The 57,671-nt window shown below is 44.4% G+C and carries 48 protein-coding genes, 1 tRNA gene, 2 rRNA genes and 3 pseudogenes (1 of these 54 running past the window's edge); 48 read left to right on the top strand and 6 right to left on the bottom strand.

The genetic code is table 11. The annotated features are described in order from the left end of the window. The 16 genes and pseudogenes from DYE66_RS00295 to DYE66_RS00220 form a co-directional block, all read left to right on the top strand. A protein-coding gene (locus tag DYE66_RS00295; protein WP_342352185.1) for a hypothetical protein crosses the window boundary here: on the top strand, positions 1-821 show its 3' portion. It extends 697 nt beyond the left edge of the window; the window shows 821 of its 1,518 coding nt (coding positions 698-1,518); the start codon falls outside the window, past its left edge; the stop codon is at positions 819-821. A 470-nt stretch (positions 822-1,291) separates the two neighbouring features. Continuing rightward, positions 1,292-1,768: a ribosome maturation factor RimP gene (gene rimP / locus DYE66_RS00290; RefSeq protein ID WP_115324764.1), complete on the top strand. Its 477-nt coding sequence runs from the start codon at positions 1,292-1,294 to the stop codon at positions 1,766-1,768. A gap of 155 nt (positions 1,769-1,923) precedes the next feature. Beyond that, positions 1,924-3,240, top strand: a complete 1,317-nt coding sequence (gene nusA / locus DYE66_RS00285) for a transcription termination factor NusA (protein ID WP_019782848.1) — start codon at positions 1,924-1,926, stop codon at positions 3,238-3,240. 19 nt (positions 3,241-3,259) lie between these two features. Further along, a complete protein-coding gene (gene rnpM, locus DYE66_RS00280; RefSeq protein WP_019787802.1) occupies positions 3,260-3,556 on the top strand; it encodes an RNase P modulator RnpM in 297 nt (98 codons plus the stop codon). Then, a complete protein-coding gene (locus DYE66_RS00275) occupies positions 3,549-3,851 on the top strand; it encodes a YlxQ-related RNA-binding protein (protein WP_002998732.1) in 303 nt (100 codons plus the stop codon). Before rnpM ends, DYE66_RS00275 begins: the two co-directional genes overlap by 8 nt. A gap of 19 nt (positions 3,852-3,870) precedes the next feature. Beyond that, the gene (gene infB, locus DYE66_RS00270; RefSeq protein WP_115324762.1) at positions 3,871-6,633 is read left to right on the top strand and encodes a translation initiation factor IF-2; all 2,763 of its coding nucleotides are present in this window, start codon (positions 3,871-3,873) and stop codon (positions 6,631-6,633) included. Positions 6,634-7,249: 616 nt separating this feature from the next. Continuing rightward, positions 7,250-7,603 (top strand): 30S ribosome-binding factor RbfA, encoded by a 354-nt coding sequence (gene rbfA, locus DYE66_RS00265; protein ID WP_002998776.1) that lies wholly within the window; start codon positions 7,250-7,252, stop codon positions 7,601-7,603. Between the two features lie 59 nt (positions 7,604-7,662). Then, positions 7,663-8,211 (top strand): nucleotidyltransferase family protein, encoded by a 549-nt coding sequence (locus DYE66_RS00260; RefSeq protein WP_002998981.1) that lies wholly within the window; start codon positions 7,663-7,665, stop codon positions 8,209-8,211. Between the two features lie 167 nt (positions 8,212-8,378). Next, entirely contained in the window at positions 8,379-9,062 is a 684-nt protein-coding gene (locus tag DYE66_RS00255) for an ATP-binding cassette domain-containing protein (RefSeq protein WP_002998873.1), read from the top strand. Continuing rightward, entirely contained in the window at positions 9,046-9,744 is a 699-nt protein-coding gene (locus tag DYE66_RS00250; RefSeq protein WP_002998705.1) for a hypothetical protein, read from the top strand. Before DYE66_RS00255 ends, DYE66_RS00250 begins: the two co-directional genes overlap by 17 nt. A gap of 147 nt (positions 9,745-9,891) precedes the next feature. Next, positions 9,892-10,338 (top strand): CopY/TcrY family copper transport repressor, encoded by a 447-nt coding sequence (locus tag DYE66_RS00245; protein ID WP_002998634.1) that lies wholly within the window; start codon positions 9,892-9,894, stop codon positions 10,336-10,338. Beyond that, positions 10,339-12,576 (top strand): heavy metal translocating P-type ATPase, encoded by a 2,238-nt coding sequence (locus DYE66_RS00240; RefSeq protein WP_002998865.1) that lies wholly within the window; start codon positions 10,339-10,341, stop codon positions 12,574-12,576. Between the two features lie 86 nt (positions 12,577-12,662). Further along, entirely contained in the window at positions 12,663-12,866 is a 204-nt protein-coding gene (copZ, locus tag DYE66_RS00235; protein ID WP_002998729.1) for a copper chaperone CopZ, read from the top strand. 172 nt (positions 12,867-13,038) lie between these two features. After that, on the top strand, positions 13,039-13,353 hold the full coding sequence (trxA, locus tag DYE66_RS00230; protein ID WP_002998870.1) for a thioredoxin: 315 nt from the start codon (positions 13,039-13,041) through the stop codon (positions 13,351-13,353). Positions 13,354-13,728: 375 nt separating this feature from the next. Further along, complete coding sequence (locus DYE66_RS00225; RefSeq protein ID WP_115325181.1) at positions 13,729-14,772, top strand: zinc-dependent alcohol dehydrogenase family protein; 1,044 nt, start codon at positions 13,729-13,731, stop codon at positions 14,770-14,772. Between the two features lie 354 nt (positions 14,773-15,126). Beyond that, positions 15,127-16,653, top strand: a pseudogene (locus tag DYE66_RS00220) (IS1182 family transposase). A gap of 321 nt (positions 16,654-16,974) precedes the next feature. On the opposite strand, the gene DYE66_RS00210 reads toward DYE66_RS00220, so the two are convergent. Then, positions 16,975-17,403 (bottom strand): YjdF family protein, encoded by a 429-nt coding sequence (locus DYE66_RS00210; protein WP_002998975.1) that lies wholly within the window; start codon positions 17,401-17,403, stop codon positions 16,975-16,977. Positions 17,404-17,614: 211 nt separating this feature from the next. Next, positions 17,615-18,784: an A/G-specific adenine glycosylase gene (mutY, locus tag DYE66_RS00205; protein WP_002998582.1), complete on the bottom strand. Its 1,170-nt coding sequence runs from the start codon at positions 18,782-18,784 to the stop codon at positions 17,615-17,617. Between the two features lie 1,715 nt (positions 18,785-20,499). Here mutY and DYE66_RS00200 point away from each other — a divergent pair. The 12 genes and pseudogenes from DYE66_RS00200 (at position 20,500) to rpsR (ending at position 28,912) form a co-directional block, all read left to right on the top strand. Then, positions 20,500-20,736 (top strand): hypothetical protein, encoded by a 237-nt coding sequence (locus DYE66_RS00200; RefSeq protein ID WP_002998912.1) that lies wholly within the window; start codon positions 20,500-20,502, stop codon positions 20,734-20,736. A gap of 509 nt (positions 20,737-21,245) precedes the next feature. Then, a complete protein-coding gene (locus DYE66_RS00195; RefSeq protein WP_002997566.1) occupies positions 21,246-21,518 on the top strand; it encodes a Blp family class II bacteriocin in 273 nt (90 codons plus the stop codon). A 351-nt stretch (positions 21,519-21,869) separates the two neighbouring features. Then, positions 21,870-24,179 carry a peptide cleavage/export ABC transporter gene (locus DYE66_RS00190; protein ID WP_019788128.1) on the top strand — a complete coding sequence of 770 codons (2,310 nt, stop codon included), beginning with the start codon at positions 21,870-21,872 and terminating at the stop codon, positions 24,177-24,179. A gap of 14 nt (positions 24,180-24,193) precedes the next feature. Then, positions 24,194-25,117: an HlyD family efflux transporter periplasmic adaptor subunit gene (locus tag DYE66_RS00185; RefSeq protein WP_002997560.1), complete on the top strand. Its 924-nt coding sequence runs from the start codon at positions 24,194-24,196 to the stop codon at positions 25,115-25,117. A gap of 227 nt (positions 25,118-25,344) precedes the next feature. Next, positions 25,345-25,569 carry a garvicin Q family class II bacteriocin gene (locus DYE66_RS00180; RefSeq protein ID WP_002997545.1) on the top strand — a complete coding sequence of 75 codons (225 nt, stop codon included), beginning with the start codon at positions 25,345-25,347 and terminating at the stop codon, positions 25,567-25,569. Between the two features lie 295 nt (positions 25,570-25,864). After that, positions 25,865-26,125 (top strand): hypothetical protein, encoded by a 261-nt coding sequence (locus tag DYE66_RS00175; protein ID WP_115324760.1) that lies wholly within the window; start codon positions 25,865-25,867, stop codon positions 26,123-26,125. Positions 26,126-26,158: 33 nt separating this feature from the next. Next, a complete protein-coding gene (locus DYE66_RS00170) occupies positions 26,159-26,419 on the top strand; it encodes a hypothetical protein (protein WP_002997572.1) in 261 nt (86 codons plus the stop codon). A 33-nt stretch (positions 26,420-26,452) separates the two neighbouring features. After that, complete coding sequence (locus DYE66_RS10785) at positions 26,453-26,629, top strand: hypothetical protein (protein WP_164785575.1); 177 nt, start codon at positions 26,453-26,455, stop codon at positions 26,627-26,629. A gap of 233 nt (positions 26,630-26,862) precedes the next feature. Next, positions 26,863-27,526: pseudogene (locus DYE66_RS11120) on the top strand (TMEM175 family protein). Positions 27,527-27,821: 295 nt separating this feature from the next. Beyond that, positions 27,822-28,112 carry a 30S ribosomal protein S6 gene (rpsF, locus tag DYE66_RS00160; RefSeq protein ID WP_002997558.1) on the top strand — a complete coding sequence of 97 codons (291 nt, stop codon included), beginning with the start codon at positions 27,822-27,824 and terminating at the stop codon, positions 28,110-28,112. Between the two features lie 11 nt (positions 28,113-28,123). Beyond that, positions 28,124-28,606, top strand: a complete 483-nt coding sequence (locus DYE66_RS00155; protein WP_002997556.1) for a single-stranded DNA-binding protein — start codon at positions 28,124-28,126, stop codon at positions 28,604-28,606. A 66-nt stretch (positions 28,607-28,672) separates the two neighbouring features. Then, the gene (gene rpsR, locus DYE66_RS00150) at positions 28,673-28,912 is read left to right on the top strand and encodes a 30S ribosomal protein S18 (protein ID WP_000068664.1); all 240 of its coding nucleotides are present in this window, start codon (positions 28,673-28,675) and stop codon (positions 28,910-28,912) included. A gap of 481 nt (positions 28,913-29,393) precedes the next feature. On the opposite strand, the gene DYE66_RS00145 is transcribed toward rpsR, so the two are convergent. Further along, positions 29,394-30,080 (bottom strand): DUF1129 domain-containing protein, encoded by a 687-nt coding sequence (locus DYE66_RS00145; RefSeq protein WP_002997534.1) that lies wholly within the window; start codon positions 30,078-30,080, stop codon positions 29,394-29,396. Between the two features lie 42 nt (positions 30,081-30,122). Then, complete coding sequence (locus DYE66_RS00140; protein WP_002997511.1) at positions 30,123-31,067, bottom strand: magnesium transporter CorA family protein; 945 nt, start codon at positions 31,065-31,067, stop codon at positions 30,123-30,125. 212 nt (positions 31,068-31,279) lie between these two features. Between DYE66_RS00140 and gmk the strand changes: the two genes are divergently transcribed. The 14 genes and pseudogenes from gmk (at position 31,280) to DYE66_RS00065 (ending at position 48,281) form a co-directional block, all read left to right on the top strand. Then, on the top strand, positions 31,280-31,894 hold the full coding sequence (gmk, locus tag DYE66_RS00135; RefSeq protein ID WP_002997509.1) for a guanylate kinase: 615 nt from the start codon (positions 31,280-31,282) through the stop codon (positions 31,892-31,894). A 22-nt stretch (positions 31,895-31,916) separates the two neighbouring features. Continuing rightward, positions 31,917-32,234, top strand: a complete 318-nt coding sequence (gene rpoZ / locus DYE66_RS00130) for a DNA-directed RNA polymerase subunit omega (RefSeq protein WP_002997540.1) — start codon at positions 31,917-31,919, stop codon at positions 32,232-32,234. A gap of 285 nt (positions 32,235-32,519) precedes the next feature. After that, on the top strand, positions 32,520-34,904 hold the full coding sequence (locus tag DYE66_RS00125; RefSeq protein WP_002997536.1) for a primosomal protein N': 2,385 nt from the start codon (positions 32,520-32,522) through the stop codon (positions 34,902-34,904). A gap of 248 nt (positions 34,905-35,152) precedes the next feature. After that, positions 35,153-36,088, top strand: coding sequence for a methionyl-tRNA formyltransferase (gene fmt, locus DYE66_RS00120; RefSeq protein ID WP_002997538.1), 936 nt, complete (start codon positions 35,153-35,155; stop codon positions 36,086-36,088). Next, positions 36,072-37,397 (top strand): 16S rRNA (cytosine(967)-C(5))-methyltransferase RsmB, encoded by a 1,326-nt coding sequence (gene rsmB, locus DYE66_RS00115; RefSeq protein ID WP_115324758.1) that lies wholly within the window; start codon positions 36,072-36,074, stop codon positions 37,395-37,397. The genes fmt and rsmB overlap by 17 nt, the downstream gene beginning before the upstream one ends. Before the next feature lie 24 nt (positions 37,398-37,421). Beyond that, positions 37,422-38,165, top strand: coding sequence for a Stp1/IreP family PP2C-type Ser/Thr phosphatase (locus DYE66_RS00110; protein ID WP_115324756.1), 744 nt, complete (start codon positions 37,422-37,424; stop codon positions 38,163-38,165). After that, a complete protein-coding gene (gene pknB, locus DYE66_RS00105; RefSeq protein WP_115324754.1) occupies positions 38,162-40,027 on the top strand; it encodes a Stk1 family PASTA domain-containing Ser/Thr kinase in 1,866 nt (621 codons plus the stop codon). The genes DYE66_RS00110 and pknB overlap by 4 nt, the downstream gene beginning before the upstream one ends. Before the next feature lie 185 nt (positions 40,028-40,212). Next, positions 40,213-40,911, top strand: a complete 699-nt coding sequence (gene liaF, locus DYE66_RS00095) for a cell wall-active antibiotics response protein LiaF (protein WP_002997520.1) — start codon at positions 40,213-40,215, stop codon at positions 40,909-40,911. Beyond that, positions 40,908-41,951: an envelope stress sensor histidine kinase LiaS gene (locus tag DYE66_RS00090; protein WP_002997542.1), complete on the top strand. Its 1,044-nt coding sequence runs from the start codon at positions 40,908-40,910 to the stop codon at positions 41,949-41,951. The genes liaF and DYE66_RS00090 overlap by 4 nt, the downstream gene beginning before the upstream one ends. Beyond that, complete coding sequence (locus DYE66_RS00085; RefSeq protein ID WP_002997570.1) at positions 41,938-42,579, top strand: response regulator; 642 nt, start codon at positions 41,938-41,940, stop codon at positions 42,577-42,579. Before DYE66_RS00090 ends, DYE66_RS00085 begins: the two co-directional genes overlap by 14 nt. Before the next feature lie 783 nt (positions 42,580-43,362). Continuing rightward, positions 43,363-45,501: pseudogene (locus DYE66_RS00080) on the top strand (glycyl radical protein); the annotation flags it as partial. Positions 45,502-45,510: 9 nt separating this feature from the next. Beyond that, entirely contained in the window at positions 45,511-46,179 is a 669-nt protein-coding gene (locus DYE66_RS00075; RefSeq protein ID WP_002997553.1) for a fructose-6-phosphate aldolase, read from the top strand. Between the two features lie 354 nt (positions 46,180-46,533). Beyond that, positions 46,534-47,931, top strand: coding sequence for a bifunctional Cof-type HAD-IIB family hydrolase/peptidylprolyl isomerase (locus DYE66_RS00070; protein WP_002997551.1), 1,398 nt, complete (start codon positions 46,534-46,536; stop codon positions 47,929-47,931). After that, a complete protein-coding gene (locus DYE66_RS00065) occupies positions 47,931-48,281 on the top strand; it encodes a S1 RNA-binding domain-containing protein (protein WP_002997525.1) in 351 nt (116 codons plus the stop codon). Before DYE66_RS00070 ends, DYE66_RS00065 begins: the two co-directional genes overlap by 1 nt. 569 nt (positions 48,282-48,850) lie before the next feature. Here the strand turns inward: DYE66_RS00065 and cysK are convergent. Together cysK and DYE66_RS00055 are read right to left on the bottom strand one after the other, a co-directional pair. After that, positions 48,851-49,780: a cysteine synthase A gene (gene cysK / locus DYE66_RS00060; RefSeq protein ID WP_002997514.1), complete on the bottom strand. Its 930-nt coding sequence runs from the start codon at positions 49,778-49,780 to the stop codon at positions 48,851-48,853. Between the two features lie 114 nt (positions 49,781-49,894). Continuing rightward, a complete protein-coding gene (locus DYE66_RS00055; RefSeq protein WP_002997530.1) occupies positions 49,895-50,524 on the bottom strand; it encodes a YigZ family protein in 630 nt (209 codons plus the stop codon). 46 nt (positions 50,525-50,570) lie between these two features. On the opposite strand from DYE66_RS00055, the gene DYE66_RS00050 reads away from it, so the two are divergent. The 6 genes from DYE66_RS00050 to DYE66_RS00025 all read left to right on the top strand — a co-directional run. Then, on the top strand, positions 50,571-51,872 hold the full coding sequence (locus DYE66_RS00050) for an ATP-dependent helicase ComFA (RefSeq protein WP_002997576.1): 1,302 nt from the start codon (positions 50,571-50,573) through the stop codon (positions 51,870-51,872). Beyond that, complete coding sequence (locus tag DYE66_RS10780; protein WP_167410111.1) at positions 51,869-52,537, top strand: ComF family protein; 669 nt, start codon at positions 51,869-51,871, stop codon at positions 52,535-52,537. The genes DYE66_RS00050 and DYE66_RS10780 overlap by 4 nt, the downstream gene beginning before the upstream one ends. A gap of 74 nt (positions 52,538-52,611) precedes the next feature. Next, entirely contained in the window at positions 52,612-53,160 is a 549-nt protein-coding gene (gene hpf / locus DYE66_RS00040) for a ribosome hibernation-promoting factor, HPF/YfiA family (RefSeq protein WP_002997547.1), read from the top strand. Between the two features lie 329 nt (positions 53,161-53,489). Beyond that, positions 53,490-55,047 (top strand): 16S ribosomal RNA (locus tag DYE66_RS00035). Positions 55,048-55,251: 204 nt separating this feature from the next. Next, positions 55,252-55,324 (top strand) — tRNA-Ala (locus DYE66_RS00030). 265 nt (positions 55,325-55,589) lie between these two features. Beyond that, positions 55,590-57,671, top strand: a 23S ribosomal RNA gene (locus tag DYE66_RS00025); the annotation flags it as partial.

Here is a 57,671-nt window from a genome sequence, read left to right as displayed (position 1 = left end):
AGGTCTACTTTGATGAGAATGGTGTCCAAGTCAAGGGTGCCTTTGCACCAGCCAAAGAAAGTATTTTTTCACCAGATAGACATTACTATGATAAAGATAGTGGTGCCTTGGTGACGAATCGTTACGTTGAGGTGGATGGCAATTGGTATTATGTTGATGAAAACGGCAGGATGTTGACGGGATATCACACGATTGACGGTGTTGAAGTTTACTTTTCTGAATATGATGGTCATCAGGCTAAAGGGGAGTTTTCAGGAAATGGTGATACTGGAGACTTCTATGATTGGGATTCTGGAGCTAGAATTACTGGTAAAGAAGGAACTCCAAAATTTATTAAAACTAGGTCAGGTCACTGGTATTATCTCAATGAAAAGGGGAACAAAGTGACCAGCATTCAGATCATTGATGGAAATATTTACTATTTTGGTCTTCCAACTAAAAAATATTACTATGGTATGCAATCAAGGGGCGAGTTAGTCTATGCTTATTATAGTGATTTTATTCCTAATAGTAGCCACATCTACTATACCGATCCTGAGACTGGTGCGGCTTGGAAAAATCGCTACGTCGATTGGGAAGGTAGCCGTTATTACATGGGACCAGAAGGCTATGCTCTAATCGGAGAGGCAGTTGTCAATGGTCAAACTGTTTATTTCCATAGAGACGGTAAGCAAGCTCGGGGTGAATTGATTACCGAAAATGGCGTAACTCGCTACTATGCCCCTGATTCTGGGGTGCGAGTTCGCAATACTAAACTGACTATTGATGGTGTAACCTATAGTTTTAATGCTGATGGGGACGGAACCATCATCTCCGATTAAAAGCAAGTTGTTAGGCGGGTAGCTAGTATCATTGACTGATGTTGGTTACAATTTGTGATTTTGATAGTTGACTTCGGCGATATCGTTAGACAACTATCATCAAAGGGTCTCAGTTTCTAGAGAAAAGAGAAGATGTGACTAGAGGTCCGTTGTTAAACCGCCAATTCTCCCATTTTTGATTGAAATGCTAAAAACTTACTAGCCTATTCCTTGCAACAGGTTAATCATACAGTCGAAGATATAGCCTGATAAAAGTTAGTAAGGGATATAGAAAACTTTTCAAGAATTCTTGGTCAACAGTCTAAGAATACGTAATAGGTTGACCTTGTCCCTTGCAATTAGGGGGCTGACGTGCTATACTATAGGAAATAATACAGAGAGGGGCGAAGTTGGATGACTTCGCCTCTTGTCTATGTATGGATTTGTTTTCCTTTTCATGAGGGGAAAACTAGAAAGCAGAGGTAAATCTTATCGCTAATCAGACGCTTATTGATACGGTTACTCAGGTTGTTGCTCCTGCTATTCCCCAGCCTTTTGAGCTGGTTGATGTGGAATATGAAAAGATGGGGGCTGATTATGTCCTGTCTATTCTGGTAGATAAGCCAGAGGGTATTACGGTGGATGATACGGCTGAGTTGACGGATATTATTAGTCCGCTCTTGGATACCATCAAGCCTGATCCCTTCCCCAGCCAGTACATGTTGGAAATTTCCAGTCCCGGTTTGGAGCGGCCCTTGAAGACAGCTGAAAGTCTCGAGGCAGCTATCGGCTCCTACATCAATGTCAGCCTCTACAAGGCCATTGACAAGGTTAAGGTTTTTGAAGGAGACTTGCTTGATTTTGATGGACAAACCTTGACCCTGGAATATCTGGATAAGACCCGTAAAAAGCAGGTGGAAATTCCTTATTCGACTGTTGCCAAGGCTCGAATGGCTGTCAAACTTTAGGCAAAAGGATGACCCCCTAGCCAGTTGCCTTAGGCTTTTGCTGGGAATCTAGGTCTAGTCAAAATTGTTAAAGACTTTGAATTTCATTGGGAATTCAAGATGATTGAAAATATAGAAAGGATGCCTAGTCCACTTAAAGGTGGACGAAAAAACTTATGAGCAAAGAAATGCTAGAAGCCTTCCGTGTTCTGGAAGAAGAAAAACACATCGACAAAAACGACATCATTGATGCGGTGACCGAATCGCTTAAATCTGCCTACAAGCGTCGCTACGGTCAATCCGACAGCTGTGAGGTTGAATTTAATGAAAAAACTGGTGATTTCCAAGTCTACAGTGTGCGTGAAGTTGTCGAAGAAGTTTTTGATAGCCGCTTGGAAATCAGTCTAGCTGATGCCCTCAAGATTAGCTCAGCCTATGAGCTGGGGGATAAGATTCGTTTTGAAGAATCTGTCAAAGAGTTCGGCCGTGTGGCTGCCCAATCCGCTAAGCAAACCATCATGGAAAAGATGCGTCGTCAGATGCGGGAAATTACCTACAATGAGTACAAGGAGCACGAAGGTGAAATCATGACCGGAACGGTTGAGCGTTTTGACCAACGTTTCATCTACGTTAACCTGGGCTCGATTGAAGCCCAGCTCTCCCACCAGGACCAAATCCCTGGGGAAACCTTCAAATCACACGACCGCATTGAGGTTTATGTTTATAAGGTGGAAAACAATCCTCGCGGGGTCAATGTTTTCGTGAGTCGGAGCCATCCACAATTCATCAAGCGCATCATGGAACAAGAAATTCCAGAAGTTTTCGATGGTACTGTGGAAATCATGAGTGTCTCCCGCGAAGCTGGCGACCGGACCAAGGTTGCGGTTCGTAGCCATAACCCTAATGTGGATGCCATCGGGACCATCGTTGGTCGTGGCGGTGCCAACATCAAAAAGGTTGTCAGCAAGTTCCACCCAGTTCGCCTAGATCCTAAGTCAGGTTTGGCTGTTCCTGTTGAAGAAAATATCGACGTTATCCAATGGGAAGAAGATCCAGCTGAATTTATCTACAATGCCATTGCCCCAGCGGAAGTTGACTATGTTATCTTCGATGATGAAAACAGCAAACATGCAACGGTTGTTGTGCCAGACAATAAATTGTCCTTGGCTATCGGTCGTCGTGGTCAGAATGTCCGCCTAGCGGCTCATTTGACTGGCTACCGCATTGATATCAAGTCAGCGACAGAATACGAAACCATGGAAGCCCAGGCTGAGGAAGCCTATGAGGCCGATGACCTGGCTGAAGAGTCAAGTTCAGAAATTCTGGAATCAGCAGAAGGCCTAGAAGAGGTTCAAGAGGCTGATCAAATTGACGCAGAAGCTCAAGAGCAAGCGGAAGTTGAAGAAGCTCAAGACCTTGACGAAGCTATAGAGAGCCAAGAGATTGAGGCTGAAGCTCCAGTAGAAGAAGCTGAGTCAGCGGACCAAGACTAAGAAACAAGGAAGGTCTTATATGGCTAAAACCAGAAAAATACCTTTGAGAAAATCAGTTGTTTCCGGTCAAGTGATTGACAAGCGAGACCTGCTTAGGATTGTTAAAAATAAGGAAGGTCAAATCTTTATTGATCCAACAGGCAAGAAAAATGGTCGAGGAGCCTATATCAAGCTAGATAATGAAGAAGCTCAGTTGGCCAAGAAGAGACGGGTTTTCAATCATAGCTTTTCCATGGAAGTTCCTGAAAGCTTCTACGATGAATTGATTGCCTATGTTGATCACAAGGTTAAAAGAAGAGAGTTGGGCCTTGACTAATTTAGAAAAATTATCCAATTTACTGGGTCTAGCCCAGCGAGCAGGCGCCCTAACCTCTGGTGAGGATTTGGTCATCAAGGCCATCCAACAGCACCAGACTAGGTTGGTCTTCCTGGCTCATGATGCGGCTCCAAATTTGACCAAAAAAGTAACTGATAAATGCCAATATTACGCTATAGAAGTCTCCACAGTGTTTTCAGCACTGGAATTAAGCGTTGCCATCGGTCGCTCCCGCAAGGTTCTGGCCGTGACTGACGCTGGATTTGCAAAGAAAATGAGGACTCTTATGAACTAAAGGAATAGGAGGACATGATTTGTCTAAGAAAAGATTGTACGAAATTGCCAAGGAACTTGGCAAACCAAGTAAAGATGTGGTGGAAAAGGCCAAGAGTTTGGGCTTGGATGTCAAGAGCCACGCTTCTAGTGTCGAAGATGCTGATGCCAAACGCATTGCCAGCAGTTTCTCAGCTAGTCAGGCTCCAGCTAGTAAACCAGTAGCTCAAAAACCTAAGGCGTCAGAAAGTTCTGCCCCTGCCAAACCTGCTCAAGCTCCAAAGGCGGAGCAGGAGGCTAAGGCCAGCTCGACTCAAGAAGTCAAGCCAGCCCAAGCCAGCCAGTCGGTACCAAGTCAAGCAACTCAGGCTAAACCTGCTACCAAGCCCAAACCAAAAATTCGCAACTTTAAGGCTGAGCGTGAAGCTAAGGCCAAGGCTGAAGCTGAACGCCGCCAAAACCAAGGGGGCAAGGGCAAGCAGAATAATCGAGGCGACCGTCGCAATAATGAGCGTCGTAGGGACAACCGTCCAGGAAACCGCAATGACCGCCGAGATAATCGTGGTCAAGCTAATAACCAAGGACCACGGATTGATTTCAAGGCCAGAGCAACTGCCCTAAAAGCTGAACAAAATGCGGAGTACTCTCGCCAAAGCGAAGATCGTTTCCGTCAGGAACAAGAAAGCAAGTCTGTGGCAGCCCGTCGTCAAGAAGAGGCTCGTCAAAACAAGCGGAAAGCTCAAGAAGAAACTCAGGCTCAACCAAGTAAGCCAACGCCAGCAGCGGCTCCAACAGTAGCTGCAAAACCAGCCCCAGCCAAGGCCAAGGATACCCGTCGCAAGAAAGCTAATCGTTCAGACAAATCACGTGACTTTTCACATCAGAATGAAGATGGGCCAAAACAAAGTAAAAATAAGAAGTGGAATAATCAAAACCAAGTGAGAAACCAAAGAAACAGTAACTGGAATCATAAGAAGAAAAAAGGAAAGAACAACCGTAAGGATCAAGCTCCAAAACCAGTCACCGAACGTAAGTTCCATGAATTGCCTAAGGAATTTGAATACACTGAAGGAATGACGGTTGCTGATATCGCAAAACGTATCAAGCGTGAACCTGCCGAAATCGTTAAGAAGCTCTTCATGATGGGTGTAATGGCTACCCAAAACCAATCCTTGGATGGTGACACCATTGAACTCCTCATGGTGGATTATGGTATCGATCCTAAGAAAAAGGTTGAGGTTGATGATGCCGATATCGAACGTTTCTTTGTTGATGATGACTACCTCAATGAAGACCAATTGGTTGAACGTGCACCAGTCGTAACCATCATGGGACACGTTGACCATGGTAAAACAACCCTTCTAGATACTCTGCGAAATTCTCGGGTAGCCACAGGTGAAGCCGGTGGTATTACTCAACACATCGGTGCCTATCAAATCAATGCCAACGGTAAAAAGATTACCTTCCTAGATACCCCAGGACATGCAGCCTTCACTTCGATGCGGGCTCGTGGTGCCTCGGTTACTGATGTCACCATCCTGATTGTTGCTGCAGACGACGGCGTTATGCCACAAACTGTTGAAGCGATTAACCACTCTAAGGCTGCCGGTGTGCCAATTATTGTTGCCATCAACAAGATTGATAAACCAGGTGCCAACCCTGAGCGGGTTATCGGTGAGCTGGCTGAACACGGTGTTATCTCGACCGCTTGGGGTGGTGAGTCAGAATTCGTTGAAATTTCAGCTAAATTCGGTCAAAATATTGATGAACTTCTGGAAACTGTCCTTCTGGTTGCTGAAATGGAAGAGCTCAAGGCTGATCCAACCGTTCGAGCTATCGGTACCGTTATTGAAGCTCGTTTAGATAAGGGGAAAGGAGCTGTTGCAACTCTCTTGGTCCAACAAGGGACTCTACATGTTCAAGACCCAATCGTTGCGGGTAATACCTTCGGTCGGGTTCGGGCCATGACCAATGATCTGGGGCGTCGGGTGAAAGAGGCAGCGCCATCAACACCAGTATCTATCACAGGTCTTAATGAAGCCCCAATGGCTGGTGACCACTTCGCAATTTATGAAGATGAAAAAGCAGCTCGGGCTGCCGGTGAAGAACGGGCTAAGCGGGCTCTGCTCAAGCAACGTCAAATTACCCATCGTGTCAGTCTTGAAAACCTCTTTGATACCCTCAAAGATGGCGAAGTTAAGTCTGTTAATGTCATCATCAAGGCAGATGTGCAAGGCTCTGTCGAAGCACTAGCGACCTCTCTGCAAAAGATTGAAGTCGAAGGGGCTAAGGTCACCATCGTTCACTCGGCTGTCGGTGCTATCAACGAGTCTGACATTACTCTGGCTGAAGCTTCTAATGCCGTTGTCATTGGTTTTAATGTCCGTCCTACCCCACAAGCGCGGGCTCAAGCAGAAACTGATGAAGTTGAGATCCGTCTCCACAGCATTATCTACAAGGTTATCGAAGAAATTGAAGATGCCATGAAGGGAATGCTGGATCCTGAATTCGAAGAAAAGATTATCGGGGAAGCCCTTATCCGTGAAACCTTCAAGGTTTCTAAGGTCGGCACCATCGGCGGATTCTTGGTTACCAGCGGTAAAGTTACCCGCGACTCCAGTGTTCGGGTTATCCGTGACGGTGTCGTTATCTACGACGGTAAATTAGCCAGCCTGCGTCACTTCAAGGACGATGTCAAAGAAATCGGCAACGCCCAAGAAGGTGGTCTCATGATTGAAGGCTACAACGACATCAAGGTTGACGATACTGTCGAAGCCTACGTGATGGAGGAAATCAAACGCTAATCAGAATTGAAACTAAAGCTTCTAATTCTGATACGAGAACTGCTATGGCAGTTCTCTAAGCGTTATACTAACTCGAAGCATTAACTATTATCGAGTTAATGCTTCAAGCGTCGCAAGCGTTTGTTATTAAAACTGGAACTATCTTCCTAGTTTTTACACGGCAGCTACTAAGGTAGTCTGCCTAAACGCTATACTAGCATTCAAGCTCAACTATTATCAACTTGAGTTCGAATGCGTCGAAAGTCTAATCAGAATTGAAGCTAAAGCTTCTAATTCTGATACGAGAACTGCTATGACAGTTCTCTAAGCGTTATGCTAACTTGGAGCTTTAGCTATTATCGAGCTAAAGCTCCAAGCGTCGTAAACGTTAAGGGGTGAGAAAGTCTTGGTATGGCGAAGCCATCAATTTCGTTGTCTCACCCCCGCACAGTTGATTAGGTTGGCCGCTGTCACTTGTGACAAGGACAGCCAAACAACCACTGCGCTAAAATCGTATCAACGAATTTTTGAGGACTGGTAGCTATTGTCCCCCCAGTCTTATGTCAGCTACTATGATTACCTGACTAAGCGTTAAAACACTAATCAGAGTTGAAACTAAATGGAAAGAAGGCAAAGGATGGCTAATTCTTTTCGGACGGATCGGGTTGGTATGGAGATTAAACGAGAGGTTAACGAAATTCTACAAAAGAAGGTTCGTGACCCCCGTGTCTCTGGTGTCACCATCACCGATGTCCAAATGTTAGGAGATTTATCCCTGGCCAAGGTCTACTACACCATTATGAGTGACCTGGCTTCGGATAATCAAAAGGCCCAAACAGGTCTAGAAAAAGCTAAGGGAACCATCAAAAGGGAACTTGGCAAGAATCTCCAAATGTATAAAATTCCAGATTTAACCTTCATCAAGGACGAGTCCATTGCCTATGGTAATAAAATCGACCAGATGTTGCGTGATTTGGAAAGCAAGAAATAAAAAAGGCTCTCAAGGGAGCCTTTTCTCTTAGCTCATTCAAACAACTATTGAGGACCACTATGGAGCTGGAAAAATTATTAGCTGCTGATCCAGACATCATGAGAATTTTGTCAACTGTAAGAGACCTTGGCCTGTCGGATTCTTGGCTGGCTGCAGGAACCTTACGAAATTTCATCTGGAATAAATTATCACATCTGCCGGCTTTTGATGAGACGACCGATGTCGATATTGTATTTTTTGACAGAAAAGTTCCCTATGAGAAGACCAAGAAAATTGAAGCTCAGCTTCGACAAGTCTATCCGACCTACAACTGGGAGCTAAAGAATCAGAAAGATATGCACGGTCACAGCCCTCACACCTTACCTTATACCAGTTCTAGGGATGCCATCAGTAAATATCCAGAACGCTGTACAGCAATTGGGGCTAGGCTCGATGAAGAAGGACAGCTAGAAGTATTTTTACCCTATGGCTTAGAAGATATTCTGAACTTTGTCGTGAGGCCGACGCCACATTTTAAAGCGGACAAAGATAGAATGGCTCTGTACCAGAAGCGGTTGGCCGAAAAAAATTGGCAGGCCAAGTGGCCACAATTAAAGATAGAGAACTGATAAAAACAGACGTTAGAATTGACTTGCTCATTGGCAGGTCGATTTTTTATATAAAATTTTTATATAAAAAACCTTGACAAAGTTGCCATCAAGAACTATTCTATAGATGAGAGCAATGTATATTATTTTTATATATTTATAATTTTATATATAAGGAGGACAAGACTATGTTGATAAGTCGACATCTATCTTTCGGTTTTAACCGTCATAAAATCCTCAAGGATCTATCGCTTAACCTTGAGAATCGTAATCAGATTATTGCTCTGCTTGGTCCAAATGGAGCAGGGAAGACGACTCTCCTAAATATCTGGGCAGGATTCTATCAAAAATATAAGGGACAAATATCTAAAGACAGTTATAGAGCTTTTCTTCTACCTGATAGTCCTTTTATTCCCAAAGATATGACAATTGAATCTTGTCTCAAGGACTTTAAAAGTCTCTACTCTCATTTCAATGAAAAAAGAGTTAGACAAATGTTGAAGGATTTAAGGCTGGATCCTAAAAAGAAGGTAGCTGATTACTCGAAAGGAATGAAAGAGCAACTACACCTTGTTTTTGCTCTTGCTCAGGATGTTGACTATTACCTACTAGATGAACCCTTGGCTGGGGTTGACCCGCTGACACGGGAGATCTTGATTGATTTGATTAAGCGCTATCGTCGTCCCAATAGTGTTGCCATTATTAGCACCCATTTGGTTCAGGATATGGAAGAACTTTTCGACGAGGTTCTTATGATTAACGATGGAAAATTAATTCTGTATGAGAACGTTCGGGCTTTACAGGATGACTATCGAGGATTGGCTCTGGATGATATCTATAAGGAGGTGAACCGCAATGTTGGCACTTATTAAAAGGCTGTTGAAAGATAACGCCGGACTCTTTTACTATATTTATTCACTCGAGATTATCCTACGCTTGATAAAAAATATCTGGAAACAAGAAGCAATGATAGACATGATCCATAGCTTATGGGTCATGGTTGCGGCCACCCTCTTAATTATTTACTCAACCTACCGATTATATAGGCTAGCTTATACCAGAGATTCTTATTTTTACTACAGTTTAAAATACTCCATTCATCAGGTACTTTTAACCGGAACAGGGATAAATATAATTTTGAATTTAATCTTTTATTTGTTATACTGTCCGGCTAAAACCTTCGATTTGTTCGGTAAAACACTATCCCTAACTTCTTACTTTGTCCTCGTTGTAACCTTTCTCTATTTATTCCGAAGCTTATCTCATAAGGTTTTGGCGAGAAATATTTTCCTATCAACTTTATTAGGAACTCTAATCGCTTATCCTTTAGCCTTCTATAATACTTTTCAAGATAAGATGAAGCCGTTTTTCATCGGTGCCTCTTCTGGGATGGAAAAAGTCCATCAAATTTATACTTCGATTTTGCCAATCACTATTGAGAGATCGAGTGGCCTTCATATTTTGACTAGCACGAGCACGATGGTTAACCTTATTATCATCGGTTTAGGCCTCCTTGTTTATTTTGCTTCTAAGCCCTTGAAAGTTAATTGGTAAATCTACCTTATGAATGAAAGATTAGCAAAATAAGTTTGAACCACTTTTGTGGTTCCTTTTAAGTTCTTTCAGTTTACAAATGTAAATCATTCTGCTATAATACATCTACAAACGTAAACGAAATAAGTTCAAGAAAAGGTGGTTGCTATGATTTCAAATGCCGAATGGGAAGTACTGCGGGTGGTCTGGGCCAAGGGTCAGGCAAGCAGCAAGGACATCATTGGAGTTCTTGCTCAAAAGATGGACTGGTCTGAGTCAACTATCAAGACCCTGATTGGTCGTTTGGTGGAGAAAAAGATTCTCCAAAGCAGGCGGGAAGGTCGGTCCTTTATCTATTGGACAGAAATTTCCGAAGAGGAGGCCAACCTAGCTAATCTGCGGACGGAGCTGGCCAAGATTTGTCAGACCAAGCAGGCTGGACTGCTGGGACAAATCCTAGCTGAGACTCCTATGACAGCCCAAGACCTCCAAGGCTTGCAAAAGATTTTAGACCGCAAGCAGGTTCTGGACCAGGTTCCTTGCAATTGTACACCTGGTCAATGTCGCTGTCAGGAACATGTTAATAGTCCTGAAAAGGAAGAGGTGGTGATTTAGATGGCTCAAGAAACTTACTTAATTGATGGCATGACCTGTGCCTCCTGTGTGGCAACGGTTGAAAATGCCGTTAAAAAATTGCCGGGCATGACCAGCTGTTCGGTCAACCTGACGACCGAAAAAATGGCGGTCTCCTATGACGACAGCCAGGTCAACCAAGAAAAAATTGAGCAAGCTGTAGCAGATGCTGGTTATGGAGTCAAGCTCTTTATCGAAGGGCAAGCAGCCAGCCAGGAAGAGCGGGAAGAAAAACGCTTAGCGGGCATGAAGCAACGGTTGATTTGGTCAACGATTTTCACCTTCCCCCTGCTTTATATTTCCATGGGCTCGATGATGGGTCTCCCCCTGCCAGCCTTCTTAGAGGCGGCCAGTCATCCTCTGACCTTTACCCTGGTTCAGTTGGTCCTGACCCTTCCGGTTATGGCCATTGGTTGGCACTTTTACCGGACTGGCTTTAAGACCCTCTTCAAGGGGCACCCCAATATGGATAGCCTGGTGGCTGTGGCCACGACTGCAGCCTTTCTCTACAGTCTGGCTAGCACCTACCACGTTTTTCTGGGGCACGCTCATCATGTCCACCAACTCTACTTCGAGTCGGTCGCTGTCATCTTGACCTTGATTACTTTGGGAAAATTCTTTGAAACCCTGTCCAAGGGTCGCACCTCTGAAGCGATTAAAAAGCTTATGCACCTCTCCGCCAAGGAAGCCCTAGTAGTCCGTGACGGTCAGGAAATTTTGCTGCCCATTGAAGAACTGGTTTTAGGGGACCAAGTTCTGGTCAAACCAGGGCAAAAGATTCCTGTTGATGGTCAAGTTCTCTCAGGCCACTCTTCGGTGGATGAGTCCATGTTGACAGGAGAATCTATTCCTGTAGAAAAGGCCATCGGCGACCAGGTCTACGGCGGTTCGATCAATAGTCAGGGTGCCCTAACCATTGAAACCCAGAAGCTGGGCAAGGATACCCTGCTGTCACAAATTATTAAGCTGGTTGAAGACGCCCAAGCCACCAAGGCCCCAATTGCCAAGATTGCTGACCAGGTTTCTGGTGTCTTTGTTCCCGTGGTTATGGGAATCGCCCTAGTGACCGGTCTGGCCTGGTTCTTCCTGGGCGGTCAATCCTTTAGCTTCACCCTGACAGTGGCTGTCAGCGTGCTGGTCATTGCCTGCCCCTGTGCTCTGGGACTGGCAACACCAACGGCCATTATGGTCGGGACAGGCCTAGCCGCTAAAAATGGTATCCTCTTTAAATCAGGAGACAGCCTTGAGTTGGCCCATCAGGTTGATACCATTGTCTTTGATAAGACAGGGACCCTGACCCGAGGCAAGCCTGAATTGGTCAGCCTGACCAGTTACCGAGTGGACTGGAACCGTGAGCAGCTCCTTAGAGCTGTGGCCAGCCTGGAAGCTCAATCCAGCCATCCTATTAGCCAGGCCTTGGTCGATAAGGCCAAGGAAGAAGGTCTGAGCCTGTCAGCCGTTCAGGATTTTGAAAATTTGGCTGGCTTTGGCCTTAAAGGCCAAGTCGCCGGTCAAGAACTTCTGGTCGGCAACAAGGCCCTTATGGAAAAGGAAGAGGTGGACTTATCTTCTGCTCAAGCTGATTTTGTCCAGCTGACCCAAGAAGGGCAAACGCCAATCTTTGTGGCCAGCCAAGGGCAACTGCTTGGCCTCCTGGGTGTAGCCGACCAGCTTAAGCCCGATAGCCAAGCGGCCATCCAAGCCTTGCAAGCCAAGGGAATTGAGGTCGTTATGTTGACTGGTGACAATGAACAAACCGCTCAAGCTATCGCCCAAGAGGCTGGTATTAATCGGGTCATCAGTCAGGTTCTTCCTGACCAGAAGGCTCAGGCTATCTCGGACCTGCAAGCGGCTGATAAGAAGGTGGCCATGGTTGGGGATGGCATCAATGATGCCCCTGCTCTGGCGACAGCCGACTTGGGGATTGCCATGGGAGCAGGAACTGATATTGCCATTGAATCAGCTGACATTGTCCTCATGAAGCCTGATTTGCTAGATGTCCTCAAGGCTCTAGAAGTTAGTCGAGCGACCATTAGGACCATCAAGTTCAACCTTTTCTGGGCCTTTATCTATAATATCTTGGCTATACCGGTTGCTATGGGTCTGCTCTACCTCTTTGGTGGCCCCCTTCTCAACCCCATGCTGGCTGGCCTTGCCATGAGCTTCAGCTCAGTTTCTGTAGTTCTCAATAGCCTAGGGCTGAATTACCATAAGGTCTAAGCAATTAAAATGAAAGAAAATTTGTCTCATTAGGTCCTTGCCGAAATCTCAATGGCCTAATAAAGTGTATCTGAAAGGAATCTCTTATGTCAAAAACCTATCACGTTAGCGGAATGAAATGTGACGGCTGTGCCAAAACCGTTCAAGAAAAATTAGCAGCTGTCAAGGGTGTCGAGTCAGCCCAAGTCGACTTGAACAAGAACCAAGTGACCATTGAAGGCAATCCTTGGAAACTGTCACTTAAACGAGCCCTCAAGGACACCAAGTACCAATTGGGTAGCCAAGTCTAAACAAAAAAACTTTGCTAGGTGGGGCAGACCAAGTTTCTCCTTTCTGTTGCCTGGTTTTAGAAAGCTTAGAGGCAATCACTCCCCTATGCTTCAAATTCCGTAGCAAATAATTGGCAAAGCTCCGAAAATTCGTTAGAATGACAGTAAAAATAAGATAGAAAAAGGTGATTCTATGGCAGAAGTCGTAACTGATAAGACATTTGAAGAAGAAACCAAGGATGGCTTGGTTCTCGTGGACTTTTGGGCAACCTGGTGTGGCCCTTGTCGTATGCAGGCTCCAATCCTAGAGCAACTCTCAGAAGAATTGGACGAAGATGAATTGAAAATCGTCAAATTGGACGTAGATGAAAATCCTGCTACCGCCCAAAAATTCGGTATTATGTCCATCCCAACCCTGCTCTTCAAGAAAGACGGCCAAGTCGTCAAGCAGGTCGCTGGTGTCCACACCAAGGACCAACTCAAAGCCATCGTAGCAGAGCTGGCCTAAGCCAGATTTCGGCCTGACTGCTCGGCTAGAACAGTAGCCCACAAGGTTCTTGGAATCTGGAAATCAGTAAAGGTCCAGCCTCCTTTGAAGTCAAGGCTGATCTTAGCCTAAATGAAAACTAGAGGACCGCGAGGTTCTCTTTTTTGAATTTCCATATTTTTTGATTTTTGAAGAGGATAAGCAAGGCCTATTCTTCCAGGTTGAGCATTCCTTTGCTTCTTTATTGTCAAGGCTTCTTATCTCATACCAAAAGTCTGGTATCTGGTAGTCCCTATCCTTGTCACCAAATCTTAATCCTTTAAGAAAACCAAGTATTATGGAAAGCTAGCCCATCAATGTTATAATGACTACAAATAAGAAAGGATGCAAATCTTTATGAAAACAACTGTGTTTGTCAAAGCTGGCCAAGTGGCCGTGCAAGAAGTTGAGAAGCCCCAATTGCTTGAGGCTGATGATGCCATTATTCGTGTAGTTCGGACCTGTGTCTGTGGTTCAGACCTCTGGGGATACCGCGGTGATGATGATAAGGCTGAAGGTTCACAAAACTCTGGCCATGAAATCATCGGAGTCATTGAAGAAGTTGGTCCTGAGGTTACTACCTTTAAAAAGGGAGACTTTGTCATTGCTCCCTTCACTCATGGCTGTGGTCACTGTCCTGCCTGTCTAGCTGGATTTGAAGGTGGTTGCCAAGGTCATGACCGTTCAACGAATTTCAGCTCAGGCTACCAGGCCGAGTATGTTCGTTATGCCCATGCCAATTGGTCTTTGGTCAGGATTCCTGGTCAACCAAGTGACTACAGCGAAGGGATGTTGGCTTCCCTGCTAGCTTTAGCTGATGTGATGCCAACTGGCTATCATGCTGCTCGGGTGGCCAATGTCCAAAAGGGCGATACCGTAGCTGTTGTTGGTGATGGCGCTGTTGGTCTCTGTGCTGTTATTTCTGCCAAACTCCGGGGAGCTAAACGCATTATTATTATGAGCCGTCACGAAGACCGACAAAAATTGGCTCTAGAGTTTGGGGCGACCGATGTCGTGCCTGAACGGGGGCAAGAAGGCATTGACAAGGTGCTTGAATTGACCAATGGTGCTGGTGTCGATGCAGCTCTTGAATGCGTTGGTACCCAACTCTCAACCGAAATGGCTCTTAAGATTGCCCGTCCAGGTGCTGCCATTGGACGGGTTGGTGTTCCTCACACCCATGATATTAATCTCAGTGATTATTTCTTCCAAAATGCCATCATCGCAGGTGGTCCAGCTTCGGTAACCACCTATGATAAGGAAGTTCTGCTCAAGGCTGTTCTGGATGGCCAAATCAATCCTGGTAAGGTCTTCACCCAAACTTATAGCCTGGACGCTATCGACCAAGCTTACAAGGATATGCAGGACCGTAAGACCATCAAGGCTATGGTGACCCTCTAAAGATAGAACAAGGCTAGTAGCTGATTGATACTAAATGAAAATCGAAATTCACTGAGGCAAGGAGTAATGACATCAAGTCACTAAAGTGACTGATGTCGCAGTAGGTGTCTGCTATCTTTGCACCACTTCGTGGCACAGCAGACAACTAGTCACCCTTGCTGGGGTAGTAAGACAGTCCGGTGGACTGTCTTAGCCGACACCTTAAAATAAAAAGGTGTGAGGTGACGAAGAGCCTGGGACAAAACTATCCCTCAGCCGACGAAAAAGCAACGGTTTTGATGCCGTTGCTTTTTGCTTGACATAGGTAGTCTTGATAAAATATCGTTGACAAAAAAATAATAGAAAGGCTACCTCATGTACAGTCACTATAACACAAATCAAACGACTCTGCCACTAGAATTAAGCGCATTCTTACCCCACAACCATCTCGTTTTTACGATTGAAAAGGTGGTCAATAAACTAGATGATAATGCCTTTCTAAACTTTTATCATGAGGTTGGGCGGCCTTCTTACCCTCCCCAATTACTCCTAGCAGCCCTTTTATTTGCTTATTCTCAAGGGATCTTTTCCGGACGAAAGATAGAAAAAATGATGGTGGAAAATCTTGCCCTGCAATACTTAACAGGTCAGCTGGTGATTTCTTATCGGACAATCAATCGTTTTCGTGTGGCTCCTGGGATGGAGGAGCTGATTCGTAATCTCTTTATTGACCTCAACCTTCAGTTGAAAATGGAGGAATTAGTGTCCTTAGAGTGTTTGTTTATTGACGGGACTAAGATTGAGGCTAACGCTAACAGGTACAGTTTTGTTTGGCGGAAGGCTGTTGATAAATTTTCTGCCAAACTTCAAGCGACTCTAAAAACCTATTTTCAAGAGGAAATTAATCCTTTGATTCAAGAGGCCATTGTCTTAGATGACCAAGAGCCTGTAACTTCTGAACAATTGACAGAGTTTTCTCAAATCCTTGAGGAAGAATGGAAATCAGTTAACCAAGCCATCGAAGAAAATCCTGTCAAAGGAAAGGATGAGCGTCAAACAAAGCGTCGGAAACTCAAGAAAGTCCTTCGAAAGGTAAGGGAGGATTTTTCAGCCCGTGCACAAAAGTACGAGACCTATCAAGTTACTTTCACTGGTCGCAATAGTTTTTCAAAGACAGATACAGACGCCACTTTTATGCGGATGAAAGACGACCACATGAGAAATGGTCAACTGAAGGCTGGCTACAATCTCCAAATCGCTACTGAGAATCAATTTGTTCTCCACTATGATATCTTCCCAAATCCGACAGACACCAAGACCCTCTTACCATTTTTAGACTCCTATCCCCATGACGCCAAGACTATTGTCGCAGATGCTGGTTATGGTAGTGAAGAGAACCTACTAACTCTTGACCAAGAGGAAATTAATCACTTGATTAAGTATGGCAGGTTTGATAAGGAACAAAAGAGGACCTACAGAAAGTCTGACAAGAATCTAGCCAATTGGCACTATAATGAAACAGAGGATAGCTACACCCATCCGGAGGGCTGGAAATAGGTGTTTCATCATCTCAAACACCAGAAAACGCAAACAGGTTTTGAACAAGAGATTAAGGTCTACCAGGCTGAGGAGCCTGAATTAGCTCCTCAAAAGGGGCTATATATCAACGATCGGTACCAATACTTAAAGCAAAAAGAAGCTCAAGCGCTTTTATCTCCTGAGGGTAGTCAAGTTTTCGCACAACGCAAGGTTGATGTGGAGCCTGTCTTTGGGCAGATAAAGGCTTGTTTGGGTTACAAAAGGTGTAATCTGCGGGGGAAACGACAGGTCAAGATTGACATGGGATTGGCCCTTATGGCCAATAATCTCATCAAATATAACAGGAGAAGCAACCGAACCTAAAAAATAGAGGGTCACCAACAAGTGATCCTCTGTTTTTATGGGGGCAAATGGGTTTTGTCCCAGGCTCTTCTGTCTTACTCCCAAACGGCGATCTCCGTAGCGATTGCCTAGCTCCCTTACTAACCTCGCAAAGTTGGTCGATTTCACCAACTTTGCTCCGCATCGCACGAACTGCAGGTAGCTCAAAAGGTCTGGGAGACCTTTTGAGGTTGGAGATGCAGAAAACTTCGCTCTCTTTATCTATGGGAAAATTTTGATTTTCGAAGAGTATAAACGAAAAAGAAAAGCCCAGACCATCTGGTTCTGGGCGGGTGGGACACATTAGTGCCCCCTTTTCTTTTGTCGGCGTTTCTCCTGCTTGAGTTGAAACTGTTTCTCCTTGTATTCCTGCTTTTGCTGGCGTTTGGATGCCTTTTTCTTCTTTTTCAGCAACTCATAGCTGGCCTGCATGGCCCGCTGAGCCTTGGAGGACAGGGCAGGTTTTTTCATCTGCCTGCTGACCTCCCTTTGCATCCGCTTGGGATTGATGGACTTATGGCTCATAGATTTGTCGGGCTCATCAATGACTAGTCCCAGCTCCTCTTGTCGCCTCATCCATTGGCTCAAACGGCGATTAATAAAGTCAAAGACCTCCTTGTCTTTGGGCTCCTTGCCAAAAGAATAGCGGAAAGCTTGGTAGCCCAGTTTCTTATCTTGATATTCAAGCAAGGCATACCAGAAACCGCCGTCAAAATATACTGTCATTTTCATGCCAGCCCTCCAAAAGGATAAAAATTTGATAAGGGACGACCTGGAGGGAAGGTTACTGGCACCAAAGGTGCTTGCAGACTACCCAACTGCAATGTGTTTTTATATCACCTCTATTATAGCACAGACTAGTTTTGCTGACTCAGCTGATTTTTAAAAATTTTCCCCAAGGCTATGCGGGGTCTTGCTTTTCAGAGTCGAGGAGATCGTGATTCTAGTCCAAAGTTCTATCTTGGTAGGCCTCAATCATCTTTTTCTGGGGAGTCGCCATGGGATACGCATCGAAAGCCTCAGGAGCCACCCAGGCTAATTCCTTATCCCCCTTTAGGAGGGCTCCTTCTTTAAGTTGACCTTCAACTAGTTTAATCTGCCATTTTTGATGGCTAAAGGTGTGTTTGACGAGTGGGAATTTTCCTTTAGTCCAGCTGGGCTTGAGACCATAGTCTTCTTCGAAAATTTTCTGCAAGGAGGGGGTCTCCAAAATTTCCTTATCCTTGAGCGTTTCAAAGAGATCTATCTGCCTGGCTACTAATTGGTTTTCCATCAAGGGGAAGGACCAAAAGCCAGACAAGAGACCAGATTCTTGATTTTTCTCCAAGAGAAATTGTCCCTGGCCATTCTTAATCACAAAGGCCTGCAAGTGTCTGGGTCTAGGCTTTTTCTTGGGCAGTTTAATGGGGTATTTGTCATAAGTGCCATGTAAGTAGGCAGCGTTGAAAGCCCGAATCGGGCTCTCCTCTGGTCGGGGATTCTTGGCAGACTCAATATCAGTTCCCAGATCCATCAAGGCCTGATTAAAATCACCTGGCCGCTCAGGATCAATCAATTCCTCCATAATGGCTTGAAAAATCTTGCGGTTACTGGGGTTTCCGATGTCATAATCTACCTCGAAAAGTCGAGCCAGGACTCGCATGACATTACCATCAACAGCAGGCTCAGGCAGGTCAAAGGCGATGCTGGCAATAGCCCCAGCCGTGTAGGGACCGATTCCCTGGAGGCTCAGAATTTCCTCATAAGTCTTGGGAAAGTCTCCAGCAAAAACCCTCATAACTTGCTGAGCCCCTTTTTGCAGATTTCTCACACGAGAGTAGTAGCCCAGCCCCTCCCAGGCCTTGAGCAATCGCTCTTCAGGAGCCTGGGCCAAATCTTTTATGCTGGGGAACCAGGCTAAAAAGCGCTCATAATAAGGAATGACGGTTTGAACTTGGGTCTGCTGGAGCATGATTTCTGAGACCCAGATAGGGTAGGGATTTTTCGTTCGACGCCAAGGAAGGTCCCGCTTTTCCTGGTCATACCAGGCCAAGAGGGTGCGACGAAAGGATTCGATGGTTTTCTGGTCCCACATTTCTACCCCGAAATCGTCTAAGTTCAGCTTTTTCTTCATAGAAAGAATTATAACAAAATTCTACTTAAAAAATAGGGTTTAAATCTTGACAAAAGAAAACGCTTACATTATAATAAAAGTGTAAATAAGATAAGAACTTAATCAAGGAGGAAATTCCCATGATTAGACAAAACGTTTCAAGGTACAAGAACGGTGACAGGCCATAGACGGTAGGCAAAAAAAGATTAATTTTACAGTAAGTATTGTCGCTAGTTCGTATGAGATATTGTGTTAAGAGGTGAATGTAATGATTAACATGAATAAATCTCGGTACAAAAATGGAGACAGTAGTTCCAAGATAAGCGAAAGTGACCTAGTAGTGGTTGATTGCTCGTTCTAGTTTGAGATAAAGTTGTTAGCAGAAGTTTTTGAAAAGTAAGCTCATAGTCCTAACAGTAGTTAATCATTTCAGTCGGTTATAAATCTTGCAAAAGTGCTGGAGGAACGCTTATGTTGATGTTTGACCTAAGTCGTTATAAAAATGGAGATTCCTTAGTTGTCGCTGAAAATAGCTAAAGGAGTGGTACCCATGCCAAGTTTAGTGTAAGTTGATCAAGAAGAAGGTGTGATTATGCTGGATTTTAATCAAGGACGCTATAAAAACGGAGACATCATAGGCTGTTGCACAAAATAGCTTAAGGGGTGAAACCAATGTAATGTTAACATTTAATAAAAACTGCTTGATGAAGTCTGATTTTAGATTGTAGGCTGGAAGTAAAAGTACTCAGCAAGGTAAATGATAAAAAAGGATAATGAGGCATTCATAGAGCAGAAAAAAGTACTTGTCATTGAAAAAGGTGGCAAATGTTACAGATGAATTTAAACCGTTATAAAAACGGAGATATTTATAGCACTTAACCTCCTTATGAGAAAAAAGAAAGGCGTGATGCTAGTTTGACAGAAATTGAAACAGAAAGTTAGAATCCGATTCTAAGTGTGCAAGAATCGGATTTTTTTGTGGCCTTTTTTGGTTGCTGTACCAAGCCTTTGAAGAGATTCTAACACTCGCTTTTATAAGACATTTAACTTTAAAGGAACCTTGGGAATAGCAAAGAGCCAATTGGATATGTGGTCTAGGCTGGTGCTCTTCCAATCAACTACTGCGTCTAGATATTTAATGTTAGAAACTAAGGAGTAACGGAGCTTTATCCCAAGCTCACTAGCCTCTTATTACAGTAAAAATAAAGTGGTTTCATTCATTTTTTCCGCCCTTTATCTTGGGGTCTGTATCTATTTTGCTATTAATTAGGGGCTATGAATAGCAACTTTGTGACTGGCCAGCGAACGATAAGTTTTTACCTCGTGAAAGGGTCAGCAGTTTCAAGATTAAAAAAGATGATGAAATGCCCGCAAAGAATTGAAAATAGTTAAGGAATATACGATGAAGTATCTTGTAATTTTTACCCTTTGGTTATTCTTGATAATCATAGATACAATATTAATAAAATTCTCTAAAAATGAGAAACTCAAGACCTTGTTCTCTACAGCAATCTTAGTGACGATAGTCTTACTAGCCATCTATGATATATTTGTCTCTTGAGGATAGGGTCTGGGAATTTCTTGCAATTCTTGGAGAATTCCTCCCCTTCTAAACTAGTATTGGACGATGCTTCTGACTTTTTGGAAGGGGGACTCGATGAACGAGATTTGCAATCACATTTGACAAAAGTTCCTATCATTTGTTAAACTGATAAAAATTTAAGGAGGATAACTAAATGAATTCAGAACCTAAGAAAACAGGCGCACCATTGGTGCTCGGCATCCTGTCAGTCATCTTTTCAGTCGTATTTGCTATTATCGGGCTTATCCTTGGAATTATTGGCATCTCACTAGGCCTTAGCAAGAATGGTAATCCAGAGTTCGACTATAAAATCGCTAATATCTTAAATGGCGTTGGTATCGGCGTTGCGGTTATCAATATGATTATCAGCTTCATGATGACTAAGGGATAAAATAATTGTCCCCATCTGACGATTGTTAGGACGGATAGGTGATGGTAATGTCACCTACCAACTTTGGTTAGTTTGAAAGAGACGAAATAATGTAAAGACAAGGATTGAATTTTTAGTTCAGTCCTTATTTTTTATTATTGATTTGGTTTAGTAGCTCGGTCACTTTTAACAATAATTATCAGAAAATTTATGTTCGAAAATGATGCTAGTTGAGTAAGATAAAAAGTCAATAGTTTTCGTGCATAATTTGAATTGGTAGTGTATAAAAGTTTGATTACTTGGGGGAAAGGTTCTTCTAGGATGCGATACAAATAAATGGCAAACTAACTCAAGGTAGAAAGCTAAACACAAAGAATAGTCTTGTAAAAAGTTAGAATATTTTAGTTCCTGTATCAAATATTTTCATTATATTAAAATGAACTGAAATATATTGTCAAATGAAACTATTTCTGATAAACTGACTTACGTCAAGTAAAAAGTTGACAAATTTTAAATTAAGGAGAATTTTTATGAATACAGCAACATTGGATACAATGGCTTTTGATAACTTTGAAGTAGCTGACACAACTACTCTTTCTGAGTCAGAAGGTGGAGGTCTTCTGCTAGCTGGTCTTGGGGCTGTCACAGGTTTCTTTGGTGGAGGTGCAGCAGGTGGTGCAGTCGGTACTGTAACACTTCCAATCGTCGGCACAGTTGCAGGAGCTACAGCAGGAGCTGTCGGAGGTGCCGGTGCAGGCTTTATTGCCGGCGCTGCTGTTGATACTTGGGGACCTTGGATTTAATTCTTCCCTTCTATGGAGGAGGACAACTTATGTTATCACCAAGGATGGGACAGTTTGTCCTGCTAAGTTACCTTATCTTACTACTTATTCCACTATTATTTCCGATAAAAAACATTAAACTCATTGTATTTATTGTATTTATGTTAGAGAATTTAGTAGTAGTAACACTTTATTTAAAGGGCAAGTATTTTAGTTAATATGTTAACTCAGTACCTGTCGTGATAATTTTTAGCCTGCCGTCTAACTATGTATAGGAGTCAGGCTTCTTTTTATTCTAGCAAGGAATTTTGAGGGTAGCAAAATGATAGGCCCCTAAAATTCTAGATCGTTTTAACAATTAGGAAAACTAATATGAAGCAAATCACTTATATCATTCTGATTGTAGCGCTTGTCATAGCGGTCAATATTATTTTGGAAGCTTTTAGGCGTTACTTTAGATCTAAAGGCACAGCCTCCTACCCTGAGAGTCAAAATCAATCCTCAGCCAAAAGTTACGGTTCGGTCGGTCTCTTTCGCCGTCGGCGCTACCGTCTAGTGCCCCAAGTGGATACCCGAGACTGTGGTCCGGCAGCCCTGGCGTCAGTGGCCAAGCACTATGGCTCAGACTACTCACTGGCGAAATTGCGGGAGCTCTCTAAAACGGATAAGCAGGGAACGACAGCTCTTGGTTTAGTCGAAGCCGCCAAGGCCATTGGCTTTGAAACCCGCTCCATCAAGGCGGATATGACCCTCTTTGACTATACAGACTTGACCTATCCCTTCATTGTCCATGTGGTTAAGAACAAGCGTCTCCAGCACTATTATGTCGTCTATGCCAATGCCGGTGATAGCCTGATTATTGGGGACCCAGATCCTACCGTCAAGGTAACCCGCATATCCAAGCAGGACTTCCAAGAGGAGTGGACTGGTCTAGCTATCTTCTTGGCGCCAACACCTAACTATCAACCCAAGAAGGATGAGAAAAATGGTCTCTTGAGCTTCTTCCCTCTGATTTTGAGGCAGAAGGCTCTCCTGACCTATATCATTTTTGCTAGCCTGATTGTCACCCTGATTGATATTGTCGGTTCCTACTACCTCCAAGGCATGCTGGACGAGTATATTCCCGACCAGCTGACCTCAACCTTGGGGATTATTACCATCGGCCTGATTATTACTTACATCATCCAGCAGGTGATGAGCTTTGCCAAGGAATTCTTGCTCAATGTTCTCAGTCTGCGACTGGTGATTGATGTCATCCTTTCTTATATTAAGCACATCTTTACCCTGCCCATGTCCTTCTTTGCGACTAGGCGGACTGGTGAGATTACCTCACGCTTCTCGGATGCCAATCAGATTATTGTGGCCGTAGCCTCAACTATCTTTTCCATTTTTCTTGATGTCACCATGTTAATCTTGGTTGGTGGGGTTCTCTTGGTTCAAAATAACCACCTTTTCCTTTTGACCCTGCTGTCCATCCCCATTTATGCCCTTATTATTACGGTCTTCCTCAAGCCCTTTGAAAAGCTCAATCATGAGGTTATGGAAGCCAATGCTATGGTTTCTTCTTCCATTATTGAAGACATCAATGGGATGGAGACCATCAAGTCCTTGACCAGTGAGTCCAGTCGTTACCAAAACATCGATGGTGAATTTGTGGACTATCTGGAGAAAAACTTCCGCCTGCAAAAGATGAATGCCCTCCAGACCTCCCTTAAGACTGGGGCCAAACTCATCCTTAATGTGGTCATCCTCTGGTATGGGGCTAAGTTGGTCATGGATGGCAAGATTTCTGTCGGGCAGTTGATTACCTTCAATGCCCTCCTCTCTTATTTCCAAAATCCGATTGAAAATATCATCAGCCTGCAAACCAAGCTCCAATCAGCCCGGGTAGCCAATACCCGTCTCAATGAAGTCTATCTGGTGGAGTCCGAATTTGACAATGATGGCGAGCTTTCCGAGGCCAACTTCTTGGACGGGGATATCTCCTTTGAGAAATTGTCTTACAAGTATGGCTATGGCCGGGATACCCTGTCCGATATTAACCTGACCATTGCCAAGGGCTCTAAGGTCAGCTTAGTGGGACCGTCAGGTTCTGGTAAGACGACCCTAGCCAAGATGATGGTCAATTTCTACGAGCCTAATCGTGGGATTGCTCGTATCAATGGCTATGACCTCAAGGTCATCGACAAGACCGCCCTGCGCCAGCACATTAGCTACCTACCCCAACAGGCCTATGTCTTTAGCGGGTCCATCATGGATAACTTGACCCTAGGTGCCAAGGAAGGGACGACCCAAGAGGATATTATTCGGGCCTGTGAAATCGCTGAAATTCGCTCGGATATTGAACAGATGCCTTTGGGTTATCAGACTGAGCTCTCTGACGGGGCTGGGGTTTCTGGTGGTCAGAAACAAAGGATTGCCCTGGCTCGTGCCCTCTTGACTCAGGCGCCTGTCTTGATTTTGGATGAGGCTACCAGTAGCCTGGATGTCCTGACCGAAAAGAAGATTGTCGATAACCTCATGGCCATGACCGATAAGACCATCATCTTTGTAGCCCACCGCTTGAGTATCGCCCAAAGAACCGAGCGGATTATCGTCATGGACCAAGGCAAGATTGTGGAAGAAGGAAGCCATAAGGAACTCCTAGCTAACAAAGGCTTCTACTACACGCTATTTAACTAAGGGAGGAAGCTAACATGAATCCAAAATTACTGGAAAGTGCGGAATTTTACCGCCGTCGCTATCATAATTTTGCGACCGTTTTGATTGTGCCCTTAGTGGTCCTGATTATTTTTATCGGTGTGTTCCTCTGCTTTGCCAAAAAGGAGGTCACCGTTATTTCCCAGGGTGAGGTTGCCCCAACCAAGGTTCTAGCGGTCATTCAGTCTGCTAGTGACACCTCTGTTGCCCAAAATAAATTGGACGACAATACCAAGGTAGAAAAAGGCGACCTCTTGGTCCAGTACAGCGAGAATGCGACTGAGCAGGAAAAAGAGGCCCAAAAGAAGACCATCAAGGAGCGCAATGAGCGACTGGATAAGGCACTAGAAAAAGAAGAGAAAAAGACCAAGAAAAAGTATAAGAAGCTCTCCAAAAAGGAAAGAAAGAAGCGCGAGAAAAAGGATAAAAAGAAAAGGGAAGCCGACAAAAAGGACCGAGATGACGAGGATAAGAAGGAAGCTGACCATGTTTCCCTCTTTGCCCCTGAGTCTGGCATTATTCATACCAATAGTAAGTATGAAGGCCTCAATCTCCTGCCCAAGTGGTCAGAGATTGCCCAGATTTACCCAGATATTCAAAAGACCAAGACAGCCCTAATTACCTACTACGTCTCTTCAGATGACGTGGTCTCCATGAAGAAGGGACAAACGACCCGCCTATCGCTGGAGCGCAAGGGTAATGACAAGCTGACCGTAGAAGGCAAGATTAATAATGTTGCCTCATCAGCAACCACCACGAAAAAAGGCAACCTGTTCAAGGTCACCGCTAAGGTCAAGCTCTCAAAGAAAGAGAGCAAGCTAGTCAAGTATGGCATGACCGGAAAGACCGTCACGGTCATTGACAAGAAGACCTACTTTGACTACTTCAAGGACAAATTGCTTCACAAAGTGGAGGATTAAGGTCAAAAAAGCAGTTCAACTAATAAAGTTGGATTGTTTTTTGTTTTCAAATGAAAATAATTCAGAAAATTACTTTCTACTTTTCGACAATATTTTTTTGATTAAACCTCTAAAAATCGCTTGTCTAGTCCGTCCTGGTCTGTTAGACTAGGCCGTATCAGTCGGAAGTATTCTTGACTGATAAGAAATCAAGAGGTCAGAATTAAGGCCAAAAAGGAGATCAACTAATGAATACAGTCGCATTTGAAGAATTTACAACCCTTAATACTCAAAACCTAGCAACAGTCAAAGGTGGCGAATATGAGCACTTTATGGATTGTGCTAACGGCTATGCCTATCGAGATGAGAATGGTCACTGGAGCTACCAAGTGACCAAGAGTCCTCTGGAAGCAGCCCTTAATATCACGGTCAATAGCTGGGCCTCTGGTGTTGCTAGCTTTGCCGCTTATTAAGCTCATCCTGAAGGAAGTTTAAGAAAGCAACCTTTAGCCACAGACCAATTTAAATCAACTCTAGCTTCTAGGGTTGACTTTTTAAAGTAATTTCAAATGAAAATAATTCTGAAAAATGAAGGTCCTGTATTATCTTTGTTGCAGGCTCTTTAAATCGCTCGGAAACGCTTGCAGAGGAAGGCGGATTCCGTTAGAATATTTATTATCAATTGAAAATAAATTTGATTGATAAATAAAAAACAGGTCAAATTACATGAAGTAGTAGATGACCAAGAAATAATAAGGAGGTATTCCTATGAATACAGTCGCATTTGAAGAATTTGAAACCATGAACGCAGAAGCGTTGACTACCTTTAATGGTGGAGAGTATAAAGATGATTTCCGCTGTTTTGAGGCCACCGAAGGTGGCGGAATTGCTGCAGGTACTGCAGCAGCTATTGGATTAGGTTTAGCCTCAGGTCCAATTGGCTGGGGTGGGCTTGCCCTTGTTGGACTTGCTAGTCTTGGAGGAGCAATGGGAGCAAATGGTAGTGCGGATGCATGTACAATCCAATAAGAAACAAGTAATTTAACTAACGAGGAGATTATTATGAATACAGTCGCATTTGAAGAATTTGAAACCATGAACGCAGAAGCGTTGACTACCTTTAATGGTGGAGAGTATAAAGATGATTTCCGCTGTTTTGAGGCCACCGAAGGTGGCGGAATTGTTGCAGGTACTGCAGCAGCTATTGGATTAGGTTTAGCCTCAGGTCCAATTGGCTGGGGTGGGCTTGCCCTTGTTGGACTTGCTAGTCTTGGAGGAGCAATGGGAGCAAATGGTAGTGCGGATGCATGTACAATCCAATAAGAAACAAGTAATTTAACTAACGAGGAGATTATTATGAATACAATTGCATTTGAAGAATTTGAAACTATGAATGCAGAAGCGTTGACAGCAGTATCGGGTGGCTTTTTCCCATTCCCACCAACTCCACCATATCCAGTATATCCTATTTGGGCGGGCTCTGGTGCAATGATTGGCTCTGTAGTGGGAGCATTAGGAGCTGAACTCTACTAGAGACCTTTAAACGACTCTACTCTTCTAGCAATATAGATAACCTGCTTGGATTTCTAACTAGGCAGGTTTTTCTATAGCTCTTAATGAATCGAGCCAGAATGGCGAAGCTGAATTTAGAGCTATTGATGCAGTTTGAGCTAAAGCGAAAACTAGGTTCCGCAATTTCTTGAAAATAGCTTTCTCCTATCTTATAATAGCAGGGGAAAAATAAGAGGAAGCAGGCTGTTAAGATTATGCTGGAAAATTTAACCAAAAAGTTTGATACCCTTAGTGATGGTCTCTACACCATCATCATGACCATTTTGGTTTTGAGTATCAAGGTTCCTGACAAAATGAGTCAGTTGCCCCAATTTGGGACGGATATTCTTTGGTTTCTCATCAGTTTTATCATCATTGCCAATCAATGGTACCGTAGCTAGGACCATGGTTCTGGCGGAAAAAATATCGGTCCCCCTTATGACTTGGGACATGATTAATCATATGCTTATCTGCCTGGTTCCACTTTTCCTGCAGCTCTTGACTAAGTTTGAGAATTATTCCCTGGCGGTTTTGGCCTATGGCATTTTAATTACGCTGATTTCTATCTCCAGTAATTTTATGCTTTTTCAGGTTGGAATTAAGCAGCTTCATGCTGAAAAGAATCACTCACAGGGCCAGCAGGTTAGACCTAATCCCAGAAATAAGGGTGGCCTGATTCGACTAGGCATCCTTCTTTCCTTTATTGGGGTGCTTCTTCTGGCCTATGTTTTACCGCGTTTCTCCATTTTTATCTACATTCTGCTCCCTGTCATCATTTTTATAAATAATTCAATAGCTGAAAGAGATTTAAGTCATCAGGATGTCCAGACCATGAGCGACTACATGTCCTATCGCTTTGCCAAAAAAGGGGAGAAATAGCTGATTCGTAAAAAGCATACCTATTATTCCCTGCAAATAGATTTTTCTATGATAAATCTATTTTTGTGGCAAATGTAACAAAAATTAAAGCCTCTGTCTGCCAGAGAAAACGGTCTCAGAAATAGCTGAATGGACTAATTATTTCCAGGTTAAATTTCAGTCCTCTCTATTTGGCAAGCTTGATTTTATCCCTTGCAATTGGTCTGGCTTTCCTGTATAATAGTGTCTTGTGAGTATCCCTCACTTACCCCTTGCTAGGACTTGGGGTCATTAGACCAAAAGGAGGAAAACATCAATGGCTAAATACGAAATTCTTTATATTATTCGTCCAAACATTGAAGAAGAAGCTAAAAACGCTTTGGTAGAACGCTTTGACGCTATCTTGACTGACAACGGTGCAACTGTTGTTGAATCAAAAGATTGGGAAAAACGTCGTCTTGCTTACGAAATCCAAGATTTCCGTGAAGGGCTTTACCACATCGTTAATGTTGAAAGCCAAGACGCTCATGCTCTTAACGAGTTTGATCGCTTGTCAAAAATCAACAACGATATTCTTCGTCACATGATTGTTAAGCTTGACGCTTAAGAAGGTAGATTATGATTAATAATGTCGTACTCGTGGGTCGCATGACTCGGGATGCCGAACTTCGTTACACCCCATCCAATCAAGCTGTTGCAACTTTCAGTCTAGCTGTTAACCGCAACTTTAAGAACCAAAACGGTGAGCGTGAGGCCGATTTCATCAACTGTGTAATCTGGCGTCAGCAAGCTGAAAACTTGGCAAATTGGGCCAAGAAGGGCGCTTTGATTGGGATTACAGGTCGCATTCAGACTCGTAATTATGAAAACCAACAAGGTCAACGGGTCTATGTAACTGAAGTTGTCGCTGACAATTTCCAACTTCTGGAAAGTCGTGCAACTCGTGAAGCTAATGGTACAAGTTCTTATAATGCTGGGGGCAATGCTTCGTCAAACTTTGGCGGTGGCCAACAGCAAACAACACCGAACTTTGGCCGTGACGAAAGTCCTTTTGGCAATGCCAATCCAATGGATATTTCCGACGACGACCTACCATTCTAAGTGGCAAGAAAACAGGACAAGGGGCTTGCCTAGACAAGTCAAAAAATAAGATAAAGGAGAACAAACATGGCTCAACAACGTCGTGGCGGATTCAAACGCCGTAAAAAAGTTGATTATATCGCAGCTAACAAGATTGAATATGTTGATTACAAAGATACAGAATTGCTTAGCCGTTTCGTTTCCGAACGTGGAAAAATTCTTCCTCGTCGTGTGACTGGAACTTCAGCTAAGAACCAACGTAAGGTAACAACAGCCATCAAACGCGCTCGCGTTATGGCACTTATGCCATTCGTAAACGAAGATTAAAAAAGAGGTCCGGGTGGACCTCTTTTTCGTGCGACAGTCAACTAACAAGCTCGATAATAGCTTGCTAGTTGACTTAGTCAGGGACATAGAGAGCGGGACCAAAATCGCGATTTCCTAGAAATCGATTTTGTCGTCCCGCCTCCGCACAGTTGATTAGGGTAGCCGCTATCACTTGCCTAGCAAGGGATAAGGACCTCCAATCAACCGCTGCGTTAATGTGTCTGATGTTGAAAAAGTAACGAGGCTAGGACTTTTTGTCCCAACCTCGTAGCAAGTCTAAAAGGTCAAGTTGACTTGCTTTGTCCGTGGAGCCTAGAAATTGGAAGGCGAGCCAGGCTCCAGTGTGAGCGCTTTTTCTCTACTCCTAAAAATGAAAGAGAGCAGACAGAACCGGGTGGACCTCATTTTCTTACAGCGAAATGCGTGTACAGAGCATAAAGAAAGCTCAGTAGGGGTGGCTGAGCTTTCTTTATGGTTGAAATCATTTTCTTCTAGTGTTTGTAGGTGCTTGAGTGGCCAAGGCACTTTGGATGTTATAACGCTTTTTGAGGTAGTATCTCAGTCCTAGACTAAGGGCACCGATAATCAGGGTAGCCAGCCAAGGTAGAACAGGGTTAAGCACCTTAGGAATCAAGGCCGTTAGCCCAACTGCTAGAATCCAAAGTAGGGTGAAGCCGGCCATATAGGCTAGTGACTTCCACAGGCTTGGGCGCTCTTCCTTGGGTTTACCAGAGTGTTGATAGATAAAATGGTAGAGGCCATAGAAGGCGGCAGCACCGCTAAGAGCAATAACCAAGATTGACGTGATTCCATAAATTTGTTGGGTCGCCTTGCCGTTGGTTAAATTGACCAGCCCATAGAAGAGGGAGAAGCCACCAAAAAAGAGGAGACTGCTGTCCATCCACATGAGCCAAGGGTTCTTATTGGTTTCAGTCGCTACTGCTTGTCCACTTTCGATGGCGGTATCGCTAAAGGACTTGGCCCAGCTTGTTGGAGCACCCAGTAGGTAGCGAGCCGTGTGACCCTGCTTTTGATTTTCGATAATGCTTGGTAGGACATCGCCAAAGATGGCTTGGATTTCTTCGTCGGTCTTGCCGTCTTCCTTCAATTGATGGGTGGCAATGGTAACAAATTCTTGATTTTTCTTGGTTAATTCTTGTAAATCCATGGTGTTACAGGACTCTCTTTCTTAGATTTAGCAATAATAAGATTAGAACCAGCGCTTGCGGATGAAGTAGATGACGACGGTTATACTCAAGGCAGCAGCTATGGCGGTGATGTACCAAAAAGCATGGGGCAGACCGTTGAGGGGAAGCCAGTTGTTTTTGAAGTTCATGCCATAGGCGGAGAAGATAACGGTTGGAATGTCCAGAGCCATGGTCATTAGGGCCAGGGTCTTCATAATGGAATTCTGATTGTTGGAAATAATGGAAGCAGACGTCTCTGTCATGATATTGAGGACATTTTCGTAGATGCTAGCCATCTCAATGGCCTGTTGGGTCTCAATCAGAGTGTCTTCCAGCAAATCCTCATCATCCACATACTTTTTCAGGCTGGAAGCTTTACCGCTCAACTTTTTGACGATTCGCTCGTTAATCTTCAGAGACGCTTTCAGGTAAATAATGGATTTTTCTAGCTCCATCATATCAATTAGTTGTTCGTTGCGAGTGGCATCCTCCAGTTGAGCTTCGATACGGTCGCTCTGACGGTCAATGGAACGCAAGGCGGTCAGAAAGAGCTTGGCATTGCGGTAGAGGAGCTGAAAGACGAAACGCGTCTTCATAAAGGTGTAGAAGCCTCTAATTCGATGATTAAGAAATTTATCAAATAAATCCAAGGGCTCCAAACAGGTGGTAATCACCACATCCTCGGTCACCACGATACCCAGAGGAATAGTAACATAATAACTCTTGCCATTACGATCCTCTTGGGTAGGGACATCAACAATAATCAGAGTATAGTTATCTTCAACACTAATCCGAGAACTTTCTTCCGCATCCAGCGGTGCTCGTAAGTCGGTAATATCAATCTTAAATTTTTCAGCCAGGCGAACCGATTCTTCCTGGGAAGGGTTCACGAGATTAATCCAAGCTCCTGGCTCGAATGTTTCAATTTCATTGAGTTGATTGTTTGCAGAAAGAAACAGTTGTTGCATGAGAACCCCTCCTTAGATGAATGATTTGCCTCTTGGGCATACCATATCATTATACTATAAAAGCCTTGGTTTGTGGGAGCCTTTTTCTTAAAAAAATTTGTTCTAAGAAGGCTGGTTTCATCGCCCTTTTGTCAGTTTGAGCTCGGTCGGGCGCTTGATAAACGGTCCTATTTTTGTTAAACTAAGGCATAAGAAAGATTAAGGAGTCTGCTATGTCCGAACGTGGCTTGTTGATTGTTTTCTCTGGACCTTCAGGGGTCGGCAAGGGAACGGTCCGTCAGGAAATTTTTTCCACACCAGACCATAAATTTGAATACTCGGTCTCAATGACAACCCGGGCACAACGTCCAGGCGAAGAAGATGGCGTTGATTATTTCTTTCGGACTCGGGAGCAATTTGAAGATCTTATTCGCCAGGGACAAATGCTGGAATATGCCGAATATGTTGGCAATTATTACGGGACTCCTTTAACTTATGTCAATGAAACGCTGGACAAGGGTATTGATGTCTTCCTTGAAATTGAAGTTCAAGGCGCTCTCCAGGTTAAGAAAAAGGTTCCAGATGGTGTCTTTATCTTTTTAACCCCACCGGATTTGGAGGAGTTAAAAGATCGCTTGGTTGGGCGTGGTACTGATAGTCAGGAGGTCATTGCTCAACGAATTGAGCGGGCCAAGGAAGAGATTGCCCTCATGCGAGAATATGACTATGCCGTTGTCAATGATGAGGTTCCACTGGCTGCCGAGCGTGTTAAGCGGATTATTGAAGCAGAACATTGTCGTGTTGACCGAGTCATCGGCCACTATAACAAGATGATTAAAGATATTTAAGTTAGAAAAGAGAAATTGCCTTATGATGTTAAGACCTTCTATTGATACCTTGCTGGATCGCATTCCTTCAAAATATTCCCTCTGTATTCTCCAGGCTAAGAGAGCTCATGAATTGGAAGAAGGAGCTAAGCCAACCCAAGGCTTCAAGTCCGTTAAAGCGACCCTACAGGCCTTGGAAGAAATTGAATCTGGAAATGTAACCATCCACCCAGATCCTGAAGCTAAGCGAGCTGCTGTTCGTGCCCGTGCTGAAGCGGAACGCCTGGCTAAGGAAGAGGAAGAACGCAAGATTAAAGAGCAAATCGCCAAGGAAAAGGAAGAAGAAGGCGAAAAGATCTAAGCTGAATGGAACTTGTCTGTTAGAAGAAAAAAGCTGGGATTGGATAATCTCAGCTTTCCTTTATGATGGAAACCCTTTAGGGTGAAGGTCATAAGGGTCAAGAAGAGTTAGATTTAAGCCACTTCGTTCATCAAGCTGAGTGCTTGATATAGCTTTCAGATTTTGATTTTGAGACCTTATAACATTTGAAAATCGAAACTATGGAAATGTAAGTTTTTAATTTTCGTTGTGCATTTCTGAAGTGGCTGAATTTGAGTCGGCCTAGTTCAAAATAGGGAGGGAAAAATGGGAAAGATTGCCAAAATTATTGTGGATGTTCCACTTATGCAGACCGATAAGCCTTTTTCCTATGAGGTGCCAAAAGACCTAGAAGACAGTATCAGTCTGGGCAGTCGGGTCCATGTTCCCTTTGGTAAGGGGAATCGCCTCTTACAGGGCTTTGTTGTAGGGTTAGAAAATGGCGAGGCCCAAGACCTTAAGTCGGTCACCTCTGTCCTAGATTTTGAGCCGGTTCTTAATCAAGAACAGCTAGAGCTAGCTGACCAGATGCGTCACACTGTTTTTTCTTACAAGATTTCCATTCTCAAATCTATGATTCCTAGCCTTTTGAATTCTAATTATAATCGGATTTTAGGGGTTGGAGATGGCCTGTCTCAACAGGATCAGGAAGAGATTTTTGCAGGGCGTGATCAGGTTTCTTATGCTAGTCTTGATGAAGCTAGGCAGGCTAGGGTTGCCAAATTAGTTCGTTCTGGACAGATTAAGGCCAGTTACGTTGCTCATGATAAGAAGACTCTCAAAACAGTCAAATATTATCAGGTTAAGTTAGACCTTTTAGCTGAGCTGGAAATTTCCAAGCGGGCGAAAAAACGTCAGGAATTAAAGGATTACCTTCTGGCCCAACCTGACCGTGCTCCCCTGGCAGATTTGTATAAGACCTACTCGCGAGATCAGGTCAAGTTTTTTCTAGAGACCGGAGCCCTAGAGATTGATGAAGTTGCCGTCAACCGCAGTCAGAACTATTTTGATCAGGTGCAAAAGACAGACTTCTTAGAGCTCAATTCTGAGCAGGCCCAGGCTGTAAAGACCATAGTGGCCGATATCGGCCGGCCCAATAGGCCCTATCTTTTAGAAGGAATTACGGGATCTGGTAAGACAGAAGTCTACCTGCACATTATTGACCGAGTGCTCAAGCTAGGCAAGACAGCCATTGTTTTGGTACCAGAAATTTCCTTGACCCCTCAGATGACTAATCGCTTCATTTCTCGTTTTGGTGAACAGGTGGCTATCATGCATTCGGGCCTATCGGATGGTGAAAAATACGATGAGTGGCGCAAGATTAAATCTGGCCATGCCAAGGTTGTAGTCGGAGCACGTTCGGCTATCTTTGCTCCCCTAGAAAATATTGGCGCCATCATTATTGATGAGGAACACGAGGCTAGCTATAAGCAGGAATCCAATCCTCGCTATCACGCCCGTGATGTCGCCCTGCTCAGGGCTCAACACCACCAGGCCGTCTTGGTCATGGGGTCGGCGACCCCTAGTATTGAGAGTCGGGCGAGAGCTAGCCGAGATGTCTATCATTTTATTCGCCTGACTCAAAGGGCCAATCCGCTGGCTAAGATTCCTCAGGTAAAAATCGTTGATTTTAGGGATTATCTGGGTCAGCAGGCCGTCAGCAATTTCACCCCAATCCTAGTTGATAAAATCAGGGAAGGCTTGGAAAAAGGGGAGCAGACGGTTCTCATGCTCAACCGTCGGGGCTTTTCTAGCTTCATCATGTGTCGCGAATGTGGCTATGTTGATGATTGCCCCAACTGCGATATTTCCCTGACCCTCCATATGGATACCAAGACCATGAATTGTCACTACTGTGGTTTCCAAAAGGGCATTCCTAGAAGCTGTCCTAACTGTGGCAGTTCTAGCATTCGCTATTATGGAACAGGGACGCAAAAGGCCTATGATGAGCTCCAAGAAATTCTCCCTCAGGCCAGAGTTCTGCGGATGGATGTGGATACAACACGTAAAAAGGGGGCTCATGAAAAGATTCTTCAAGAATTTGGCCAGGGTAAGGCAGACATTCTTCTGGGGACCCAGATGATTGCCAAGGGGCTAGATTTCCCCAATGTCACCCTAGTTGGTGTTCTTAATGCGGACACCTCACTTAACCTGCCAGATTTTCGCTCAGCTGAGCGGACCTTCCAGCTTCTGACGCAGGTGGCTGGTCGGGCCGGTCGGGCGGAAAAAGAAGGTCAGGTTCTTATCCAGACCTACAATCCTCAAAACTATGCTATTCAGTTGGCCAAGGAGCAGGACTACGAAGCCTTCTACGCCTATGAGATGAAGGTCCGTCACCAATTGGCCTATCCTCCTTATTACTACACGGTTGGATTGACCCTCTCCCACAAGAAGGAAGAGGTCCTAGTTCAAAAATCTTTCGAGCTACTTAAGCTTTTGAAGGAGCAACTGAGTGATCAGGTTAAGATTTTGGGACCAACCCCTAAACCTATTGCTAGGACCCACAATCTCTACCACTATCAGATTATTATCAAGTATCGCTTTGAAGACAAGCTAGAGGCTGTCCTCAATCAAATTTTGGACCTGACCCAGGATAGAAGTAATAAGGACTTGCGTTTAATTATTGACCATGAGCCACAAAGTTTTATCTAAATTCCTGGTGAAAAATACTTTAATCAAGGCTGGGTAGGTGTTTGAAAATTGCCCAGCCACCCCCTTGCGACACCAGTCTAAAACGAGCAATACAATTGCTCCAGTTGCCTTCTCAGAGGCGTAAAAACTATAATTGTCATTTTGAAGTCACATTCACAAGAAATAGCAAGCTGACTTCATCTGTAACAAAATTTTGATTTTCCAAAGGGATAAGCTAGAAAGGACGGCCGACTAGGCCGATAAGACAGATGAAAAAAATTATTTTTATGGGGACCCCCGCTTTTGCAGCGACTGTTTTAGAAGGCCTAATCAGCAGTTCCGACTATAATATACTAGCAGTCGTTACCCAACCGGACCGCGCTGTCGGTCGTAAGAAAGAAATTCGTATGACCCCAGTCAAGGAACTGGCTATCGGTCATGACCTACCAGTCTATCAACCTGAAAAATTAGCAGGTTCGCAGGAGATGGCTGATTTGATGAACCTGGGTGCGGATGGTATTATTACGGCTGCCTATGGGCAATTCCTACCAAGTAAGCTTCTGGATTCCATGGATTTTGCCCTCAATGTTCATGCTTCCCTCTTGCCTAAATATCGAGGCGGTGCTCCTATTCATTATGCCCTGATTAAGGGTGATGATAAGGCTGGCGTGACCATTATGGAGATGGTCAAGGAGATGGATGCGGGTGATATGCTGGCTCAAGCCAGTTTGCCCATTCTTGATGAAGACAATGTTGGCACCCTCTTTGAGAAACTAGCTGTTCTCGGGCGTGACCTGCTTTTGCAGACCCTTCCGGACTACCTATCTGGTAAAATTCAACCGCAAGCTCAGGACCCTGACCGAGTGAGCTTCTCCCCCAATATTACCCCTGAACAGGAACGCTTGGATTGGAATAAATCAGCCCGTGACCTCTTCAATCAGGTGCGGGGCATGAACCCTTGGCCGGTTGCTCATACCCTTCTAAATGGTCAACGCTTTAAGATTTATCAGGCTAAGCCAGTAGATGGCCAGGGCCCAGCCGGTCAGATTATTGAGAAAACCAAGAAGAGCCTCATCGTGGCTACTGGTCAAGGGGGCCTATCTCTCTTAGAAGTTCAGCCAGCTGGGAAACCCAAGATGAAGATTTCTGATTTCCTCAATGGTTTAGGACAAAAGCTAAAAGTAGGTGATGTCTTTGGCGAATAGACTAGAAAAGTCAGCCCGTGGTCTGGCTTTGAAAATCTTAGAGGAAGTTTTTCAAGAAGGGGCTTATTCTAACCTAGCCCTCAAGCGAGGCTTGTCAGGTTCAAGCCTTAGTCAGCAGGATAAGGCCTTGGTGACCGAATTAGTCTATGGGACCGTGGCACGAAAAATTACTCTGGAGTGGCAACTGGCCCATGTCATTGAGGATAGGGACAAGCTAGAAAGCTGGGTCTACACCCTCCTCATGCTCAGCCTTTACCAACTCCTCTATCTGGATAAAATTCCTAGTCATGCCGTTTTGAATGAAGCGGTTGAATTAGCCAAATCTCGCAGTCAAAGAGGGGCAGACAAATTAGTCAATGCTGTTCTGCGCAAATTAAGTAAGGGTCCCTTGGCCGACCCTGCTAGCATTAAGCGGCAGAATAAGCGCTACTCTGTACAATATTCCCTGCCCGTCTGGCTGGTCAAAAAAACAATTGACCAGTATGGTCATGAGCGGGCCATCAAGATTTTCGAGAGCCTCTTTGTCCGTAACAAGGCCAGCGTTCGGGTAACCAATCCAGCTAAATTAGCAGAAATCCAAGCGGCGACAGGGGCAAAGCGCTCTTTACTCTCACCTGTTGGTCTCGTAAAAGAATCTGGCTATTTCGCAGGAACTAAATATTTTGAGGATGGGGACCTAACCATTCAGGATGAGTCCAGTCAGCTAGTGGCGCCAACCCTCAAGCTTCAAGGCCAAGAACAGGTGCTAGATGCCTGTGCAGCTCCTGGCGGAAAGACAGCCCATCTGGCTTCCTATCTGACTAGTGGTCAAGTGCTGGCCTTGGACCTCTATGACCATAAACTAGACTTGATTAAGGAAAATGCCAGACGCTTGCACGTAGCTGATAGGGTTAGGACTAAAAAACTAGATGCTCGCCTGGTTCACCAAGAATTTGCTCCGGATAGTTTTGACAAAATATTAGTTGATGCCCCTTGTTCGGGGATTGGCCTGATTCGACGGAAACCAGACATCAAATACAAGAAGGCCAGTCAAGACTTTGAGTCCCTGCAAAAGATACAGTTTGATATCCTAAAGAGTGTTTGTCAAACATTGCGCAAAAATGGTATAATAACCTACAGCACCTGCACCATTTTTAGGGAGGAAAATCAAGATTTAATCCAAAAATTTCTTGAGGCCCACCCTAATTTTGAGCAGGTAAAACTGGAACATAGGCAAGAAGACATTCTGACAGATGGATTTATCCAGATTACACCTGAGTTACATCTGACAGATGGTTTCTTTATTGCCCAACTTAAGCGAGTCTATTAGCTTGAAAGGACAGTTACATATTCCATGGAAATTGCTCTGCGGACTGATATCGGCCAAAAGCGCTCTGATAATCAGGATTTTATCAATCAATTTTATAATAAGTCAGGTATTCCCCTCATCATCTTAGCCGATGGGATGGGAGGACACCGCGCTGGTAATATTGCTAGTGAATTGACCGTTACCGATTTGGGAAAAATTTGGGAGGAGACCGACTTCTCCGATTTGACACAAATTCGGGACTGGATGATTGATAGCATTGAAAAAGAAAATCATAAAATTTATGAACTCGGTCAAGAAGAATCCTACCGAGGAATGGGGACAACCATTGAGGCCGTTTCGGTTGTGGATAATGCTGCCCTCTATGCCCACCTTGGGGATTCTCGGATTGGCCTCATCAGAAATGGTCACTATCAACAGTTGACGACGGACCATTCCCTGGTTAACGAGCTCCTTCGGGCTGGTCAAATTACCGAGGAAGAAGCCGCTGTCCACCCTCAAAAAAATATCATTACCCAATCCATCGGCCAACAAGGGCCGATTGAACTTGACTTAGGAGTTCAACAATTGGAGCCAGGCGATTTTATTCTAATGAATAGTGATGGCTTGACCAATATGATTTCTAGCGACACCATCGTCAATGTCCTCATGGCTGACGATGGAGGCTTGAAGGAAAAAGCTGAAGAATTAGTAGATCGAGCCAACAAGGCTGGAGGCCTAGATAATATTACCGTGGGCTTGCTTCACGTAGAAGGTGAGGCTACCTTATGATTCAGATTGGCAAATTATTTGCTGGTCGCTATCGCATTCTCAAGTCCATCGGTCGGGGTGGTATGGCAGATGTTTATTTGGCCAACGACCTGATTTTAGAAGGAGAAGAAGTCGCCATAAAGGTACTTCGGACCAACTATCAGACTGACCAGGTTGCCGTGACACGTTTTCAGCGGGAAGCGCGGGCCATGGCAGAACTCAGCCATCCCAACATTGTCTCTATCAGAGATATTGGGGAAGAAGATGGGCAGCAATTCCTAGTCATGGAATATGTTGATGGCTCAGACCTCAAGCACTATATACAAGATAAGGCGCCTCTTTCTAATTCTGAAGTTGTCAGGATTATGGAAGAAGTCCTCTCGGCTATGACCCTGGCCCACGAAAAGGGCATCATTCACCGAGACCTCAAGCCACAAAATATTCTCTTAACCAAGGATGGAACAGTCAAGGTAACAGACTTCGGGATTGCCGTGGCCTTTGCGGAGACCAGCCTGACCCAGACCAATTCCATGCTGGGAAGTGTCCACTACCTCTCGCCTGAGCAGGCACGTGGCTCTAAAGCGACGGTTCAGTCTGACATCTATGCTATGGGAATTATGCTCTTTGAAATGTTGACAGGGCATATCCCTTATGATGGCGATAGTGCCGTCACCATTGCCCTCCAGCATTTCCAAAAGCCCCTGCCTTCGATTAGAGAAATTAATCCGGCAGTCCCACAGGCCCTGGAAAATGTTGTCATCAAGGCAACTGCTAAAAGGTTAACCGACCGCTATCAATCGACCTATGAAATGAGTCGAGACCTCATGTCTAGCCTCAGCTATAATCGTAGTCGAGAAGCCAAGCTGGTCTTTAGCGATGTGGCCGATACCAAGACCCTACCTAAGATTGATACCAATACTGCCAATGCTTCTACTGAGCAATTACTCAAGGCAACCGATAAAAAATCAAAAGCCAAGGCTCCTGCCAAAGCTGCTCCCAAGAAGAAGGTTAAGCCCAAGCGTAAGCACAAGGCTAGTGTTTATAGCAAGGTTGCCATTGCCCTGGTTCTAGGGATAATTGTCCTTGTTGCCTTTCTCATGTTGCGCAATCCATCCTCTATAAATGTTCCAGACGTTTCTGGCCAGGATTTGGCAACCGCTCGGATGACTATCAAGAAGTCTGGCCTCAAGGTTGGTCAGGTCATCAAGGTAGAGAGCGATTCGGTTGATAAGGGGAAGGTAGTTCGGACCGACCCAGCCGCTGGGACTTCTAAAAAAGAGGGAAGTTCTGTTGACATCTATGTTTCTGGTAACGGAAGTAGCTTCAAAATGAAGGACTATACCGGTAAATCAATTGATTCGGTCAAAAAAGAATTAGAGTCAGATTACGGTGTCAAGGAATCTCAAATTGAGGTCACAGAAGTGTCCACCTCCGATTATGATGAGGGAACCATCATCAGTCAGAGCCCTTCTAAGGGGGATAAATTTGATACCTCGGGTGACGATACCATCAAATTTACCGTTGCCGTTTCTGGGTCAACCACCATGCCTAACCTAACGGGAATGACCTATTCTCAAGCGGTCTCTACCTTAACGGCTATCGGTGTTAAATCCTCACGGATCAAGATTTATTCCTCATCAACAGGAGCAGAGACCTCCCCATCATCTTCTAGTATTATTTCTGGTCAGACCCCTTATTATGGGGCTAGTCTAGACTTATCCTCTAGCGATGATATTATTCTATATGTACAGGACGCTTCGTCAAGCTCTTCTAGCTCGTCAAGTAGCTCGTCGTCCGGTCAATCAAGTTCTTCAAATAGTCAACCAGACAATCAGGTACCAGACTCAAGTTCGACCGATGAAAAACAGTCGGGTAGCGAATAGTAATGATGTTTTTGGACAACAACAATTTACCGTATTACAAATCAGCCTCTCTCGGGCTGATTTTTTCGGACTTAGGACCTATATCAAGGCTTCTCAGGCCAATTACTACTGCAATTTGGGGGGATTTTTGATACAATGGGCAGGTAAACCTAGTGACCTTTTTAAGGTCCTCCCAGAGGAAATCTATGAAAAAATTTCAATTTTTCTTGTTGGTTGAGGCCCTGCTTTTATGCATGGCCCTGCTGACAATCCTGTCCAAGAGCCTGACGGCTTTTGTACTCATTTTGGTCCTGACCCTCCTGGCCCTCCTTTTCTTTAATAAGGACAATCGTGGAAGTTTTCTGCTGACGGTCAGCTCCCTCTTTCTCTTTATGATTTTCATGCTCAATCCCTACATGATTGCGGCGGTCCTACTAACAGTGGCCTATACCATCATCAACCATTTTTCTGAGGTTAAGCACCGCAACCGCTATGCTGTCCTAGAGTTTGAAAAAGATAATTTGGTAGCCAAACCCCAGCCTAACCAATGGATTGGGGCCAGTCGTCATATCAGTCAGGACTTTTATACCTTTGATGATATCAACGTCATCCGCATTAGTGGCTCGGATACCATTGACTTAAGAAAGTTAATCGTTACGGGTCGTGATAATGTTGTGATTATTCGAAAAATCTACGGACCAACCAGGATTCTTGTGCCAAGGGATGTCGCCGTCAAGTTGGATGTTAGTGCCATCTATGCCAGCGTTTCCTATTTGGGCTTTCCCGAATATGATTTGCGCAACCAGTCTATCAAGCTGGAGCAAAAGGATGATCAGGAACTTTTGCGGTCGGTTAAGGTAGTTGTCAACATTTTTGCAGGTTCAGTAGAGGTGGTGCGGGCATGAAAAGAAATGATTTTCTCCTGATTTTCCTCTATGTCTGTGTGACGGTCGGCTTCATCATCTTTATTATTTTTGATAGCCTCAATTTGGATAGTAGGTTGGTCTTTGCTGACCCTAGGGTTCTGGAGCAGTTCGTTTTTTCCGTTGTCCTGCTCATGTTTTCTGTTAGCTTCCTCTTGATTTTAGTCTGGCTGATTGTTGATGACAATAGTAAACGCCAGCTCAACAAGAGCTTGCGGCGGATTATCAATAACCAAGCGGTGGGTAAGCAACCAGAGTCTGAGGTTGGCAAGAATATCGAGCGTCTGTCCAAGCAAATGGCTAGAATAACAGCCAATTTGCAGAAAACTGAAAACGCCTATATCTCCAATAGCCGAACCATTGTCACCCAGGAGCGCAAGCGGATTGCCAGAGATTTGCACGATACGGTCAGCCAGGAGCTCTTTGCCTCCTCCATGATGCTTTCGGGGCTTGCCCAGAATTTGGATAATCTTGATAAGAGTCAGCTTAAGGAGCAACTTGACCTGATTGAAACGACCCTAATCAGTGCCCAAAATGATCTGCGGGTTATGCTCCTGCACCTAAGGCCAACTGAATTGCAAGGGCGGACGCTCTCTGAAGGGATTTCCATCCTTCTCAAGGAGCTAAAGGACAAGAGTAATATCCAGACAGTCTTTAAGGAGGATGTCGACCAACTGCCTAAGGTGATTGAGGATAATCTCTTCAGAATTGCTCAAGAGTTCATCTCTAATACCCTTAAGCATGCCCAGGCTAGTCGTTTGGAGGTTTACCTCTACCAGAGCGAAAATGAAGTACAGTTTAAGATGATTGACAATGGGAAAGGCTTTGATATGGATGCCAGCCGTGAGCTCAGTTACGGCCTGAAAAACATTCAGGATCGGGTTGACGATTTAGCGGGCACCATGATCATGCTCTCTAGTAAGGGCAAGGGCGTTTCCATGGATATTCGCCTGCCAATACTAGATAATTTAGATAAGAACCAAGAAGAGAAAGCTGAGGACGAAAACGATGGACAAGACTAAAATTATTCTGGTTGATGACCACGAGATGGTGCGACTAGGCTTGAAGAGTTTCTTTAATATGCAGCCAGACATTGAAGTTGTTGGTGAGGCTGATAATGGCAAGGATGGGGTTGAGATGGCTTTGAATTTGCGCCCAGATGTAGTCGTAATGGACCTGGTTATGCCTGAGATGGATGGCGTCGAGGCTACTCTAGCTATTCTCAAAGAATGGAAGGCGGCCAAGATCCTCGTGTTAACCTCCTACCTGGATAATGAAAAAATTTACCCCGTGATTGAGGCTGGGGCCAAGGGCTATATGCTCAAGACCTCTAGTGCCGCCGAGATTCTAAACAGTATTCGTAAGGTTGCCCAAGGTCAAGTGGCCATTGAGACTGAGGTGGATCAAAAAATTAAATACCACGACCAACACCCAGACCTGCATGACGATTTAACGGCCCGAGAACGTGACGTTCTGGCCCTTCTGGCCAAGGGTTATGACAATCAGACTATTGCTGATGAGCTCTTTATCTCACTCAAGACAGTCAAGACCCACGTCTCCAACATCTTGGCCAAACTCAATGTCGAAGATCGCACCCAAGCAGTTGTCTATGCCTTCCAGCACAATCTGGTCCCTCAAGAGGAGCAATAAGAGGATACCTACCTAGGGCCTCACTCTTTATCGGTTATAAAGCAAAAAGCATGAAACTAGGGCTATACCAAGACCAGATTCATGCTTTTTAGTTTATACTCTTCGAAAATCAAAATTTTCCCACGGATAAAGTCACTCTATGATTTCTCATTAGAGTGACTACGAAAACTACGATTGTAGTTTTCTATATCCCTGACTAATTTCATAAAAACTGTAATATTGACAGTTTTTACTCCATGTCGCATCGTTAACTCACCTTGCCGTACTTGCTGAGTAAAGCAAAGCATTCCCTATTTCCACCCTCAAAAGGTCTCCCAGACCTTTTGAGCCACCTGCATTTCGTGCGATGCAGAGCAAAGTTGGTCAATTTCACCAACTTTGTGAAGTTAGTAAGGGAGCTAGGCAATCGCTAGGGAGGATTGCCGTTTGGGAGTAAGACAGAAGGGCTTTGACAAATGTCAAAACCCTTCGTCACCTCACACCTTTTTATTTTAAGGTGTCGGCTAAGACAGTCCACCAGACTGTCTTACTACCCCAGCAAGGGTGACTAGTTGTCTGCTGTGCCACGAAGTGGTGCAAAGATAGCAGACACCTACTGCGACATCGGTCACTTTAGTGACTTGATGTCATTGCTCCTTGCCTTGGCTAGATTGATTTTTATTGAGTATAAAACTGAGCTAATCCCAACTTGGAAGCTATAAAGTCTAGTCTGGTCCCCTTTATAAAATATCCTTTCCCTCATGGATGGGTGTGCGACGGATAAAGTTTTTCTTGCATAAAATGCTTGAGTTTGTTATGAACGAACTTGATCTCTTTGAAAAGCGTGATGGTGATGTCTTCTATATTACTGAAGAAACCAAGGAAGAGTCGCGTAAACTTGCGCCCTTCTGGGAAAACAATAATTTACGGGCGCGTGCAGGAGCCATGCTTCCAGATGAAGTTCAAGTTTATATGGAAACGGGCTTCTTCGGTATGGAAGGTAAGATGAATTCTGGCGATGCCCACCTAGCAGTAAATTATCAGAAAGTGTTGGAGCTGGGGCTTGTAGGTTTTGAAGAACGCACGAGACAAGCTAAGGCCAATCTTGATCTGACGGATCCAGCAAGTATTGATAAGTACCATTTCTATGATTCTATTTTGATTACAATAGATGCGGTTAAAACTTATGCCGATCGCTTCGTTGCATTAGCCAAAGAAATGGCTGAAACAGCTACTGCCAAACGTCGTAAGGAGCTTTTGGAAATTGCTGAAATCTGTGAACGGGTTCCTTATTATCCAGTTAGGACTTTCGCCGAAGCTGTTCAATCAGTTTGGTTCATCCAATGTATTCTTCAAATAGAATCAAACGGCCATTCCCTATCTTACGGACGTTTTGACCAATACATGTACCCTTATGTAAAGGCGGATTTGGAAGCAGGGCGTGAAACTGAGGATTCCATTGTTGAGCGCTTGACCAACCTCTGGATTAAGACTCTGACAATTAATAAAGTTCGCAGTCAGGCTCACACCTTCTCATCAGCTGGTAGCCCTCTTTATCAAAATGTGACGATTGGCGGTCAGACACGCGATAAGAAGGATGCGGTCAATCCCTTGTCATTCTTAGTCCTGAAATCAGTAGCTCAAACCCACTTGCCACAACCAAACTTAACGGTTCGTTACCATGCTGGGCTTAACCCAGACTTTATGAATGAGGCCATTGAAGTGATGAAACTTGGCTTTGGAATGCCAGCCTTCAATAACGATGAAGTTATCATCCCATCTTTCATCAATAAAGGGGTAGCTGAAGAAGATGCTTACGACTACTCTGCCATCGGTTGTGTAGAAACGGCAGTACCTGGAAAATGGGGTTATCGTTGCACGGGTATGAGTTATATCAATTTCCCTAAAATCTTACTCATCACCATGAATGATGGGATTGACCCAACGTCAGGCAAACGCTTCACGCCAGGTTACGGTCATTTCAGGGATATGAAGACTTATGCTGAGCTCAAAGAAGCCTGGGATAAAAACCTTCGCTATCTCACTCGCATGAGTGTCATTGTGGAAAACGCTATTGACCTCAGTCTTGAACGTGAAGTGCCAGACATTCTGTGTTCAGCCTTAACAGATGATTGTATTGGTCGTGGTAAACATTTGAAAGAAGGCGGAGCAGTTTACGATTACATTTCTGGCTTGCAAGTTGGCATTGCTAAACTTTCTGACTCCCTAGCTGCGCTTAAGAAATTAGTCTTCGAAGAAAAACGACTCGCAACTGATGAATTATGGGAAGCCTTGCAGAGTGATTATGCAGGTGAACGTGGTGAGGAAATTCGTCAAATGCTCATCAACGATGCTCCAAAATACGGCAATGATGATGACTACGCTGATAGCCTAGTTTGTGAATGCTATGACGTCTACGTTGATGAAATTGCTAAATACCCTAACACCCGCTATGGTCGTGGACCAATCGGAGGTATTCGTTATTCAGGAACCTCATCTATTTCAGCTAATGTCGGTCAAGGTCGTGGGACCCTAGCTACCCCAGATGGTCGTCATGCTGGTACACCGTTGGCAGAAGGTTGTTCACCATCTCATAATATGGATAAGAAGGGGCCAACTTCTGTCTTGAAGTCTGTTTCTAAATTGCCAACTCAAGAGATTGTTGGTGGCGTTCTGCTCAACCAAAAGGTCAACCCGCAAACCCTGGCCAAGGAAGAGGATAAGCAAAAACTTATTGCCCTTCTCCGAACCTTTTTCAATCGTCTACATGGCTACCATATTCAATACAATGTCGTTTCGAAAGAAACCCTAATTGATGCGCAAAAGCATCCAGAAAAACACCGCGACTTGATTGTTCGAGTGGCAGGCTATTCAGCCTTCTTCAATGACCTTTCTAAGGCAACCCAAGATGATATTATTGCCCGCACGGAACATTCTATTTAGGAGGAAGATATGGAATTTTTATTAGATAGTTTGAACTTAGAGGCTATAAAAAAATGGCAGGAAATTTTACCCTTGGCTGGTGTTACCTCAAATCCCAGTATTGCCAAAAAAGAAGGAAAAATTGATTTCTTCCAACGGCTGAAAGAGGTCAGACGAATTATCGGTTTGGATGCCAGTCTCCATGTCCAGGTCGTTGCTAAAGATTATCAAGGGATTTTAAGGGATGCTCAGAAGATTCGTCAAGAGACAGACGAGCAGATCTATATTAAAATTCCAGTGACTCCAGATGGTTTGGCAGCCATTAAAACCTTAAAGACTCAAGGTTATAATATTACAGCGACAGCCATTTACACTACCATGCAGGGCCTGTTGGCTATTTCTGCAGGGGCTGATTATTTGGCACCCTACTATAATCGCATGGAAAATCTGTCCATCGATTCTGGACAGGTGATTAAGGAATTAGCTCAAGCGATTGAACGAATGGGTTCGTCCAGTAAGATTTTGGCAGCTAGTTTCAAAAACGTTGCGCAAGTGACTAATGCTTTGGCTCAAGGGGCACAAGCCGTAACAGCTGGACCTGACGTTTTCGAGGCAGCCTTTGCCATGCCTTCAATTGACAAGGCTGTTGCTGACTTCGCAGCAGATTGGCAGGCTTGTCAAGGTAAGGATAGCATCTAAAAAAGTAGATTTCTCTGTTTTTTACCTTCGCTAACCAAAGTTCTTTAGGCTGAGTGGTAGACATTCTATCCAGACAGTGCTATTTCTCAATGATGGCATCCGAGTGATAATGATGAGTGGTCAAGAGTCTATTATTGGCCACTTTTTTCTTCTTTCACACGAAAAAATGCTAGCAAATATTTGAAGACGAGATTGACTTCTTAGATTTGCTCTAAACTTGAGGCTTTTTCAAGGGAGCTCCTTTTATTTTTTGAGAAAGATTGACTGGGGCTAAACCTTTCTAACTTGATGAAGTTCCTGCCCTACTTTTGGAGAGTTTTTGCTATAATGGTAGTTACAAATAGGAGTGATTGTATGGACGCAAAAACAAAGTATAAGGCGAAAAAAATTAAGGCGGTCTTCTTTGATATTGATGATACCCTTCGTGTCAAGGATACAGGTTACATGCCGGAATCCATTAAAAAGGTTTTTAAGGAACTAAAGAAAAAAGGGATTATCACGGGTATCGCCTCCGGTCGGGCTCGTTACGGTGTCCCCCAAGAGGTTCAGGATTTAAATGCCGATTACTGTGTCAAATTGAATGGGGCTTATGTCAAGGATAAGGATAAGAAGATTATTTTTCAACATCCTATTCCTGCTGACTTAGTCCGCTCCTTTAAGGCTTGGGCGGATGAAATCGGGATTTATTATGGACTAGCAGGTCGCCATGAGGCTGTCTTATCTTGTCGCAACGATGTTGTCAGTGATGCCATTGATATTGTTTATTCCGATTTAAAAGTCAATCCAGATTTTGATAAGAACCACGACATTTACCAAATGTGGACCTTTGAAGATACTTTGGAGGATTTGGAATTACCAGCCGATTTAGCTGAGCAATTACGCTTGGTTCGCTGGCACGACCATTCCTTTGATGTGGTGCTTAAGGATACTTCTAAGGCTTTAGGGGTCTCAAAGTTACTTGATTATTTGCATCTGCAACCAGAGAATGTGCTCTTCTTTGGGGATGGCCCCAATGACCTAGAAATGTTTGACTATGTTGGCCTCAAGATTGCCATGGGGAATGCCGTTCCCGAACTCAAGGAAAAAGCAGACTTTGTTACAAAAACAGTAGAAGAAGATGGTATTTTATATGCCTTGGAGGAATTAGGTTTGGTTGAAAAAGAATTACACTTCCCACAATTAGATTTAGAAAAGCATGACGGGCCCACCGCCACTATTAAAACGAATCAAGGAAACTTGAGGGTGAAGCTCTTCCCTGAGCAGGCACCTAAAACCGTGGCTAATTTTATTGCCTTAGCTAAGGATGGCTACTATGATGGTGTCATCTTCCACCGGATTATTCCTGATTTTATGATTCAAGGAGGAGACCCAACTGGTACCGGCATGGGTGGCGAGTCCATCTATGGCCAAAAGTTTGAAGATGAATTCTCTGAAGAGCTCTACAATCTGCGTGGTGCTCTTTCCATGGCTAATGCTGGTCCCAATACCAATGGTAGTCAGTTCTTCATTGTTCAAAATAAGAATTTCCCCTACTCAGCCAAGGAGTTGAAACGAGGAGGTTGGCCTGAAGCGATTGCTGATGCCTATGTAGCAGGCGGAACGCCTCATTTGGACCGTCGTCATACGGTCTTTGGCCAATTGGCTGACCAGGAATCTTTTGAGGTTCTGGATAAAATTGCTGCGGTCGAAACAGGAGCCCAAGATAAGCCACTTGAAGACGTCTCTATCGAAACAATTGAGGTTGAAGACTGATGAAAATTGGGGAAAAATATAAGGGGGTTATCACCGGTGTTAAGCCTTACGGTGCCTTTGTTGCCCTTGAAAATGGGACAACGGGTTTAATCCATATCTCAGAAATTAAGACTGGCTATATTGAAAATATCTTTGATACTCTTAAATTGGATCAGGAAGTTCTTGTTCAGGTTCTTGATTATGATGAATTTAGCCAAAAAGCCAGCCTATCTATGCGGACCCTGGAAGAGGAGAGACACCACTTTTCTCACCGCCATCGCTTCTCTAATAGCCGCTATAAGATTGGCTTTAAACCCCTAGCAGATAATATGGACACTTGGATTCAAGAGGGCTTAGATTATCTAAAATAAGTAAAAAGGGGCTGGGCAAAAAGTCCTGAATTAACAAAATCGCATGAAATCTTCCGTTTAAAAACGCTGATTTCATGCGATTTCTTATTTTTAAAATCCGAGAAAATTAGTGAGATTTTGAGTTTTTGCCCAGCTCCTTTTTTGGCTTTTTTAGGTCCTGTGACCATGAAATTCGTTGAAAATCAATCCAGCAATTGATGCAAACAAGATAGATTTCTATGAAAAGGTGACTTCTGGATCTTGAGAAAAATAAAATAGAAAATCAAAAATGCCCCAAGCGAACTTGAGGCATTTTCTATATCACTTAGCGAAAGGAGTCAATCTTCAACGAGGTTGAGCTAAGTGGCTTTGACGCAGTTTTTGCTTTGCTAAGGCAGTGACTCTCTATTTTTTGAACGGCAACTAGTTTTATACGTAATCTTCCAAGATTAGGCATTTTTGTGGGGGGAGGAGGAACTCCTCATGACTGTCTGTCTCATCCTCTAGCTTCTTCAATTTATGTCTTTCGAGAAAGTCACCAAAACCCTTTCGAAATTACATCTTCGTATTATTCGAATGGCTAAGCAAGCTTAGCTTTCGAAATCATAGAGATTGGTGGATAAGTAGCGTTCTCCGTTATCAGGTAAGAGGGCCAGAACTTTTTTACCAGCTCCTAATTCTTTTGCAACTTGAATGGCTGCATAGATGGCTGCAGATGAAGAGATGCCCGGCAAGAAACCTTCTTGGCCACCAATGACACGGCCTGTTGCGATAGCATCATCGGACTTGACCCGAACGATTCCATCGTAGGATTTGGTATCCAAGGTATCAGGAATAAAGCCGGCAGAGATTCCTTGAATCTTATGGGGTCCTGGCTTATCACCTGAAAGAATGGCAGACTCATCTGCTTCAACAGCGTAGATTTTAACCTCTGGATTAACTTTTTTAAGGGCGTGGGAAACCCCAGAGAGAGTGCCGCCTGTGCCGACACCAGCAACAAAGGCATCTAATCCTTTTGGACCGAAGGCGTCAATAATTTCCGCCCCAGTAGTAGATTCATGGATAGCAGGGTTAGCCGGGTTGTTAAATTGCAAAGGAACCCAACCGCCGATTTCGGCAGCCAAATCCTTGGCCTTCTGAATGGCCCCCTTCATCCCTTCGCTACCAGGTGTCAGAACCAGCTGAGCACCATAGGCCTGAATAATCTTGCGACGTTCGACACTCATGGTTTCAGGCATAGTGATGATAACCTTGTATCCCTTGGCAGCCCCGACCCAGGCTAAACCGATACCGGTATTTCCGCTGGTTGGTTCAACAATGATACCGCCTGGCTTTAAGAGCCCTTTTTGTTCGGCATCTTCAATCATGGCCAAGGCAATTCGGTCTTTGACAGAAGAACCAGGGTTGAAGGACTCTAATTTAACATAAACATCAGCAGCACCTTCAGGGACACTTTTATACAACTTGACAATGGGCGTTTTGCCAATCAATTCCGTAACATTATCATAGATTTTTGTCATAACTTTACCTCTCAATGATTATAGAATTGTTATTAGTATAGTCGCCAAGGTGGTATCTGTAAAATATAAATTCCCTATCAAGCGATAGGGAATTATTATCGGTTTATATCCTTATTAATTTAAGGGGACCTCAACAATTTGACTGCCAGCCTTTTGACCCTTGACCTTTCCTTGGTAAAATTCTATCAGATCTGAAAGGCACTTGTCTACCTGATGGGGGTCAACATAAATCGTCGTGCGAACCTTGTCGGAAAATTCGGTGTCCTGTTCTTGCAGACCCTGATCAGCTAAGAAATTGGCTAGGGTCTGATATTGGGGGTAGGTCAATTCCAGTAGAATACCTTCTTGTTCTTTGACCTCGACCAGACTCCCTTTCTCAATAGTGTGGGCGACCACGCCAGAATAGGCACGAATGAGTCCACCTGCTCCCAGTTTAATGCCCCCAAAATAACGAGTAACGACGGCAAGAATATTGGTTAATCCTTGTTTCTCCAAAATCGTCAGCATAGGCACCCCAGCCGTCCCGCTAGGTTCGCCATCGTCACTAGAACGCTTGATCTGAGAATCCTGGCCAATAATCATAGCAGAACAGGAGTGGTTGGCCTTATGGTGCTCTTTTTTGATAGTTGCGATAAAATGTCTAGCTTCCTCTTCTGTTTCGACTCGTTTGAGCTGACAGATGAAGCGGGATTTTTTGATGTCTTCTTCAAAGCTAGTATCTTTACCAATGGTTCTATAATTCATAAGAAAATTTTATCATAATTCATTTCTTCTGCGAATAGATAAGTAAATGGAAAAAATAGAAAATTACTATGGCCGTCAATTCACCCCTGACCAGTTACCTGCTGATCTAAGTGAAAAAGCCTCAGCAATTCCTGCGACTATAAAAAAATCGGGAAAATATTATTGCCAGCGCTGTAATAGTCAACTGTCACTAGATTGGAACCTGCCAGATGGCTCTTATTATTGTCGCAACTGCCTTGCCTTTGGCCGTTTAACCACAAACGATAAGATTTACTTCTTTGCGCAAAGGTCTTTTAAAAAAGCAAACTATCTTGCCTGGCAGGGCGAGTTGACTCCCTTTCAAAGAGAGATTTCTGAACAGCTTATTGAGGCCGTCAAGGCCAGAGAGAATATCTTAGTTCATGCCGTAACCGGTTCTGGAAAAACTGAAATGATATACGGAGCTCTAGCGACTTGCCTGGATAAAGGGGATGCTATTGCCCTAGTCAGTCCGAGAATTGACGTGTGCCGAGAATTATACCAACGCTTAAAGAGGGATTTTACTTGTCCAATATCCCTTTTATATGCCAACTCAGAGCCCTACCAACGCTCTCCCCTGGTTATTTCAACGGTCCATCAGCTCTTTAAATTTTATCGGGCCTTTGATTTAATCATTATTGATGAAGTTGATGCATTCCCTTTTGTTGATGATCAAAGCCTTTATCATGCCGTCGCTAATGCCCTTAAGCCAGGGGGCTCAAAAATTTTCCTGACAGCGACATCAACGGATAACTTAGAAAAGCAGGTTAAAAAGGGCCAATTGCGAAAGCTGGATTTAGCCAGGCGTTTCCATGCCTATCCTCTTGTTGTGCCGAAATTCGTCTGGCTGGGCGACTTGGAGGAAAAGATGAAAAAAGGATTTCTTCCAATTAGACTTCTTAAGGATATTCGTCAGCAAAGGACAAGTGGCTATCCTCTCTTGCTTTTTTATCCAACTATTGCTGAGGGAAAAGAATTCACTCAGCTTCTACAAAAAGTTCTGCCCCAGGAAAGAATCGCCTTTGTCTCTAGCACCTCTCCTGAACGGCAGGAACTTGTTCAGGATTTCCATGACGGTCAGCTAGACATTTTGGTCTCAACAACAATTTTAGAGCGGGGAGTTACTTTTCCTAAAATTGACCTCTTTATTTTGAAAGCCAACCATAAGCTATATACCAAGTCAGCCCTCATTCAAATTTCTGGGCGAGTTGGGCGTAGTAGCCAGCGTCCGACAGGTCTCTTGCGATTTTACCATGCAGGAGTGACGCGCTCAATGCGACGGGCCCTTCTTGATATTAAGGAAATGAATAAGAAAGGGGGCTTCTCATGAACTGTTTGCTGTGTGATACGCCAATCTTGCCCAAGGAGACCTTCTCATCCATTCTCCTGATGCAGTCAAAAAAAGTTTATATTTGTGAGGAGTGTCAAACTCGTTTTGAAAGAATTAAAAATCCGCATTGCCCGACTTGTTGCAAGTCAGGCATTAAGAAAACCTGTCAAGACTGCCTATACTGGCAAGATAAAGGACAGGAAGTTTGCCATCGTGCCCTTTTTACTTATAACGATATGATGAAAGACTATTTTTCTCGCTATAAGTTTCAAGGCGATTATCTCTTGCGGAAAGTCTTTTCAGACGCAGTCAAATCTGCCTTGAAAAATTATCCCGGTTACACCATTGTCCCCATCCCCTTGAGTGCAGACAGTCTACAAAAGCGAAAATTCAATCAAGTAACCGGCTTTCTAGAGGATGCCTCAATTGCTTACTGCCCCCTTTTAAAGATAAAGGAAAAAAATAAAGTCAGTCAATCTAGTAAGACTAGGGAAGAACGATTGGCGACTCAACAGTTTTTTACTTTCAATGAAGAAGAGAAGATACCTGATAAAGTTTTGCTAGTTGATGACATCTATACTACTGGGGCCACTCTCATGTTGGCCCGACAAATTCTCTGTGAAAAAGGAGTGAAAATTATAAAAACTTTTTCATTGGCACGCTAAAAATCCTTGCAAAAAATTCCAAATATAGTAAAATGAAGTAAAGAAAGCGTTTTAACGCAAGAAAGAGGAAGCCTATGATTAAATTTAGTATTCGCGGTGAAAATATCGAAGTTACTGATGCTATCCGCAGCTATGTAGAATCAAAATTAGCTAAAATTGAAAAATATTTTAATCCTGCGCAAGAATTAAATGCAAAGGTGAACTTGAAAGTTTATCGTAAAAAAACGGCTAAAGTTGAAGTAACCATCCCAGTAGATTCAATCACTCTGCGGGCAGAAGACGTTTCTCAAGATCTCTACGGATCTATTGACCTGGTTTCTGATAAAATTGAACGGCAAATCCGTAAGAATAAAACCAAAATTGCTAAGAAACACCGTGAGAAAGTGGCAACAGGAGAAGTTTTCTCAGCTGAATTTGTCGCTGAAGAAGTTGAAGAGGCGCCAGAACCAAAAATTGTTAGAACTAAGAATGTTGACTTAAAACCAATGGATGCTGAGGAAGCTATCCTGCAAATGGATTTGCTCGGTCACGACTTCTTCATCTATACTGATGCAGAGGATGGTACAACGAATGTGATTTACCGTCGCGAAGACGGAGACTTTGGACTTATCGAAGCAAAATAATTAGCCCAAAGAGCAACCACTATAGGAAATCATCTGTTAAAGAAAACTCTTGAAAAATATTTCAAGGGTTTTTACTGTATTCTATTGACAGTCCATTTAGTTGATGATAAACTTAAAAAGCTGAAAAATTAAAGCGAAAGAAATTAGTTTACAAACATCTTTCAAAACTATTGACAGATGTTTAAAAAGATAGTAAACTATAAAAGTTGCTTTTAAAGAAAGCGCAAAGACCTTTGAGAACTGAATAGCGAAGCAACCAAGACGTGCGGGTTAAGGAATTAACCTGTCAAGAAAAGCCATAAATCTGTCAGAGACGGATTGAGTAAAGATTAAATGAGAGTTTGATCCTGGCTCAGGACGAACGCTGGCGGCGTGCCTAATACATGCAAGTGGAACGCATTGATATCACCGGAGCTTGCTCCACTGATATTAATGAGTCGCGAACGGGTGAGTAACGCGTAGGTAACCTGCCTGATAGCGGGGGATAACTATTGGAAACGATAGCTAATACCGCATGAGAGTGTTTAACACATGTTAGAGACTTAAAAGATACCATTGTATCACTATCAGATGGACCTGCGTTGTATTAGCTAGTTGGTAGGGTAGCGGCCTACCAAGGCACCGATACATAGCCGACCTGAGAGGGTGATCGGCCACACTGGGACTGAGACACGGCCCAGACTCCTACGGGAGGCAGCAGTAGGGAATCTTCGGCAATGGACGAAAGTCTGACCGAGCAACGCCGCGTGAGTGAAGAAGGTTTTCGGATCGTAAAGCTCTGTTGTAGCGGAAGAACGAGTGTAAGAGTGGAAAGTTTACACAGTGACGGTACGCTACCAGAAAGGGACGGCTAACTACGTGCCAGCAGCCGCGGTAATACGTAGGTCCCGAGCGTTGTCCGGATTTATTGGGCGTAAAGGGAGCGCAGGCGGTTTAGTAAGTCTGAAGTTAAAGGCATTGGCTCAACCAATGTATGCTTTGGAAACTGTTAGACTTGAGTGCAGAAGGGGAGAGTGGAATTCCATGTGTAGCGGTGAAATGCGTAGATATATGGAGGAACACCGGTGGCGAAAGCGGCTCTCTGGTCTGTCACTGACGCTGAGGCTCGAAAGCGTGGGTAGCGAACAGGATTAGATACCCTGGTAGTCCACGCCGTAAACGATGAGTGCTAGGTGTTAGGTCCTTTCCGGGACTTAGTGCCGCAGCTAACGCAATAAGCACTCCGCCTGGGGAGTACGACCGCAAGGTTGAAACTCAAAGGAATTGACGGGGGCCCGCACAAGCGGTGGAGCATGTGGTTTAATTCGAAGCAACGCGAAGAACCTTACCAGGTCTTGACATCCCGATGCCCGCTCTAGAGATAGAGTTTTACTTTTTGTACATCGGAGACAGGTGGTGCATGGTTGTCGTCAGCTCGTGTCGTGAGATGTTGGGTTAAGTCCCGCAACGAGCGCAACCCTTATTGTTAGTTGCCATCATTGAGTTGGGCACTCTAGCGAGACTGCCGGTAATAAACCGGAGGAAGGTGGGGATGACGTCAAATCATCATGCCCCTTATGACCTGGGCTACACACGTGCTACAATGGTTGGTACAACGAGTCGCAAGCCGGTGACGGCAAGCTAATCTCTGAAAGCCAATCTCAGTTCGGATTGTAGGCTGCAACTCGCCTACATGAAGTCGGAATCGCTAGTAATCGCGGATCAGCACGCCGCGGTGAATACGTTCCCGGGCCTTGTACACACCGCCCGTCACACCACGAGAGTTTGTAACACCCAAAGTCGGTGAGGTAACCTTATAGGAGCCAGCCGCCTAAGGTGGGACAGATGATTGGGGTGAAGTCGTAACAAGGTAGCCGTATCGGAAGGTGCGGCTGGATCACCTCCTTTCTAAGGATAAACTAAGTAACAGAGGGCGCTAAAAAGCGACTTGATTTTAGGGACTGACCAAGAAATCCTGATTTCTTAGGGCAGTCATCTAAATCACAAGCTTTTAGCCCGAGTACAATTTAGCCAAAGTGGTTAATAGAAGTACCTGAAGCTTAGTACCGGAAGCACGTTTTGGGGACGCTATTTAGTTTTCAGAGGTTTTGTGGGGCCTTAGCTCAGCTGGGAGAGCGCCTGCTTTGCACGCAGGAGGTCAGCGGTTCGATCCCGCTAGGCTCCATTAGGATACGGAGGACGATTCGCTTTAGCGAAAACTTCTGTAGAAAAATAGGAAACTGACGCCAGTGTCCTTAAGGACACGAGGAAGTTTCTCTTTTTTCCTAAGAAGTTAGTCCGGAGTTCAACTATTCTCAAAGAGCAGTGACCCCTTATCCTAAGAGGCAACGAAGTTGCCAATTGTTCATTGAAAATTGAATATCTATCAAATAGTAACAAGAAAATAAACCGAAACGCTGTTATATTTTAAAGAGACCAAAGAGAAATAAGGTTAAGTTAATAAGGGCGCACGGTGGATGCCTTGGCACTAGGAGCCGAAGAAGGACGTGACGAACGACGAAATGCTTTGGGGAGCTGTAAGTAAGCTGTGATCCAGAGATGTCCGAATGGGGGAACCCGACAACTAATGGTTGTCATCCATGACTGTTAAGGTCATGAGAAGGAAGACGCAGTGAACTGAAACATCTAAGTAGCTGCAGGAAGAGAAAGCAAAAGCGATTGCCTTAGTAGCGGCGAGCGAAGAGGCAGGAGGGCAAACCGAAGTGTTTACACTTCGGGGTTGTAGGACTGCGCAGTGGACGTATAGATTATAGAAGAATGTTCTGGGAAGGACAGCCAAAGAGAGTAAGAGCCTCGTATTCGAAATAGTCTATATACCTAGCAGGATCCTGAGTACGGCGAGACACGAGGAATCTCGTCGGAAGCTGGGAGGCCCATCTCCCAACCCTAAATACTCCCTAGTGACCGATAGTGAACCAGTACCGTGAGGGAAAGGTGAAAAGCACCCCGGAAGGGGAGTGAAAAAGAACCTGAAACCGTGTGCCTACAAGAAGTTCGAGCCCGTTAATGGGTGAGAGCGTGCCTTTTGTAGAATGAACCGGCGAGTTACGTTAATGTGCGAGGTTAAGTTGAAGAGACGGAGCCGTAGGGAAACCGAGTCTGAATAGGGCGGAATAGTACATTGACGTAGACCCGAAACCATGTGACCTACCCATGAGCAGGGTGAAGGTGAGGTAAGACTCACTGGAGGCCCGCACCAGAGTACGTTGAAAAGTGCTTGGATGACTTGTGGGTAGCGGAGAAATTCCAAACGAACTTGGAGATAGCTGGTTCTCTCCGAAATAGCTTTAGGGCTAGCGTCGACATTTAGATTATTGGAGGTAGAGCACTGTTTGGGTAAGGGGTCCATCCCGGATTACCAAACTCAGATAAACTCCGAATGCCAAGTAATCATGGTCGGCAGTCAGACTGCGAGTGCTAAGATCCGTAGTCGAAAGGGAAACAGCCCAGACCACCAGCTAAGGTCCCCAAATAATTGTTAAGTGGAAAAGGATGTGGGGTTGCACAGACAACTAGGATGTTAGCTTAGAAGCAGCTATTCATTCAAAGAGTGCGTAATAGCTCACTAGTCGAGTGACCCTGCGCCGAAAATGTACCGGGGCTAAAACAATTTACCGAAGCTGTGGATCCTTTAGGGGATGGTAGGAGAGCGTTCTATGTACGCAGAAGGTATACCGTGAGGAGTGCTGGAGTGCATAGAAGTGAGAATGCCGGTATGAGTAGCGCAAGACAGGTGAGAATCCTGTCCACCGTAAGACTAAGGTTTCCAGGGGAAGGCTCGTCCGCCCTGGGTTAGTCGGGACCTAAGGAGAGACCGACAGGTGTATCCGATGGGCAACAGGTTGATAGTCCTGTACTAGAGTATAGAGTGAAGGAGGGACGCAGAAGGCTAACTCAACCAGACGAATGGAAGTGTCTGGCCAAGCAGTGAGGCGTGGTATGAGTCAAATGCTTATACCTGTAACGCCAGGCTGTGAAGGGGAGCGAAGTTTAGTAGCGAAGTGAGTGATGTCACGCTGCCAAGAAAGCTTCTAGCGTTAATCTATACTCTACCCGTACCGCAAACCGACACAGGTAGTCGAGGCGAGTAGCCTCAGGTGAGCGAGAGAACTCTCGTTAAGGAACTCGGCAAAATGGCCCCGTAACTTCGGGAGAAGGGGCGCTGACTTTGGTCAGCCGCAGTGAATAGGCCCAAGCAACTGTTTATCAAAAACACAGCTCTCTGCGAAATCGTAAGATGACGTATAGGGGGTGACGCCTGCCCGGTGCTGGAAGGTTAAGAGGAGTGCTTAGCGGTAACGCGAAGGTATGAATTGAAGCCCCAGTAAACGGCGGCCGTAACTATAACGGTCCTAAGGTAGCGAAATTCCTTGTCGGGTAAGTTCCGACCCGCACGAAAGGCGTAATGATTTGGGCACTGTCTCAACGAGAGACTCGGTGAAATTTTAGTACCTGTGAAGATGCAGGTTACCCGCGACAGGACGGAAAGACCCCATGGAGCTTTACTGCAG

The sequence above is a fragment of the Streptococcus downei MFe28 genome (genome assembly GCF_900459175.1).
GTDB classification, from domain to species: domain Bacteria; phylum Bacillota; class Bacilli; order Lactobacillales; family Streptococcaceae; genus Streptococcus; species Streptococcus downei.
The sequence above is the reverse complement of the archived record's forward strand: the minus strand, read 5'-3'. Positions and strand labels throughout refer to the sequence as shown.

Excerpts from the sequence above, each read along its gene's own strand:
- DYE66_RS00180 (WP_002997545.1), top strand. The coding sequence starts at position 25,345 with ATGAATACAGTCGCATTTGAAGAATTTACAACCCTTAATACTCAAAAC.
- rpsF (WP_002997558.1), top strand. The coding sequence starts at position 27,822 with ATGGCTAAATACGAAATTCTTTATATTATTCGTCCAAACATTGAAGAA.
- DYE66_RS00155 (WP_002997556.1), top strand. The coding sequence starts at position 28,124 with ATGATTAATAATGTCGTACTCGTGGGTCGCATGACTCGGGATGCCGAA.
- DYE66_RS00140 (WP_002997511.1), bottom strand. The coding sequence starts at position 31,067 with ATGCAACAACTGTTTCTTTCTGCAAACAATCAACTCAATGAAATTGAA.
- DYE66_RS00225 (WP_115325181.1), top strand. The coding sequence starts at position 13,729 with ATGAAAACAACTGTGTTTGTCAAAGCTGGCCAAGTGGCCGTGCAAGAA.
- DYE66_RS00210 (WP_002998975.1), bottom strand. The coding sequence starts at position 17,403 with ATGAAAATGACAGTATATTTTGACGGCGGTTTCTGGTATGCCTTGCTT.
- DYE66_RS00050 (WP_002997576.1), top strand. The coding sequence starts at position 50,571 with ATGGAAAAAATAGAAAATTACTATGGCCGTCAATTCACCCCTGACCAG.
- hpf (WP_002997547.1), top strand. The coding sequence starts at position 52,612 with ATGATTAAATTTAGTATTCGCGGTGAAAATATCGAAGTTACTGATGCT.
- DYE66_RS00255 (WP_002998873.1), top strand. The coding sequence starts at position 8,379 with ATGTTGATAAGTCGACATCTATCTTTCGGTTTTAACCGTCATAAAATC.
- DYE66_RS00075 (WP_002997553.1), top strand. The coding sequence starts at position 45,511 with ATGGAATTTTTATTAGATAGTTTGAACTTAGAGGCTATAAAAAAATGG.
- trxA (WP_002998870.1), top strand. The coding sequence starts at position 13,039 with ATGGCAGAAGTCGTAACTGATAAGACATTTGAAGAAGAAACCAAGGAT.
- copZ (WP_002998729.1), top strand. The coding sequence starts at position 12,663 with ATGTCAAAAACCTATCACGTTAGCGGAATGAAATGTGACGGCTGTGCC.
- fmt (WP_002997538.1), top strand. The coding sequence starts at position 35,153 with ATGAAAAAAATTATTTTTATGGGGACCCCCGCTTTTGCAGCGACTGTT.
- rnpM (WP_019787802.1), top strand. The coding sequence starts at position 3,260 with ATGGCTAAAACCAGAAAAATACCTTTGAGAAAATCAGTTGTTTCCGGT.
- DYE66_RS00070 (WP_002997551.1), top strand. The coding sequence starts at position 46,534 with ATGGACGCAAAAACAAAGTATAAGGCGAAAAAAATTAAGGCGGTCTTC.
- DYE66_RS00190 (WP_019788128.1), top strand. The coding sequence starts at position 21,870 with ATGAAGCAAATCACTTATATCATTCTGATTGTAGCGCTTGTCATAGCG.
- DYE66_RS00145 (WP_002997534.1), bottom strand. The coding sequence starts at position 30,080 with ATGGATTTACAAGAATTAACCAAGAAAAATCAAGAATTTGTTACCATT.
- liaF (WP_002997520.1), top strand. The coding sequence starts at position 40,213 with ATGAAAAAATTTCAATTTTTCTTGTTGGTTGAGGCCCTGCTTTTATGC.
- rsmB (WP_115324758.1), top strand. The coding sequence starts at position 36,072 with ATGTCTTTGGCGAATAGACTAGAAAAGTCAGCCCGTGGTCTGGCTTTG.
- rbfA (WP_002998776.1), top strand. The coding sequence starts at position 7,250 with ATGGCTAATTCTTTTCGGACGGATCGGGTTGGTATGGAGATTAAACGA.
- DYE66_RS00055 (WP_002997530.1), bottom strand. The coding sequence starts at position 50,524 with ATGAATTATAGAACCATTGGTAAAGATACTAGCTTTGAAGAAGACATC.
- DYE66_RS00250 (WP_002998705.1), top strand. The coding sequence starts at position 9,046 with ATGTTGGCACTTATTAAAAGGCTGTTGAAAGATAACGCCGGACTCTTT.
- DYE66_RS00245 (WP_002998634.1), top strand. The coding sequence starts at position 9,892 with ATGATTTCAAATGCCGAATGGGAAGTACTGCGGGTGGTCTGGGCCAAG.
- cysK (WP_002997514.1), bottom strand. The coding sequence starts at position 49,780 with ATGACAAAAATCTATGATAATGTTACGGAATTGATTGGCAAAACGCCC.
- DYE66_RS00065 (WP_002997525.1), top strand. The coding sequence starts at position 47,931 with ATGAAAATTGGGGAAAAATATAAGGGGGTTATCACCGGTGTTAAGCCT.
- mutY (WP_002998582.1), bottom strand. The coding sequence starts at position 18,784 with ATGAAGAAAAAGCTGAACTTAGACGATTTCGGGGTAGAAATGTGGGAC.
- nusA (WP_019782848.1), top strand. The coding sequence starts at position 1,924 with ATGAGCAAAGAAATGCTAGAAGCCTTCCGTGTTCTGGAAGAAGAAAAA.
- DYE66_RS00195 (WP_002997566.1), top strand. The coding sequence starts at position 21,246 with ATGAATACAGCAACATTGGATACAATGGCTTTTGATAACTTTGAAGTA.
- rpsR (WP_000068664.1), top strand. The coding sequence starts at position 28,673 with ATGGCTCAACAACGTCGTGGCGGATTCAAACGCCGTAAAAAAGTTGAT.
- DYE66_RS00110 (WP_115324756.1), top strand. The coding sequence starts at position 37,422 with ATGGAAATTGCTCTGCGGACTGATATCGGCCAAAAGCGCTCTGATAAT.
- DYE66_RS00170 (WP_002997572.1), top strand. The coding sequence starts at position 26,159 with ATGAATACAGTCGCATTTGAAGAATTTGAAACCATGAACGCAGAAGCG.
- pknB (WP_115324754.1), top strand. The coding sequence starts at position 38,162 with ATGATTCAGATTGGCAAATTATTTGCTGGTCGCTATCGCATTCTCAAG.
- DYE66_RS00240 (WP_002998865.1), top strand. The coding sequence starts at position 10,339 with ATGGCTCAAGAAACTTACTTAATTGATGGCATGACCTGTGCCTCCTGT.
- DYE66_RS10780 (WP_167410111.1), top strand. The coding sequence starts at position 51,869 with ATGAACTGTTTGCTGTGTGATACGCCAATCTTGCCCAAGGAGACCTTC.
- DYE66_RS00090 (WP_002997542.1), top strand. The coding sequence starts at position 40,908 with ATGAAAAGAAATGATTTTCTCCTGATTTTCCTCTATGTCTGTGTGACG.
- gmk (WP_002997509.1), top strand. The coding sequence starts at position 31,280 with ATGTCCGAACGTGGCTTGTTGATTGTTTTCTCTGGACCTTCAGGGGTC.
- DYE66_RS00185 (WP_002997560.1), top strand. The coding sequence starts at position 24,194 with ATGAATCCAAAATTACTGGAAAGTGCGGAATTTTACCGCCGTCGCTAT.
- DYE66_RS00260 (WP_002998981.1), top strand. The coding sequence starts at position 7,663 with ATGGAGCTGGAAAAATTATTAGCTGCTGATCCAGACATCATGAGAATT.
- DYE66_RS00125 (WP_002997536.1), top strand. The coding sequence starts at position 32,520 with ATGGGAAAGATTGCCAAAATTATTGTGGATGTTCCACTTATGCAGACC.
- DYE66_RS00175 (WP_115324760.1), top strand. The coding sequence starts at position 25,865 with ATGAATACAGTCGCATTTGAAGAATTTGAAACCATGAACGCAGAAGCG.
- DYE66_RS00200 (WP_002998912.1), top strand. The coding sequence starts at position 20,500 with ATGAATTCAGAACCTAAGAAAACAGGCGCACCATTGGTGCTCGGCATC.
- DYE66_RS10785 (WP_164785575.1), top strand. The coding sequence starts at position 26,453 with ATGAATACAATTGCATTTGAAGAATTTGAAACTATGAATGCAGAAGCG.
- DYE66_RS00085 (WP_002997570.1), top strand. The coding sequence starts at position 41,938 with ATGGACAAGACTAAAATTATTCTGGTTGATGACCACGAGATGGTGCGA.
- rpoZ (WP_002997540.1), top strand. The coding sequence starts at position 31,917 with ATGATGTTAAGACCTTCTATTGATACCTTGCTGGATCGCATTCCTTCA.